Source organism: Pseudomonas oryzihabitans NBRC 102199 (assembly GCF_000730625.1).
GTDB lineage: Bacteria > Pseudomonadota > Gammaproteobacteria > Pseudomonadales > Pseudomonadaceae > Chryseomonas > Chryseomonas oryzihabitans.
On record NZ_BBIT01000002.1, the window covers coordinates 617,807 to 674,916 of the forward strand.

The 57,110-nt window shown below is 66.8% G+C and carries 48 protein-coding genes (2 of these 48 running past the window's edge); 18 read left to right on the forward strand and 30 right to left on the reverse strand.

Annotation, left to right across the window (positions count from 1 at the left end; genetic code table 11):
- Positions 1–630, forward strand: partial view of a sensor domain-containing phosphodiesterase gene (locus POR01S_RS04300; RefSeq protein ID WP_255211791.1) — the end only. It extends 2,235 nt beyond the left edge of the window; 630 of the gene's 2,865 nt are visible here — the last part of the coding sequence; its start codon lies off the left edge, out of view; it ends in the stop codon at positions 628–630.
- Here POR01S_RS04300 and rbsD read toward each other — a convergent pair.
- The 6 genes from rbsD to POR01S_RS04330 are packed head-to-tail and all read right to left on the reverse strand — an operon-like array spanning position 627 to position 6,448.
- Positions 627–1,031, reverse strand: a complete 405-nt coding sequence (gene rbsD / locus POR01S_RS04305) for a D-ribose pyranase (RefSeq protein ID WP_027599478.1) — start codon at positions 1,029–1,031, stop codon at positions 627–629. The genes POR01S_RS04300 and rbsD overlap by 4 nt on opposite strands.
- Complete coding sequence (rbsK, locus tag POR01S_RS04310) at positions 1,028–1,936, reverse strand: ribokinase (protein ID WP_042133994.1); 909 nt, start codon at positions 1,934–1,936, stop codon at positions 1,028–1,030. The genes rbsD and rbsK overlap by 4 nt, the downstream gene beginning before the upstream one ends.
- Positions 1,926–2,945 (reverse strand): LacI family DNA-binding transcriptional regulator, encoded by a 1,020-nt coding sequence (locus POR01S_RS04315; RefSeq protein WP_042133996.1) that lies wholly within the window; start codon positions 2,943–2,945, stop codon positions 1,926–1,928. Before POR01S_RS04315 ends, rbsK begins: the two co-directional genes overlap by 11 nt.
- Positions 2,945–3,922 (reverse strand): ABC transporter permease, encoded by a 978-nt coding sequence (locus POR01S_RS04320; RefSeq protein ID WP_042133998.1) that lies wholly within the window; start codon positions 3,920–3,922, stop codon positions 2,945–2,947. The genes POR01S_RS04315 and POR01S_RS04320 overlap by 1 nt, the downstream gene beginning before the upstream one ends.
- Positions 3,919–5,475, reverse strand: coding sequence for a sugar ABC transporter ATP-binding protein (locus tag POR01S_RS04325; protein WP_042134000.1), 1,557 nt, complete (start codon positions 5,473–5,475; stop codon positions 3,919–3,921). The genes POR01S_RS04320 and POR01S_RS04325 overlap by 4 nt, the downstream gene beginning before the upstream one ends.
- 16 nt (positions 5,476–5,491) lie before the next feature.
- A complete protein-coding gene (locus tag POR01S_RS04330) occupies positions 5,492–6,448 on the reverse strand; it encodes a sugar ABC transporter substrate-binding protein (protein ID WP_007158440.1) in 957 nt (318 codons plus the stop codon).
- A gap of 208 nt (positions 6,449–6,656) precedes the next feature.
- Between POR01S_RS04330 and POR01S_RS04335 the strand changes: the two genes are divergently transcribed.
- Positions 6,657–7,205, forward strand: a complete 549-nt coding sequence (locus tag POR01S_RS04335) for an adenine phosphoribosyltransferase (protein WP_017640536.1) — start codon at positions 6,657–6,659, stop codon at positions 7,203–7,205.
- 126 nt (positions 7,206–7,331) lie between these two features.
- On the opposite strand, the gene POR01S_RS04340 is transcribed toward POR01S_RS04335, so the two are convergent.
- The 5 genes from POR01S_RS04340 to pnuC all read right to left on the reverse strand — a co-directional run bounded on the left by POR01S_RS04340 (position 7,332) and on the right by pnuC (position 9,993).
- A complete protein-coding gene (locus tag POR01S_RS04340) occupies positions 7,332–7,637 on the reverse strand; it encodes a putative quinol monooxygenase (RefSeq protein WP_042134004.1) in 306 nt (101 codons plus the stop codon).
- A gap of 64 nt (positions 7,638–7,701) precedes the next feature.
- On the reverse strand, positions 7,702–8,250 hold the full coding sequence (gene folE, locus POR01S_RS04345) for a GTP cyclohydrolase I FolE (RefSeq protein ID WP_027599472.1): 549 nt from the start codon (positions 8,248–8,250) through the stop codon (positions 7,702–7,704).
- 63 nt (positions 8,251–8,313) lie between these two features.
- Positions 8,314–8,868 carry a Smr/MutS family protein gene (locus POR01S_RS04350; protein ID WP_027602225.1) on the reverse strand — a complete coding sequence of 185 codons (555 nt, stop codon included), beginning with the start codon at positions 8,866–8,868 and terminating at the stop codon, positions 8,314–8,316.
- Positions 8,869–8,905: 37 nt separating this feature from the next.
- Positions 8,906–9,433 carry an AAA family ATPase gene (locus POR01S_RS04355; protein ID WP_042134007.1) on the reverse strand — a complete coding sequence of 176 codons (528 nt, stop codon included), beginning with the start codon at positions 9,431–9,433 and terminating at the stop codon, positions 8,906–8,908.
- The gene (gene pnuC / locus POR01S_RS04360) at positions 9,430–9,993 is read right to left on the reverse strand and encodes a nicotinamide riboside transporter PnuC (protein ID WP_027599469.1); all 564 of its coding nucleotides are present in this window, start codon (positions 9,991–9,993) and stop codon (positions 9,430–9,432) included. The genes POR01S_RS04355 and pnuC overlap by 4 nt, the downstream gene beginning before the upstream one ends.
- A gap of 266 nt (positions 9,994–10,259) precedes the next feature.
- Here pnuC and POR01S_RS04365 point away from each other — a divergent pair, with 266 nt between their 5' ends.
- The 3 genes from POR01S_RS04365 to POR01S_RS04375 all read left to right on the forward strand — a co-directional run bounded on the left by POR01S_RS04365 (position 10,260) and on the right by POR01S_RS04375 (position 13,463).
- Positions 10,260–11,096, forward strand: a complete 837-nt coding sequence (locus POR01S_RS04365; RefSeq protein ID WP_027599468.1) for an undecaprenyl-diphosphate phosphatase — start codon at positions 10,260–10,262, stop codon at positions 11,094–11,096.
- Positions 11,093–11,593, forward strand: coding sequence for a DUF1294 domain-containing protein (locus POR01S_RS04370; RefSeq protein ID WP_027602228.1), 501 nt, complete (start codon positions 11,093–11,095; stop codon positions 11,591–11,593). Before POR01S_RS04365 ends, POR01S_RS04370 begins: the two co-directional genes overlap by 4 nt.
- An 82-nt stretch (positions 11,594–11,675) precedes the next feature.
- Entirely contained in the window at positions 11,676–13,463 is a 1,788-nt protein-coding gene (locus POR01S_RS04375; protein ID WP_042134008.1) for a gamma-glutamyltransferase family protein, read from the forward strand.
- Positions 13,464–13,581: 118 nt separating this feature from the next.
- Here the strand turns inward: POR01S_RS04375 and mqo are convergent, their stop codons facing one another.
- The 3 genes from mqo to POR01S_RS04390 all read right to left on the reverse strand — a co-directional run bounded on the left by mqo (position 13,582) and on the right by POR01S_RS04390 (position 17,778).
- Positions 13,582–15,078 carry a malate dehydrogenase (quinone) gene (gene mqo, locus POR01S_RS04380; RefSeq protein WP_042134010.1) on the reverse strand — a complete coding sequence of 499 codons (1,497 nt, stop codon included), beginning with the start codon at positions 15,076–15,078 and terminating at the stop codon, positions 13,582–13,584.
- Between the two features lie 454 nt (positions 15,079–15,532).
- The gene (locus POR01S_RS04385; RefSeq protein ID WP_027599464.1) at positions 15,533–17,122 is read right to left on the reverse strand and encodes an ABC-F family ATPase; all 1,590 of its coding nucleotides are present in this window, start codon (positions 17,120–17,122) and stop codon (positions 15,533–15,535) included.
- Between the two features lie 239 nt (positions 17,123–17,361).
- Positions 17,362–17,778: a response regulator gene (locus tag POR01S_RS04390; protein WP_042134012.1), complete on the reverse strand. Its 417-nt coding sequence runs from the start codon at positions 17,776–17,778 to the stop codon at positions 17,362–17,364.
- A gap of 253 nt (positions 17,779–18,031) precedes the next feature.
- On the opposite strand from POR01S_RS04390, the gene POR01S_RS04395 reads away from it, so the two are divergent.
- Positions 18,032–18,226 carry a hypothetical protein gene (locus POR01S_RS04395; protein WP_007158427.1) on the forward strand — a complete coding sequence of 65 codons (195 nt, stop codon included), beginning with the start codon at positions 18,032–18,034 and terminating at the stop codon, positions 18,224–18,226.
- Positions 18,227–18,240: 14 nt separating this feature from the next.
- Here POR01S_RS04395 and POR01S_RS04400 read toward each other — a convergent pair whose 3' ends face one another.
- Entirely contained in the window at positions 18,241–19,443 is a 1,203-nt protein-coding gene (locus POR01S_RS04400; RefSeq protein ID WP_042134014.1) for an MFS transporter, read from the reverse strand.
- Positions 19,440–20,648 (reverse strand): MFS transporter, encoded by a 1,209-nt coding sequence (locus tag POR01S_RS04405; RefSeq protein WP_042134016.1) that lies wholly within the window; start codon positions 20,646–20,648, stop codon positions 19,440–19,442. Before POR01S_RS04405 ends, POR01S_RS04400 begins: the two co-directional genes overlap by 4 nt.
- A 64-nt stretch (positions 20,649–20,712) precedes the next feature.
- On the opposite strand from POR01S_RS04405, the gene POR01S_RS04410 reads away from it, so the two are divergent.
- Positions 20,713–21,195 (forward strand): DUF192 domain-containing protein, encoded by a 483-nt coding sequence (locus tag POR01S_RS04410; RefSeq protein ID WP_081875159.1) that lies wholly within the window; start codon positions 20,713–20,715, stop codon positions 21,193–21,195.
- Between the two features lie 237 nt (positions 21,196–21,432).
- Here POR01S_RS04410 and POR01S_RS04415 read toward each other — a convergent pair whose 3' ends face one another.
- Both POR01S_RS04415 and xthA read right to left on the reverse strand, forming a co-directional pair.
- Entirely contained in the window at positions 21,433–22,788 is a 1,356-nt protein-coding gene (locus POR01S_RS04415; RefSeq protein ID WP_081875160.1) for a substrate-binding domain-containing protein, read from the reverse strand.
- Between the two features lie 70 nt (positions 22,789–22,858).
- Positions 22,859–23,671 (reverse strand): exodeoxyribonuclease III, encoded by an 813-nt coding sequence (gene xthA / locus POR01S_RS04420; RefSeq protein ID WP_042134018.1) that lies wholly within the window; start codon positions 23,669–23,671, stop codon positions 22,859–22,861.
- A gap of 121 nt (positions 23,672–23,792) precedes the next feature.
- Between xthA and POR01S_RS04425 the strand changes: the two genes are divergently transcribed.
- The 7 genes from POR01S_RS04425 to POR01S_RS04455 all read left to right on the forward strand — a co-directional run bounded on the left by POR01S_RS04425 (position 23,793) and on the right by POR01S_RS04455 (position 38,921).
- Positions 23,793–25,526, forward strand: a complete 1,734-nt coding sequence (locus POR01S_RS04425; RefSeq protein WP_255211792.1) for an autotransporter assembly complex protein TamA — start codon at positions 23,793–23,795, stop codon at positions 25,524–25,526.
- Positions 25,523–29,215, forward strand: a complete 3,693-nt coding sequence (locus tag POR01S_RS04430; RefSeq protein ID WP_042134022.1) for a translocation/assembly module TamB domain-containing protein — start codon at positions 25,523–25,525, stop codon at positions 29,213–29,215. Before POR01S_RS04425 ends, POR01S_RS04430 begins: the two co-directional genes overlap by 4 nt.
- A 79-nt stretch (positions 29,216–29,294) precedes the next feature.
- On the forward strand, positions 29,295–29,795 hold the full coding sequence (tpx, locus tag POR01S_RS04435; RefSeq protein ID WP_027599454.1) for a thiol peroxidase: 501 nt from the start codon (positions 29,295–29,297) through the stop codon (positions 29,793–29,795).
- Positions 29,796–29,954: 159 nt separating this feature from the next.
- A complete protein-coding gene (locus POR01S_RS04440; protein ID WP_042134024.1) occupies positions 29,955–31,190 on the forward strand; it encodes an MdtA/MuxA family multidrug efflux RND transporter periplasmic adaptor subunit in 1,236 nt (411 codons plus the stop codon).
- A 9-nt stretch (positions 31,191–31,199) separates the two neighbouring features.
- Entirely contained in the window at positions 31,200–34,331 is a 3,132-nt protein-coding gene (locus POR01S_RS04445) for a multidrug efflux RND transporter permease subunit (protein ID WP_042134026.1), read from the forward strand.
- A 1-nt stretch (position 34,332) separates the two neighbouring features.
- Positions 34,333–37,443 (forward strand): efflux RND transporter permease subunit, encoded by a 3,111-nt coding sequence (locus POR01S_RS04450; RefSeq protein WP_027602238.1) that lies wholly within the window; start codon positions 34,333–34,335, stop codon positions 37,441–37,443.
- Positions 37,440–38,921 (forward strand): efflux transporter outer membrane subunit, encoded by a 1,482-nt coding sequence (locus tag POR01S_RS04455; RefSeq protein ID WP_042134029.1) that lies wholly within the window; start codon positions 37,440–37,442, stop codon positions 38,919–38,921. The genes POR01S_RS04450 and POR01S_RS04455 overlap by 4 nt, the downstream gene beginning before the upstream one ends.
- A gap of 301 nt (positions 38,922–39,222) precedes the next feature.
- On the opposite strand, the gene POR01S_RS04460 is transcribed toward POR01S_RS04455, so the two are convergent.
- Complete coding sequence (locus POR01S_RS04460; protein WP_007158414.1) at positions 39,223–39,534, reverse strand: SCP2 sterol-binding domain-containing protein; 312 nt, start codon at positions 39,532–39,534, stop codon at positions 39,223–39,225.
- A 259-nt stretch (positions 39,535–39,793) separates the two neighbouring features.
- Here POR01S_RS04460 and sohB point away from each other — a divergent pair, with 259 nt between their 5' ends.
- Both sohB and POR01S_RS04470 read left to right on the forward strand, forming a co-directional pair.
- Positions 39,794–40,819, forward strand: a complete 1,026-nt coding sequence (gene sohB, locus POR01S_RS04465; RefSeq protein ID WP_027599449.1) for a protease SohB — start codon at positions 39,794–39,796, stop codon at positions 40,817–40,819.
- Positions 40,820–40,869: 50 nt separating this feature from the next.
- Positions 40,870–41,862 carry a YhdH/YhfP family quinone oxidoreductase gene (locus tag POR01S_RS04470; RefSeq protein ID WP_007158412.1) on the forward strand — a complete coding sequence of 331 codons (993 nt, stop codon included), beginning with the start codon at positions 40,870–40,872 and terminating at the stop codon, positions 41,860–41,862.
- A 61-nt stretch (positions 41,863–41,923) separates the two neighbouring features.
- Here the strand turns inward: POR01S_RS04470 and POR01S_RS04475 are convergent, their stop codons facing one another.
- The 9 genes from POR01S_RS04475 to POR01S_RS04515 all read right to left on the reverse strand — a co-directional run bounded on the left by POR01S_RS04475 (position 41,924) and on the right by POR01S_RS04515 (position 51,202).
- Positions 41,924–42,424 (reverse strand): DUF934 domain-containing protein, encoded by a 501-nt coding sequence (locus POR01S_RS04475; RefSeq protein ID WP_027599447.1) that lies wholly within the window; start codon positions 42,422–42,424, stop codon positions 41,924–41,926.
- Complete coding sequence (locus POR01S_RS04480) at positions 42,408–44,066, reverse strand: nitrite/sulfite reductase (protein WP_042134031.1); 1,659 nt, start codon at positions 44,064–44,066, stop codon at positions 42,408–42,410. Before POR01S_RS04480 ends, POR01S_RS04475 begins: the two co-directional genes overlap by 17 nt.
- 202 nt (positions 44,067–44,268) lie before the next feature.
- Positions 44,269–45,084, reverse strand: coding sequence for an iron uptake system protein EfeO (gene efeO / locus POR01S_RS04485; protein WP_027599445.1), 816 nt, complete (start codon positions 45,082–45,084; stop codon positions 44,269–44,271).
- Positions 45,085–45,105: 21 nt separating this feature from the next.
- Positions 45,106–46,398, reverse strand: a complete 1,293-nt coding sequence (efeB, locus tag POR01S_RS04490) for an iron uptake transporter deferrochelatase/peroxidase subunit (protein WP_027599444.1) — start codon at positions 46,396–46,398, stop codon at positions 45,106–45,108.
- On the reverse strand, positions 46,395–47,594 hold the full coding sequence (gene efeO, locus POR01S_RS04495; protein WP_027599443.1) for an iron uptake system protein EfeO: 1,200 nt from the start codon (positions 47,592–47,594) through the stop codon (positions 46,395–46,397). Before efeO (POR01S_RS04495) ends, efeB begins: the two co-directional genes overlap by 4 nt.
- Complete coding sequence (efeU, locus tag POR01S_RS04500; RefSeq protein ID WP_042134034.1) at positions 47,591–48,445, reverse strand: iron uptake transporter permease EfeU; 855 nt, start codon at positions 48,443–48,445, stop codon at positions 47,591–47,593. Before efeU ends, efeO (POR01S_RS04495) begins: the two co-directional genes overlap by 4 nt.
- 150 nt (positions 48,446–48,595) lie before the next feature.
- Positions 48,596–49,618, reverse strand: coding sequence for a YncE family protein (locus POR01S_RS04505; protein ID WP_042134036.1), 1,023 nt, complete (start codon positions 49,616–49,618; stop codon positions 48,596–48,598).
- A 49-nt stretch (positions 49,619–49,667) separates the two neighbouring features.
- Positions 49,668–50,072, reverse strand: a complete 405-nt coding sequence (locus tag POR01S_RS04510; RefSeq protein ID WP_007158404.1) for a hypothetical protein — start codon at positions 50,070–50,072, stop codon at positions 49,668–49,670.
- Between the two features lie 101 nt (positions 50,073–50,173).
- Positions 50,174–51,202: an RNA methyltransferase gene (locus POR01S_RS04515; RefSeq protein WP_042134038.1), complete on the reverse strand. Its 1,029-nt coding sequence runs from the start codon at positions 51,200–51,202 to the stop codon at positions 50,174–50,176.
- 85 nt (positions 51,203–51,287) lie between these two features.
- On the opposite strand from POR01S_RS04515, the gene POR01S_RS04520 reads away from it, so the two are divergent.
- Positions 51,288–51,590 carry a DUF1883 domain-containing protein gene (locus POR01S_RS04520; RefSeq protein WP_042134041.1) on the forward strand — a complete coding sequence of 101 codons (303 nt, stop codon included), beginning with the start codon at positions 51,288–51,290 and terminating at the stop codon, positions 51,588–51,590.
- 35 nt (positions 51,591–51,625) lie between these two features.
- Here the strand turns inward: POR01S_RS04520 and POR01S_RS04525 are convergent, their stop codons facing one another.
- Entirely contained in the window at positions 51,626–52,753 is a 1,128-nt protein-coding gene (locus POR01S_RS04525) for a PQQ-dependent sugar dehydrogenase (protein WP_042134042.1), read from the reverse strand.
- A gap of 93 nt (positions 52,754–52,846) precedes the next feature.
- Positions 52,847–56,563, reverse strand: coding sequence for a methionine synthase (gene metH, locus POR01S_RS04530; protein ID WP_169853329.1), 3,717 nt, complete (start codon positions 56,561–56,563; stop codon positions 52,847–52,849).
- Positions 56,564–56,790: 227 nt separating this feature from the next.
- Here metH and POR01S_RS04535 point away from each other — a divergent pair, with 227 nt between their 5' ends.
- Positions 56,791–57,110, forward strand: the beginning of a protein-coding gene (locus POR01S_RS04535) for a response regulator (RefSeq protein WP_108582869.1). It continues 682 nt past the right edge of the window; 320 of the gene's 1,002 nt are visible here — the first part of the coding sequence; it begins with the start codon at positions 56,791–56,793; its stop codon lies off the right edge, out of view.

A 57,110-nucleotide genomic window follows, 5' to 3' on the forward strand; every position in this document is an offset into this window, starting at 1 on the left:
GGCAGCGTGCTGGCGCCGGGGGCCTTTCTCCCCGAGCTGGAAGGCCTGCGCCTGATCGGGCGGCTGGATACCTACATGCTGACGCGCATCGCCGCCACCCTGGCCGAGCCCGCCCAGGCCCACTGGCCGGTGGTGCACGTCAATTGCTCCAGCTACAGCATCGTGCAGCCGGAATTCGCCGACGAGGTGCTGAGCATCCTCGCCGCGTACGGCGTGGCGCCGTCACGGATCTGCCTGGAATTGACCGAAGGGGCCCTGGTCGCCGAGCCCGAGCGTGCCAAGGCGGCCATGGAGGCCCTGGATCGCCACGGGGTCTCGGTGGTGCTGGACGATTTCGGCGCGGGCTTCTCGTCGCTGGGCTATGTCCACGAATACCGCTTTCGCGGCCTCAAGATCGACAAGTCCTTTGTGCTGCGCCTGGGCGACAGCACGCGCAGTGTCGCCATCGTCCGCGCCATCGTGCGCATGGCCGAGTCGCTGGGCCTGGATGTGGTCGCCGAGGGCGTCGAGGACGCCCAGGCACTGCAACTGCTCAAGGACATGGGCGCCCGCCATGCCCAGGGCTATCTGTTCGCCCGGCCGCTGGACCTGCAGGCGACCCGGCAGCTGCTGGGCAGGGCCGCCGGCTAGAAGGTGACGCCGGCCACCAGGATCAGGTTGGTGTAGGGCTGGCACTCGCCGGTACGGATCTGCACCCGCGCCTGGCGACACAGCGTCTTCATCTCGTCATGGGAAACCAGGCGGCGGCTGCCCAGGGCGCCGTCGGCGTTGAGACGCTCCAGTTCGGCCAGGGCCGGGGGCTGGACCTCGAGGGTTTCCTCGGCGAGCAGGTGACTTTCCACCTGCATCTCGCTGAGCAGCGCCTGCACCACACTGAGGAAATCCGGGACGCCCGGGGTCACGGCCAGATCGACCAGGGGCGTGCCCGGCGGCACCGGCATGCCGGCGTCACCGATGACCACCAGGTCGCCGTGGCCGAGACTGGCGACGGCCTGGGACAGGGCGATGTTGAGCAGAGCGGTCTTCTTCACCGGGCGAGCTCCTGGCGGGTGGGGATGGAGGGCTGGGCGCCCGGACGGGTGACGGCGATGGCGGCGGCCTGCTGGCCGAGGGCGATGGCCGCCGAGACGCTCAGACCCTCCGCCAGGCCGGCGGCGAAGCCACCCAGGAAGGTGTCTCCGGCTGCCGTGGTATCCACCGGCTTGACCGGGGTGGCCGGATGGTGCTGGCAGCCGTCGGCGGAGACCTGCAACAGGCCCTGCCCGCCCAGGGTCAGCAGTACCTGACGGGCGCCGGCGGCGACCAGTTGGCGCGCAGCGGCTTCGGCCTGCTCCAGATTTTCCACCGGCAGGCCGGTCAGCAGGCTGGCTTCGCTTTCGTTGGGCACCAGGTAGTCGATATGGGCGTACCACTCGGCCGGCAGCGGACCGGTGGCCGGCGCCGGATTGAGGATCACCGTCTTGCCCAGTGCATGGGCGCGGGCGAGGGCGTCGCCCACGGTGGCCAGCGGCACTTCCAGCTGGGCGATCACCAGCTTGGCCTGGTCGAGCACGCGTTCCTGGGCCTGCAGATGAGCGGCGGACAGTTCGCCGTTGCCTCCGGCGACGATGACGATGGCGTTCTGGCCCTGGTCGTCCACCAGGATGGAGGCGATGCCGGTGGGCACCTCGGCCGCCACCGAGACGCCCTGGCAGTCGATGCCCTCCTGGAGCAGGCTGCGGGTGAGGAAGTCGCCATAGGGATCGGCGCCGACGCAGCCGATCATGGCGACCCGGGCGCCCAGGCGCGCGGCCGCCACGGCCTGGTTGGCGCCCTTGCCGCCGGGTGCGGTGGTGAAGGTATGGCCGGCGAGGGTCTCGCCGCCCTTGGGCAGGCGCGGGGTGCGCACCACCAGGTCCATGTTCAGGCTGCCGATGACGACGACGTCAGGGTGCATGGGAGGTCTCCAGAGCAGAGGGCGCCGCGGTGGATTCGCGCAGCACCAGCCGGGGTACGGCGATGTCGTGGGTGGAAGGGCTGCCGACCGTCTCGCGGCGCGCCAGCAGCAGCTGGGCGGCGCGTTCGCCGAGGTCACGGATCGACTGGCCGATGGTGGTCAGGGCCGGGTAGAGATAGCGGCTGAGTTCGATGTCGTCGAAGCCCACTACGGACAGCTGGCCGGGGACGCTCAGGCCCCGTTCGGCGGCGGCGCGCAGCACGCCCAGGGCGATGGTGTCATTGCCGGCGAAGATCGCGGTGGGGCGCTCCGTCCGGGCCAGCAATTCGCGGGCCGCAGCATGGCCGGCGGCGGCGGTGAAGGGGCAGCGCTGGATGGCGCCAGGGGCGATACCGGCCTCCGCCAGGGCCTGCTGGTAGCCGGTGATGCGCTCGCTGGCGACGGGAGAGTCGGCCGGGCCGCCGATGCAGGCGATGCGCCGATGACCGAGGTCCAGCAGGTGGCGGGTGGCGAGCAGGCCGCCCTGGTGGTGATCGATGCGGATATGCGCGGCCTGGACGCCATCCAGCGGGCGGTCGGCCAGCACCAGCGGGATGCGCAGGCCGGCGAGGGCGCGGGCGAAGCGCGGATCACCGTCCACGGTGGCGACCACCAGACCGTCGATCCGGCGCTCCTTGAGCACCCGCAGATAGCGCAGCTGCTTGTCGGCGTCGTCATCGGAATTGCAGAGGATGACGCTGTAGCCCTGGCGTTCGCAGTGATCCTCGATCCCCCGCGCCAGCTCGGCGAAGTAGGGGTTGACCGCATTGGGCACCAGCACGCCGAAGGTGCCGGTGGCGCGACTGCGCAGGGAGCGCGCCACGCCGCTGGGCACGTAGCCCAGTTCGGCGATGGCCGCCTCGACCTTTTCCCGCACGCCCGGACTGACCGGGCGGCTGTTGTTCACCACATGGGAGACGGTGGTGTAGGAGATGCCGGCGCGGGCGGCGACATCCTTGATGGTCGCCATCAGCCCTTGCTCTTGGCGCGCTGGCTACGGTAGGTGTCGAGGATCACGGCGACCACGATGACCGCGCCGGTGATGATGCGCTTGGTCGGCTCGCTGGCGCCGATCTGGGCCAGGCCCGCGGCCAGCACCGAGATGATCAGTACGCCGAAGAAGGTGCTGATGACCGAGCCGCGACCGCCCATGAGGCTGGTCCCGCCGATCACCACGGCGGCGATCACCTGCAGCTCCAGGCCGACGCCGGCATTGGGATCGGCGGCTTCCAGGCGGGATATCTGGAACAGCGCGGCGAGGCCCGCCAGCAGGCCCATGATGGCGAAGACGATGACCTTGTAGGGCTTGGGATTGATCCCGGCCAGGCGCACCGCTTCCTCGTTGGTGCCGATGGCGATCAGGTAGCGCCCGAGCACCGAGCGGGTCAGCAGCAACTGGGCGACCACGATCACCAGCAGGGCGATGACGAAGGAGGGCGAGATGCCGAAGGCGAAGGGCGTCGACAGCCAGGCATAGGCATCGCCGATGTAGGCGGTGCGCGAATCGGTCAACTGGTAGGCCGCGCCGCGGGCCATTTCCAGCACGCCCAGGGAGACGATGAAGGAAGGGATGCGCCAGGCCACGGTCACGCTGCCGGTGAGGGTGCCGGTCAGGGCCGCGCAGAGCATGCCCAGGGCGGCGGCGGGCAGAATGCCCCAGCCCCATTCCAGGGTGGCGACGCTTACCACGGCGGCGGCCAGGGCCACTACCGAACCCACCGAGAGGTCGATGCCGCCGATGATCAGGATGAAGGTCATCCCGGTCGCCAGCACCATCAGATCGGGGATCTGGTTGGCCAGGGTGGTGAAGGTGGCATAGGAGAGAAAGTGACTGCTCATCAGGGAGAACAGCACGATCATGGCCAGCAGGGCGGCGGCCAGGCCGACGTAGGTGCCCAGGCCCAGGCCGAAGGCGCGCCGGGAGGAGGTGACGGGAAGACTGCTCATCGAATGGCTTCCTGAGAAAGGGGTTGCGGCGGGACAGGTTCTTCCAGCAGGGCTTCGCGGGAGCGATAGCCGGCGAAGGCGGCGGCCAGCAGCCGCTCCTGATCCCAGTCATGGCGTTCGAAGGTGGCTTCCAGGCGGCCGGCGGAGATCACGCCGATGCGATCGCAGATCAGCATCAGCTCGCGCAGATCGCTGGAGACCACGACCAGGGCCTTGCCCTGGCGGGTGAGTTCGGCCAGCAGGCCATAGATCTCGAACTTGGCGCCGACGTCGATGCCGCGCGTGGGTTCGTCGAACAGCAGCACCTGGCAGTCGCGTTCGAGCCAGCGGCCGATGACCACCTTCTGCTGGTTGCCCCCGGAAAGTTCGCCCACGGGCTGGCTGCCGTCGTTGCAGCGGATGCGCATGCCCTTGATATGACGCTCGGCCAGGGCGGCTTCACGGGCGCCGCTGACCAGGCCCTGCTGAGCGACCTTGGCCATGTTGCCCAGGGCCAGGTTGGCGCTGATGGGCTGGCTGAGCAGCAGGCCTTCGCCCTTGCGGTCCTCGGTGATCAGGGCGATGCCCTGGCGTACCACCTTGGCCGGCGAGGCCAGGTCGACCGGTTTGCCGGCCAGGTGAACCGCGCCGGAGTCGGCGCGATCGGCACCGAAGATCAGCCGCAGCAGTTCGGTCCGTCCGGCGCCGATCAGCCCGGAGATGCCATAGATCTCCCCGGCGCGGACGCTGAAGGAGACGTCCTGGACCTTGTCGGCGCGCGACAGGCCCTTGACCTCCAGCAGCGGCGGCCCGAACCGGCGCTCGCCCATGTCCAGGTGCTCGCCGAGATCGCGGCCGACCATGAGGCTGACGATCTGGTCGGTGCCGTACTCCGCCATGGGCGCATCGGCTACCAGGCGGCCATCGCGCAGCACCACCAGTTGCTGGGCGATACGCTTGAGTTCTTCCAGGCGATGGGAGATGTAGACCAGGGCCACGCCCCGGGCGCGCAACCGCTCGATCTGCTCGAACAGCAGCTCCACCTCGCGCGAGGTGAGCATGGCGGTGGGCTCGTCGAGGATCAGCACCCGGCAATCGCCGATCAGGTTGCGGGCGATTTCCACCATCTGCTGGTGACCCACGCCCAGTTCGGCGATGGGGGTATCCGGATCGATGGACTCCAGGCCGACCTGGGCCATGGCCAGCCGCGCCTGTTCGCGCAGCTGGCGGCGGTCGATCCAGCCCAGCCGCCGGGGCAGGCGGTCGAGAAAGAGATTTTCCGCCACGGTGAGGGTGGGCAGCAGATTGAGCTCCTGCATGACCATCCGTACCCCCTGGGCTTCCGCCTCACGGCGGCTGCCCGGGGCATAGGGTCGGCCGAGAAAGCTCAGCTCGCCGGTGGTGGGTTGCACCAGGCCACAGAGGATCTTGGACAGGGTGCTCTTGCCGGCGCCGTTTTCTCCAGTGAGCGCCAGCACCTGGCCGGCGCGCAATTCCAGGTCCACGCCGCCGAGTACCGGCTGTGCATAGATCTTGCCGATGCCACGGGCGCTGAGGATGACCTCGGACGACATGGGGGCTCTCCTCGGATCAGGGCTGGGTGACGAGTTCGACCGGGGTCTCGATCACGCCGTCCTTGGCACCGGTGGGCTCGCCCTTGACCAGCTTGAGCGCGGCTTCGATCCCGAACACGGCCTGCTTGGCAGCGAACTGGTCGGCGGTAGCGAGGACCCGACCGTCCTTGAGCATCGGGTGGATGGCCTTGATGTTGTCGTAGCCGACGATCTGCACCTGGCCTTTCTTGCCGGCCGCTCGCACGGCGGAGACGGCGCCCAGCGCCATGCTGTCGTTGCCGGCCAGCAGGGCCTTCAGGTCAGGGTATTCGTTGAGCATGGCCGCGGCGACGGCGTTGCCCTTGTCGATTTCCCAGTTGCCGGATTGCACGCCGACGATCTTCATGCCGGCCGCTTCCATGGCGTCCTTGAAGCCTGCGGTGCGCTGCTGGGCGTTGGTGGTGGTGGAGACGCCCTCGATGATGCCGACCTGGTCACCCTGCTTGAGCTGCTTGGCCAGGTACTCGCCCACCAGGCGCGCGCCCTTGCGGTTGTCGGGACCGACGAAGGGGATGTCCAGGGACTTGGACTTGAGCACCTCGGGATCCAGGCGATTGTCGATGTTGACCACCTTGATGCCGGCGTCGCTGGCCTTCTTCAGTACCGGAACCAGCGCCTTGGAGTCGGCCGGAGCGATGACCAGGGCGTCGACCTTGGACACGATCATCTGCTCGACGATACGGATCTGGCTGGAGGTGTCGGTCTCGTCCTTGATCCCGTTGGAGATCAGGTCGAAATCGGCGGAATGGTCTTTCTGGTAGGTCTTGGCGCCGTCTTCCATGGTCAGGAAGAATTCGTTGGCCAGGGACTTCATGACCAGCGCGACCTTGGGCTTTTCGGCGGCCGTGGCGTGACTGGCGGCGAGCGGCAGGATCAGCGAAGCGGAGGTGAGAGCGATAGCCGCCAGCAGGCGGGCAGGGCGAAAGGCCAGCATAGGGGAATCTCCGAATTCTTATGGTTCTTGTGGTCGCGCAAACGTTTGCGCGAAAGCGAGAATGTCCGCTTCGTTGGTAGCTGTCAACGGAAGTCACTACATGAATCGATTCAGCGCCAGGGGACGGCAGGTTGGCCCCGGCCCTGTAGCCCCCGGTATACTGTGCAATCGTGTTCAACCAGGCGCCCGGCGCCCGAGAGTCTTTGCCATGTCCTTTTCCGAATCCGCCCTGAAATCCCTCATCCGCGCCGTGCCCGATTTTCCCAAGCCGGGGGTGATCTTTCGGGACATCACGCCGCTGTTCCAGTCGCCCGAAGGCCTGCGCGCCGTCATGGCGGAGTTGCTGGAGCGCTATCGTTCGGCGTCCTTCACCCATGTCGGGGCGCTGGATGCCCGCGGATTCCTCATCGGCCCGATCCTGGCCTATGAACTGGGCAAGCCGCTGGTGCTGTTCCGCAAGCAGGGCAAGCTGCCGGCCGAGTTGCTGACCGAGGTCTACAGCACCGAATACGGCGACTCCGTGATCGAGGTGCACAAGGACAGCGTCGGCGCCGGCGATTCGGTGCTGCTGGTCGACGACCTCATCGCCACCGGCGGCACCCTGGTCGCCGCCGGCAACCTGATCCGCCGCCTGGGCGCCGAGGTCCACGAGGCCGCCGCCATCGTCGACCTGCCCGAACTGGGCGGCTCCAAGCGCCTGGAAGCCGCCGGCATCCCCACCTTCGCCCTGACGAGCTTTGCGCTGTCGGAGTATTGATGAGGTCACGCGACAGCTGACTTAGCTTTATCGCGGCCATGGGCCGCTCCTACAAAAGCATCACCCCCTGTAGGAGCGGCCGCATCGGCGGACCGCCATGGCCGCGATAGGACGTTGTAAGCCGTATCAAGGCGTGCCAGCCGGTCTTCTCGGCTCCAGTGGATACAGGTCCACCTCGTCCGCCAGCTTGGGCAGCTCGTCGAGAAAGGCGAGGGTATGGGGCTGGTTGAAGTGGTCGTCCTGGGCGGCGACCGAGGCCCAGCGGGTCTGGATCACCCAGAGGTCGCCATCCTCGCTGCCCTGGAACACCCGGTAGTCCAGGCAGCCTGCGTCGGTCACCGCCACGGCGGCGAGATCGAGCAGATGGGCGCCCAGCGCCTGGGAGCGTTGGGGCTGGGCCCTGAGCAGGGTGAGGCTGTGGACGTCCGGCATGGCGTTGAGGTCTCCTGAAGGTTCGGGAATTCGACCCTCCAGGATGGCGGACGTCGCAGCCGACTCAGCGATTGATCAGGCTGAGAAATTCGGCGCGGGTGGCGTCGCTGGCGCGGAACTGGCCGAGCATCACCGAGGTGACCATGGAGGAATTCTGCTTCTCCACGCCGCGCATCATCATGCACATGTGCTGCGCCTCGATGACCACCGCGACCCCGGCGGCACCGGTGACCTGTTCGATGGCCTCGGCGATCTGCCGGGTCATGTTTTCCTGGATCTGCAGCCGGCGGGCGAACATGTCGACGATGCGCGCCACCTTGGACAGGCCGAGCACCTTGCCCTTGGGCATGTAGGCGACGTGGGCCTTGCCGATGAAGGGCAGCATGTGGTGCTCGCACAGGGAGTACAGCTCGATGTTCTTGACCAGCACCATCTCGCTGTTGTCGGAAGTGAAGAGCGCCTCGCCCACCACCTCTTCCAGCGTCTGGTTGTAGCCACGGCAGAGGTACTGCATGGCCTTGGCCGCGCGCTTGGGCGTGTCCACCAGCCCCTCCCGGCCGATGTCTTCGCCGAGTCCGGTCAGGATCGAGGAGTAGTGCTGTTCGAGAGACATTTGGGTTCCTGTTTGTCGATAAGGAGGTTGGCGCTCGGATGAGACGTCACCCGAGTCGCGGAGTCACTCGTCGCGACCTTCGAGCATGGTGCGCTTGAGCAAGACATAAAGCGAGCCGGTACCGCCGTGGCGGGGCAGGCAGGAGGTGAAGCCCAGCACCTGGGGATGCTGGCGCAGCCAGGTGTTGACGTGGCTCTTGATCAGCGGACGGCGCCCGTCCAGGCGCGCGGCCTTGCCATGGGTGATGCGCACGCAGCGGATTTCCAGGCGGGTGGCCTCGGCGAGAAAGTCCCAGAGGGTTTCCCGGGCCTTCTCCACGGTCATGCCGTGCAGGTCCAGGCTACCCTCGAAGGGGATCTGGCCGCCCTTGAGGCGGCGCAGCTGGGTGTCCTGGACACCGTCGCGACCCCAGTAAAGTTCGTCCTCGGCGCCCACATCGATGACGAAGGCATCGCTCAGGCCATCGACCCGGGTAGCGGTCGTGGTCCTGGTCGCATCGGCACGGCGCTGGGCGACCTGGCCAAGGTCGGCGCGCGGTTTGCCGGTGTCGGCGCGATCCTGCTTGAGCGGACGGATCCCGCGGGTGAAGTCGGCGAAAGAGGCATCGTCGTCGTGCATGGCGTTCTCCGGTGTAGGACGTCATTCTACCGGCGGGTCAGGCCTCGTGCAGCAATCGGCTCACCGCGGCCAGCGCGGCCCTTTGCCGCTCGGGCCAGTCGCCGGCGATTTCCAGCAGCGGCTGGCCATGGGCCTGCAGCCAGTCGCGGCAGTGGGCGAAGAACGCCAGCCGCTCGGTCAGCTCCGGCTGGCAGCGCTGACCGTCGTCCTGCCAGGCGACGTCGCGGGGGTCGAGCAGCAGGTGCAGATCGTAGTGGCGAGCCAGCAGCGCCGGCTCCAGCCAGGCGGGTGCGGCGCCGAACAGCAGCCGACTCCACAGCAGATTGCTCAGCAGATGGGTGTCCAGCAGCAGCAGGGGCGGCGCGGCGGCGCGCGCCTGGTCTTCCCGGCGCACTTGCTCGCGGGCGATGAGCTCCACATCCGCCAGGGTGGTGTCGGTACCGTGCCGCTCGCAGTATTCGCGGACGTACTCGTCGACCCGCATACCGCCGAACCTTTCGCTCAGCACCTGCGTCAGCCAGGACTTGCCACTCGATTCGGGGCCGGTCAGTACCACCACCTTCATGGCGCGGTCGCCAGGGCGCGACGCCAGTCGAGCCAGCCATAGGCCGCCAGGCCGACGAAGACCGCATAGAGGATCGCGGTGGGGTAGAGGCCCTTGTAATAGAAGAGGCCCACATAGATGACGTCCAGCACGAACCACAGCACCCAGCACTGCAGGCGCTTCTGCGCCATCCAGAACTGGGCGACCAGACTGAAACCGGTGAGCGCGGCGTCCAGCCAGGGCAGGGCGGCATCGGTATGGGTGCCCATGAGATAGCCAAGGGCCAGGCTGCCCAGGGCGCCAACGGCCAGACCGGCCAGCAGGGGTTTCGCCGCCAGCGAAGTGACCTCGCGGCCCTGGTGCTGCTGGCCGCCCCTGAGCCATTGCCACCAGCCATAGAGTTGCAGCACCGCATAGATGCACTGCAACAGCATGTCCGAATAGAGCTTCACGTCCAGGAAGATCCAGGCGTAGAGCACCACCATCACCAGGCCGATGGGCCAGGCCCAGATGTTCTGGCGCACCGTCAGCCAGACGGCGATCACCCCGAGAACGGCGGCCAGCAGCTCCACGGGCGACATGCCCAGCAGGGTGGTGAGCGACTCCAGAAACGACATGCTTCACATCCGGAAAGATTGAATTCGTCATTGTACGGCACCTAATGGCCGTCTATCGGTCTCTTCAACCGGTCTCGCTCTGGTAAGGTGCCGGGCGCTGACTTCAGCACGTGCTGTCTTGGGTACCGCGAAGGGCCATGCCCTGCGGAGCGTCACGGTTCGAACCCCGTTGCCGCCGGAGCCTGCAGCTCCGGCTACCTGCAAATGTTTCACTTGGATGGAGTAATACCATGGACCTATGGAGTGCCTTGCAGGCGCTGATTCTGGGGATCGTCGAGGGCATCACCGAGTTTCTGCCCATTTCCAGCACCGGCCACCAGATCGTCGTTGCCGATCTGATCGGCTTCGGTGGGGAAAGGGCCATCGCCTTCAATATCATCATCCAGCTGGCGGCCATCCTGGCCGTGGTCTGGGAATACCGCTTCAAGGTCTTCGAGATCGTCACCGATCTGCCGCGCAAGTCCTATGCACAGCGTTTCACCGGCAACCTGATCATCGCCTTCCTGCCCGCCGCGGTGCTGGGCGTGATCCTGGGTGACCTGATCCACGAATACCTGTTCAACCCCATCACCGTGGCCTTTGCCCTGGTGATCGGCGGCGTGATCATGATCTGGGCGGAAAAGCGTACCCATCGCATCCGCGTGGAAGAGGTGGATGACATGCGCTGGCATGACGCCCTCAAGGTCGGCTGCGCCCAGTGCCTGGCGATGATCCCGGGCACCTCGCGTTCCGGTTCCACCATCATCGGCGGCCTGCTGTTCGGCCTGTCGCGCAAGGCGGCCACCGAGTTCTCCTTCTTCCTGGCCATGCCGACCATGGTCGGGGCGACGGTCTACTCCGTGTACAAGTACCGTCACCTGTTCACCGCCAGCGACGTCCTGGTGTTCGGAGTCGGCTTCGTCACCTCCTTCCTTTTCGCCATGCTGGCGGTCAAGGCCCTGTTGAAGTTCATCGGCAACCACAGCTACGAAGTCTTCGGCTGGTACCGCATCGTCTTCGGACTGCTGATCCTGGCTACCTGGCAATTCGGCTGGATCGACTGGCACGCGGCCAAGGCGGCCGGGTGAAACCCGAGAAGGAACAGCAGAGCCGGCGTAAGCCGGCTCGTGCGTCTACGCAGAATGCTTCCCCCAAGGCCGCCAAGCGGGCAGCGCCGCTGACGCCCTATCAGCAGCGCGCCGCCATCGCCCGCCAGGACATGCTGGCGCTGCTACAGATCGCCGTCTTCATCCTGCCCCTGCTGGGTATGCTGTCGCTGGCCTTCGGCCGCGGGGTGCTCTGGCCGATGCCGCTCTATCTGGTGGCCAGCGTGACCACCTACCTGCTCTACAAGCACGACAAGCAGCGCGCCCGCGACAAGGGTTGGCGCGTGCCGGAGCGCATGCTGCACCTGGGCGAATTGCTCGGCGGCTGGCCGGGCGCCCTGATCGCCCAGCAGCGCTTTCGCCACAAGACCGTCAAGCTGAGCTTTCGGCTGGTGTTCTTCGCCATCGTCGCCCTGCACCAGCTGCTCTGGCTGGATGTGCTCTGCGGCGGCTTTCTGCACCGTCACCTGCCGCTCTGAGGTCAGACAGGCGGCGGTGGGGCAGGTGATGGGCTAGGCTTGGCGGGCGAAAGCCCCCGTTGCCCAGGAGCCCCCCTTGCGAATGCCTCTGTCGATCTTTACGCCCCTTTTCCTGTCCCTGACCCTGGCCGCCTGTAGCCAGGTTCGCGAGACCTCCCTGCCCACGGCCCCCGAGGCCGGTTCCGGTTACCGCCCCGGGCTGACGGCCAGCGCAGCCACCCGCCAGATGGCGGCCGCGGCCAATCCCCTGGCCGCCGAGGCCGGCCGGGAGATCCTGCGCCAGGGCGGCTCGGCCATCGACGCCGCCATCGCCATGCAGGCGGTCCTGACCCTGGTCGAGCCGCAATCTTCCGGGATTGGCGGCGGCGCCTTCCTGCTCTACTGGGACGGTCGCAAGGTCCAGGCCTACGACGGTCGCGAGACCGCGCCAGCCGGGGCCACGGAAAGGCTCTTCCTGCACCCGGATGGCAGCCCCATGGCCTTCGAAGAGGCACGGATCGGCGGTCGTTCGGTAGGGGTGCCCGGGGTGCTGCGGGCCCTGGAGCTGGCGCATCGCGACCACGGCAAGCTGGCCTGGCAGGTGCTGTTCGAGCCGGCCATCCGCCTGGCCCGGGAGGGTTTCCCGTTGTCGCCGCGGCTGCATAACCAGCTGCTTCACGACCCCTTCCTCAAGCAGTCACCGGGTATGGCTGGGCTCTACCTGGATGCCCAGGGACAGGTGAAGCCGGTGGGTACCCGGCTGCGCAACCCGGAATTGGCCGATACCCTGGCGCTGATCGCCCGGGAGGGCGCCGGAGCGCTCTATCGCAGCGACCTGGCCCAGGCCATCGCCAGCGCCGTGCAGGAGAGCCCCAATCCCGGCAGCCTGAGTCTTCAGGACCTGGCCGGCTATCGTGCCAGGACGCGCACGCCGCTGTGCACCGACTACCAGCGCTGGCGCGTCTGTGGCATGCGACCGCCCGCCGGCGGCATCACCGTGGCCCAGACCCTGGGCATTCTCCAGGCCCTGGAAGCCCGTGATCCGGCCTGGGCCCTGGCGCCGTTGCGGCCAGTACCGACCGCGCTGCCGGCGGGCCAGGAGCCGCGTCCCGAAGCCGTGCACCTGATCGCCGAGGCCGAGCGCCTGGCCTATGCCGATCGCGCCCAGTACGTAGCCGATCCGGAGCTGGTGCCGGTCAACGTCAAGGGGCTGCTCGATCCCGGGTATCTGGCCAGTCGTGCGCAGCAGGTCGGTGAGCGCAGCCTGGGCAAGGCCGCGCCGGGGGTCCCACCCGGCCCGACCCTGGCCTGGGCACCGGATCGCTCGCCACTGCGCATCTCCACCTCCCAGGTGGTGGCGGCGGATGCCTGGGGTGGCGCCCTGTCCATGACCACCACTGTGGAGAGCTACTTCGGCTCCCACCTGATGGTGAAGGGCTTCATGCTCAACAATCAGCTGACGGACTTTTCCTTCGTGCCGCGGGAGAAGGGCCTGCCGGTGGCCAACCGGGTGGAGCCGGGCAAGCGACCGCGCTCGACCATGTCGCCAACCCTGGTGTTCGACCGCCAGAGTGGCGAGCTGCTGGCGGCCCTGGGCTCGCCGGGCGGTTCGCAGATTGCCGGCTATGTGGTCAAGACCCTGGTCGGCTTGCTGGACTGGCAGCTGGATCCCCAGGCGGCTGCGGGCCTGCCGAATTTCGGCAGCCGTAACGGCCCCACCGAGCTGGAGCGCGGCGAGACCACCCCGGCCTTGCGCCAGGCACTGGAGCAGCGTGGGCACCAGGTACGCGAAGACGAGATGACCAGCGGCATCCAGGTGATACGCCGAATGGGCTCAGGTTGGCAGGGCGGCGCCGATCCGCGGCGGGAGGGCGCGGCGCTGGGGGATTAGGCAGGCGTCGGAGGCCGATAGCCCTTCACCCCAGCCCTCTCCCTGGGGGAGAGGGGGCGGTTTTGCTGGGGGGAGGTCAGGAGCAGGGATGGCACGCCAGTGGGCCATCCAGGTGGGGTCAGGCCGGCTGGTCGAGTTGCAGGACGCGGGTGGTGCGCTCGCGCACTTCGCGCAGCAGTTCGGGCTCTTCCGCCAGCTTGTGACCGAAGGCCGGGAACATCTTGCGCAGCTTGGCCTGCCAGTCCTCGCTCTGGAAGCGGCTGGGGAAGCAGCGCTCGACCAGGGTCAGCATGATGGACACCGAGGTGGAGGCACCCGGGGAGGCGCCCAGCAGCGCGGCGATGGTGCCGTCGCCGGAGGCGACGATCTCGGTGCCGAATTGCAGCACGCCGCCTTTCTGCGGGTCCTTCTTGATGATCTGCACCCGCTGGCCCGCCACTTCCAGGCGCCAGTCCTGCTTGCGCACGGCCGGGTAGAAGGCCCGCAGTTCCTCGACACGCTGGTCGAAGGACTGCAGCACCTGGCCGACCAGGTAGCGGGTCAGCGGCATGTTGTCCCGCGCCACGGCGAGCATGGGGCCAATGTTGCCCGACTTGATCGACTTGGGCAGGTCGAGGAAGGAGCCACGCTTGAGGAACTTGGTGGTGAAGCCGGCGAAGGGGCCGAACAGCAGGGACTTCTTGCCATCCACCACGCGGGTGTCCAGGTGCGGGACCGACATCGGCGGCGAGTTGACGCCGGCCAGGCCGTAGACCTTGGCCTGGTGCCGTTCGACGATGTGCGGATCGTCGCAGCGCAGCCACTGGCCGCTCACCGGGAAGCCACCGTAGCCGGCGCCCTCGGGGATGCCGGACTTCTGCAGGAGCGGCAGGGCCGCGCCACCGGCGCCGAGGAAGACGAACTTGGCGATCAGGGTGCGGGTGGCCCCGGAACGACTGTCCTCGATGGTCAGGCGCCAGCGCTGGTCGGCCTCGCGGGTCAGGTCCACCACCTTCTGGTTGTAGCGGACCTGGGTGCCGGGACGGGTCTGCAGGTGACCGAGCAGGCTCATGGTCAGGGCGCCGAAGTTGACGTCGGTACCCCCGGCCACATGGGTCGCGGCTACGGCTTCGGTGGCCGGCCGGCCTTCCATCACCAGGGGCATCCACTCGCGCAGCTTGGCGTGATCCTCGGAATACTCCATGCCGTCGAAGCAGGCGTGGTCCTTGAGGGCCTCGTAGCGCTTGCGCAGGAAGGCCATGTCCTTGGCGCCATGGACGAAGGACATGTGCGGCACCGGGCTGATGAAGGCGCGCGGCGAGCCGAAGTGGCCTTCCTCGACCAGGTAGGACCAGAACTGCTTGGAGGCCTCGAACATACCGTTGATGCTGAGGGCCTTGGTGATGTCGACGCTGCCGTCCGCCTTTTCCGGCGTGTAGTTCAGCTCGCAGAGGGCCGCATGGCCGGTTCCGGCGTTGTTCCAGGGGTTGGAACTCTCCGCCGCGCCTACGTCGAGCAGTTCGAGCACCTCGACGGTGCTCGTGGGCTCCAGTTCCTTGAGCATGACCGCCAGGGTCGCACTCATGATTCCCGCGCCGACGAAAACGAAATCCGACTCTTCGTTACCACTGTGCATTCATCGTACTCCTGAGACAGTGTCTCGCTTTACACCTGAGGGAGAGCGGGCGTCGGAGCCCGCCCTCGAGTTGGGCAACCCCGGGCTGACCGCGAACGGCCGGGCAGGGGTGAGCAACCGGTAGGGCATGGCAGTCAGTTGCGACAGCGGCCGTCCGGCAATGTTCTGATTTGTTGAGTGGGGAGCAAGGGTCCTGGCGGACCGGCGGAGGCCGGTACCAGGCGGGGAGATCAGGATGCGACAGGGAACCCGTCGAGCGTGCCGGAAGGGGGCGCTACGTGTTACGAGACGTGGCAGGAGACCCCTGGTCTCCCGGCGCAAACGATAGGTGATGATCGCGGCGATCCTGGTCGAGTACCCGTTTCGGTGCGAAATGATACCTAGGGTAACTGCTTAGGGCACCCTCTATTTTATTCGTGTAGTGGGTGTCGCGACCCACTACACGAACCTCGCCTCAGCCGTTGATGCCCTGGCTGCGCAGGTAGTCGTCGTAGCTGCCGCTGAAATCCACCACCCCGGCTTCGCTCATGTCGAGGATGCGGGTGGCCAGCGAGGAGACGAATTCACGGTCGTGGCTGACGAAGATCAGGGTGCCCGGATAGTTTTCCAGCGCCAGGTTCAGCGCCTCGATGGATTCCATGTCCAGGTGGTTGGTGGGTTCGTCCATCACCAGCACATTGGGCTTCTTCAGGATCAGCTTGCCGAACAGCATGCGGCCTTGCTCGCCACCGGAGATGACCTTGACCGACTTCTGGATGTCGTCGCTGGAGAACAGCATGCGACCCAGGGTGCCGCGCACCATCTGTTCGCCGCCCTGGGTCCACTGACCCATCCAGTCGAACAGGGTGACGTCGTCGGCGAAGTCCTCGGCGTGGTCCTGGGCGAAGTAGCCCACGTCCGCGCTGTCGGTCCACTTCACCTCGCCGCTCTGCGGCGCCATCTCGCCCACCAGGGTGCGCAGCAGGGTGGTCTTGCCGATCCCGTTGGGGCCGATGATGGCGACCCGCTCGCCGGCTTCGATCTGCAGGCCGAGACGCTTGAACAGCGGGGTGCCGTCGAAGCCCTGGGTGACGTTTTCCAGGGTCACCGCCTGGCGGTGCAGCTTCTTGTACTGCTCGAAGCGGATGAAGGGGCTGACGCGGCTGGACGGCTTGACCTCGTCCAGCTGGATCTTGTCGATCTGACGCGCCCGGCTGGTGGCCTGCTTGGCCTTGGAGGCGTTGGCCGAGAAGCGGCTGACGAACTGCTGCAGCTCGGCGATCTGGGCCTTCTTCTTGGCGTTGTCCGACAGCAGGCGCTCGCGGGCCTGGGTGGCCGCAGTCATGTACTCGTCGTAGTTGCCGGGGAACAGGCGCAGTTCGCCGTAATCCAGGTCGGCCATATGGGTGCAGACGCTGTTCAGGAAGTGGCGATCGTGGGAAATGATGATCATGGTGCTGTTGCGGGCGACCAGGATGCCTTCCAGCCAGCGGATGGTGTTGATGTCCAGGTGGTTGGTCGGTTCGTCGAGCAGCAGCAGTTCCGGATCGGAGAAGAGCGCCTGGGCCAGCAGCACGCGCAGCTTCCAGCCGGGGGCGACGGCGCTCATGGGGCCGAAGTGCTGGTCCTGGGGGATGCCCAGGCCCAGCAGCAGTTCGCCGGCACGGGCTTCGGCGGTGTAGCCGTCGTATTCGGCGAACTGGACCTCCAGCTCGGCCACGGCCATGCCGTCGTCTTCGCTCATTTCCGGGAGGGAATAGATGCGGTCGCGCTCGGCCTTGACCTTGGCCAGCTCGGCGTGGCCCATGATCACGGTATCGATGACCGTGCAATCCTCGTAGGCGAACTGGTCCTGGCGCAGCTTGCCCAGTCGCACGTTGGGCTCGAGCATCACTTGGCCGCCAGTGGGTTCCAGGTCACCGCCGAGAATCTTCATGAAGGTGGACTTGCCGCAGCCGTTGGCGCCGATCAGGCCGTAGCGATGGCCGTTGCCGAATTTGACGGATACGTTCTCGAACAGCGGCTTGGCGCCAAACTGCATGGTGATGTTAGCGGTGGAGATCAAGGGGGGTACCTGTAAGGGTTTCAGACCGGAGCTCGCCTGCGACCCGAGCCGGCGGGCGGCTTGGGCGGGGCGTTTCGATCGGATGGGCAGAGCTCCAGCGGGCAGGGTCGAGGGGTCGCGACGATGCGCGGCGGCCTGGCTGGGCTGCGGTAAAGGCGGGCGGCGCCCGACATGCCGCCTATTGTGTCATAGCTGCGAGGTCCTTTGTACGGGGCGGGCGGCGGCCGGGTGTCGCTGGACTAGCGGGCGGTCGGGTCGGGGGTGCCAGGCCGGGGTACCACTTTCCAGATCGCTTCGGTCAGCTGATCCAGTGTCCACGGCTTGTGCAGGAAGGGCACCCCGGACGGAATGTCGTTTCTCAGACCGGCGTAGCCGGACATCAGTACGAAGGGCACTGCGGGCCAGCGTTCACTGACGATCTTCGCCAACTGGACGCCGTCGATCACGCCCGGCATCCGCACGTTCGACACCACCACATTGACCTGCTGCCAGTGCAGCTCGAGAAACTGCAGGGCGGCATCGGCAGTGCCGAAGGTCTCGACATGGAAGCCTTGCTGCTTGAGGACCTCGCGGACCAGTGCCTGGAGCAGCAGTTCGTCCTCGGCCACGACGGCGAGCAGATTCGGGGTGCTGGCGGAGCGGGTCGGCGTATCCATAGGCAGGCAGTCCGGAGTGGAGAAATACCTGAAGTCTAGTCAGCCTTGGGCCAGGCTGCTGGCCAATGGCCCGGATCAGCACTCAGCTTTTTTAGGGATGAGCCTCTAGGTCCAGGCAGCTGACTCGCGCGAAGGCTCTGGCAAGGGGTCGACGCCGCTTGGCAGTCGGGCGACGTGCGGTAAGCGTCAGGATGAAACATCTGGCGCCGCCGACCTACTAACCTCTGAGACCGACCGGCACAGGAGCCACGGCATGATCCTTTCTCTTTCTCCCGCGCCCGATACCACGTCCCCGCTCGCCCTCTGGCTGGGTGGCGATCAGGCACCGCTGAACGATTCCGACATGGCTGACGAGGAGATCGATACCGAGATCCCCGACGAAGTGGTCGAGAACCTGACCGAGCCGGCCAAGCCGCCAGCGCCGATTCCGGATCCCGGTCCGCTGTAGGCGCGCATCCGATTTCACCTGCGGTCAGGGCGTTCGCGCAGCGCCCGGTGATAGAGCAGGGCGCTGAGCCCCAGGCCAGCCAGGGCCATAAGGCCGGCGAAGAGGAAAATGGCGCTGAAGCCGAAGCCATTGGCGATAGCGCCGGCCAGTGGACCGGTGATGCCCAGGGCCAGATCCAGGCACAGCGAATAGGCGCCCAGGGCGGCGCTACGGTTGGTCGGGGGAACCTTGACGATGGCTTCCACGCCCAGGGCTGGATAGACCAGCGACAGCCCGAACCCGGCCATGGCCGCGCCGATCAGTGCCATCTGCGGCGTGACCGCCAGCCAGAGCAGCAGCAGACCCAGGGTCTCGACGGTGAAACAGGCCAGGGCAACCCGAAAACCACCCAGCTTGTTGATGGTGCCGGCGAACAGCAGTCGCGCGCAGATGAAGGCGGCGCCAAAGGCGGTCAGGCAAAAGGCGGCATTGGGCCAGCCGTTGCTCGCGTAGTAGAGCGTGACGAAGGTGGCGATGGCGCCAAAGCCGATGGAGCTCAGCAGCAGGCAGAGGCCAAAGGGGCTGATGCGCCAGAACACCTTGTGAAAGGGCAGTCGCTCACCGGGAATCACCGGTGCCGGCTCCTTGTTCCAGGCCAGGGCCAGCCCCAGGGCGCCAAGCAGCGCGATAGCCACGCCCAGGCTCCACAGGCCCAGACCCGCGACCATGGCCACGCCCAGGGGGGCGCCCAGGGCCAGGGCGCCATAGGCGGCGATGCCATTCCAGGAGATTACCTTGCTGACGTGCTGCATGCCGACGCTGCCCATGCCCCAGCTCAGGCAGCCAGTGCCTATCATGGCCTGGGACATGCCGAGAATGATCCTGCCGACGATCAGTAGGCCCAGGCTGAGGCCAGGCACGCTTTGCAGCGAGGTGGCCAGCAGGGTGAGTACGCCACAGGCGACGCAGCCGAAAAGGCCGTAGATCACCCCGCGCTTGGCGCCGATGCTGTCGGCCAGCTTGCCGGCCAGGGGGCGGGTGAAGAGGGTGGCGAGGTACTGGATGCTGATCGCCAGTCCCGCGATGACCGAGCCGTAGCCGAGATCGTCGTGCACGTAGCCCGGCAGGATCGCCAGCGGCAGGCCGATCGCCAGGAACAGCAGAAAGCTGAAGACGACGATGGAAACGATACGCAGCGTGACGGCGAGGGAGCTGGCGGCTGGGGCGGTCGTGGTCATGGCTGTTCTCGAGAGGACTCGTCGAAACGGCAGAGGAGGCGAACGCTGAGCGCCAGGCCTGCCAGCGCGGCCAGCGCGGCGCAGAGAAAGCTCGCGGCATAGCCGAAATGGGTGGCCACCGCCCCGATCAGCGGACCGGTCACCGCCAGTGAGAGGTCGATGAACACCGAATAGCCGGCCAGGGCGGCGCCCCGGTTGGAGGACGGCACCCGCTGCACCGCCTCCACGGCCAGCGCCGGGAACACCAGCGAGAAACCGATGCCGGTGAGCGCTGCCCCTACCAGGGCAGTGGTCACGCTGGGGGCCAGCCAGAGGACGGCCAGGCCGACGGCTTCCACCGCCAGGCTGACGATGGCGACACGAAAGCCACCGTGGCGATTGATGGCGTTGGCGCAGACCAGGCGTACCCCGATGAAGAAGGAACCGAACACGGTCAGGCACAGGGCCGCGCCGCTCCAGCCCTGACTGGCGTAATAGAGGGTGATGAAGGTTGCCAGGGTGCCGAAGCCGATGCCGCCCAGCGCCAGGCCGAGCCCGAAGGGCAGGACCCGGCCCAGCACCGTGGTGAAGGGCAGGCGCTCGCCGCGGACCGGGACGATGGGCGGGCGGGGCTTGGCGATGCGATAGCCCAGGGCGGCCAGGCCGATGATGCTGACACCCATGATCCACAGCCCCAGGGTATCCACCAGCACTACGCCCAGCGGCGCGCCTATGGCCAGGGCGCCATAGCTCGCGACGCCGTTCCAGGAGATCACCTTGGCGGTGCTGGTCGGACCGACCCGACCGATCGCCCAGGAGATGGCGCCGGTCCCCGAAAGGCTTTCGGCGCAGCCCAGCACCAGTCGGCCGAGCAGCAGGGCGACGAGGCTGACCCAGGGCCAGGCCTGCAAGAGCACCGACGCCAGCATCAGCACGCCGCTGAGCCCGCAGCCGAGCATGCCGTAGAGCACCGACTGCTTGGCGCCGACCGTGTCGATGATGCGGCCGGCATGGGAGCGCGAGAACAGCGTCGCCAGGTACTGACTGCTGATCACCAGGCCGGCGATGATGGAGTTGAAGCCCAGTTGGTCGTGCACATAGCCCGGCAGCACGGCCAGGGGAATGCCGATGGTAAGGTAGGCGATAAAGGTGAAGAGCACCGTACCCAGGGTGATGCGGGTGGCCAGAGCGGGTGAGGGTGCGGGCGGTAGGCTGGCGGTCGACATCGGACTCGAGAGGTTGTCTGACAATGTGGGATAGATTGCTTTCGTCCGGTAAAGGTCACATGCGATGACATTTTTTGTCCACGCTCGAGAGGGAGCGAAGCGGGCGCCAGGCACTGGCTGGGGTTGTCTGCTGCTGTTGGCCGCCTGGGTGGCCTTGCCCGGCTGGGCGGCGGAGCGGATCGAATTGCGCATCGGTGAGCAGCGCCTGGCCGTCGAGGTGGCGGCGACACCGGCGCAACGGGCCCAGGGATTGATGGGGCGACCGCCACTGGCTGCTCGCGAGGGCATGCTGTTCGTCTTCGCTGGGGATGACGAGCGCTGCCTGTGGATGCGCGATACCCCCAGCGCGCTGGCCGCCGCCTTCATCGATGCCAGCGGCAGAATCCTCAACACGGTCGAGATGCAGCCGCTGACCGATACTCGGCACTGCTCGAGCGCGCCGGCGCGCTATGCGCTGGAGACCCAGTCCGGCTGGTTTGCGGCGCGCGGGATCAAGCCGGGCGCATCCGTACAGGGATTGGAAGGAGTGGCGCCTGCATCCCGGTGAGCGCGTCCAATTGAAGTCTTTTATTATTTAAAAGTCATTCAAAAACATGAGCTTGTGAGATTATTTTAGTGTTGAGTCTAGGTACTTCGTGAGAAATCACTTTAAGTACAGAGTAGCGCTCGAAACGCAGTCGGCATCCGTATCCAGGTGACTCGGCAACTGCCCACTGCCCACGAAGGCGATGACGCCGTCCGTTGCTTCCTACCGTTTCCCGCCAAAGAATCAGCCAGGCGATCGCTAATGGATCCAGGCCTCGACACGCCGGTTCTTGATCCGGCCATTGGCTGACAGTCCGGCAACCGGCAACTGGTCGCCCAGGGAGAGCACTTCGCTGGCGAAGGCCTGCTGATGGCGCAGCGCCGTGGCCACCGCGGTGGCCCGCAGACGCGCCAGCAGAGATGCCCGTGCCGGATCTTCAGTGGCATCGTTGAAGCCCACCAGGATCAGCTGCCGGTTGGCGTTCTCGGGCTGGCGCATGAAGGCGGCCAGCCGCTCGACATCGCGCAGCGCCTTGTTGTCCAGACGTGCGCTGCCGGCGGTGAAGCGGAAGTTGACCGTGAGGCGCTGCGCCCGGCGCGCCAGCTCGCTGTAGGCGGGCGGCATGCCGCGGGTGTCGCCTATGGTCAGAGGCTCGATGCGCTGGGCGACGAAGCCGCTTTGCTGCACCACCGCCTGGCCCGCCGGGGTCTGGCTGAATTCCAGCAGGCTCCGCGTCCAGTCCGAACGCTGAGCCGGCGGTGCATAGAGAAAGAGGCGGCGGGCGAGCGGATAGTCTTCGGTGGCGATGCTGGCTTCGCTGGGCGCGATGGCGCGGCCTTCACCGTCGCGCAGGGCGAGCTTTGGCGACCCGGCAGCCGCCGCCAGGCTGGTGAAGCCTATGCCGGCGGGATCGTCGGCCACCCGCTGCGCCAATTCTTCGTTGGACTCGAAGCGCCGGGCGGCGGCGCTCAGGCGTTTGCCGGCCGGATTCAGGACCAGCTCGCGAAAGGTGTCGTAGGTACCCGAGCGGTCATCCCGCGCATAGATCCGGATCGGGCCGGGCGTGCCGCCCAGTTGCTGCCAGTCGCCGACGTCGCCGGAGAAGACCTGCGCCAATTGCTGCAAATCGAGTTCCCGCAGCGGATTGCCGGGATGCACGATGATCGCCAGACCATCCAGGCCGATGACGTATTCCGCCTCCTTGCTGCGCAGGTCACCCAGATTGGCCAGGGCACTCACTTCGCTATCGGTGATGGGGCGCGAGGCCGCGGCGAGATCGGTCGCGCCCGCGGCCAGGGCGGTAAAGCCGGTACTGGAGCCATGGGCCGCGATCTGCACGGCCACGGTATTGCCCTGCGGGGCTCGGGCCATCAGGTGCCATTCGTCCATGACGGCGGTGGGCACCACCTGTGGATCCCGATAGCCGCGTTCGGCGAGCAGGGCCGCGACCAGACGTGGCCCGAGCCGGGCATTGATGGTGTTGGAGCCCTGCAGGCGCAGGAGGATGGTCGTGGATTCGCTGGCCAACAGGGGTGAGGGCAGCAGTGGAAGCAGGGTCGCGAGCACCGCTCGCCGCAGAAAGGCGCGGCGGAATACCGGGGCGGAGCAATTCATGGGTCGGCCTCGAGCCTAAAGGCGAGGCCGACACCTTAGGCATGCCGCATGACGTCGATGTGACAGCCGCTCACGCCAATTCCAGCCAGATTGGCGCATGGTCGGAGGGTTTCTCCATGCCGCGGATCTCGTAGTCCACCCCGGCGGAGACGATGCGCTCGCGCAAGGCCCGCGAAGCGAGGATGGTGTCGATGCGCAGGCCGCGCTTGGGTTCGTCCTCGAAACCGCGACTGCGATAGGGGAACCAGCTGAAGCGATCGTCGACTTCGGGATGCAGATGGCGATAGCTGTCGAGCAGGCCCCAGCCCAGCAGCCGCTGCATCCATTCGCGTTCTTCCGGTTGAAAGCTGCAGGCGCCGGTCCGCAGCCAGCGCTTGGCATTGGCGGCGCCGATGCCGATATCACGATCCTGGGCCGAGATATTGAAGTCGCCCATCAGCAGCAAGGGCGTGTCCGGCGAGAAGCGCTCTTCAAGTAGATTCTGAAGATCCGCGTAGAACTTCCTCTTGCCAGGGAATTTTGTCGGATGGGCGATGTTCTCGCCTTGGGGAAAATAGCCGTTCATGACCACCAGCGGCTGACCCTGGCGGTCGGCGAAGACGCCATAGATGAATCTCTTCTGGGACTCTTCGCCATCGCCGGGAAAGCCCTTGTGCAACTCCAGGGGCGCCAGGCGCGACAGCAGGGCCACGCCGTAATGACCCTTCTGGCCATGGTAGTGCACATGATAACCCAGGGCCTCGACCTCGGCCCGGGGAAACTGGTCATCCGAGACCTTGGTTTCCTGCAGTCCGATCACATCCGGCTCATAGCCTTCGATGATGGCAGAAAGTTGATGAGGTCTTGCGCGCAAGCCATTGATATTGAAGCAAACTACCTTCATGACGCCCTCTCTAAAGGTGGATGGCCCTAGCCTAGCAGAAAGCCTGTCGCCGAAGCGGCAGGCGGGCGAACCCTGGCCACTCCCGTTTGTCTCACAGCGCAACGCCCGTTAGCATCCCTGTATGAATAAGCCGAACGCTCTACGCCGCGCCCTGATTGGAATTTGTTGTCTGCACGGCGTGGCCTGGGCGGCACCCGCCGAAGTCAGCGTTCGCGTCCAGCCTGCCAATAACGCCTTGCGAGACAACATCCAGGCCTATATCGGCTCCGTCGAAGGGCGCGATGTCGCCGGGTTGCAACGCCTACGCCCGGCGACGGAGCGGCAGGCCGAGCAGGCAGCCCAGGCACTCGGCTACTACCATGCGCAGATCGAGACCCGCGTCGAGCCGGGGGAGACGCCACGGCTGGTGGTCGAGGTACGCCCCGGCGAGCCGGTCAGGCTGCGCAACGTGGATATCCGTATCGAAGGGCCGGCGCGCGAGTTGCGCGCCTTTCGCCAGCCGATACCGGCCGGACTCAAGGCGGGCCAGCCGCTGAACCAGGGCCTCTACGAAGACGCCAAGAGCCTGATCCAGAATCAGGCGCAACGGTATGGTTTCTTTCGCGGCACCTTTACCCAGCACCAGCTCCGGATCGACCCTGCCACCGGATTTGCCGACATCGCCCTGGTGTTCGACAGCGGGCCGCGTTTCGTCCTCGGCAAGGTGTCCTTCGAAGGGAATGCGCCCTTCGATCCCGATCTGCTTCAGCGCATGGTGCCCTTCGCCCAGGGGACGCCCTACGATTCCGAGCTGATCGCCGATTTCCAGAGCAATCTGTTGGCCAGCGGCTTCTTCGATGGGGCGCGGCTCGATACCTATCCCAAGCAGGATGGCGCCGCCGAGGTGCCGGTGACGGTTACTCTGCGCACGCGCAAGCCGCGCACCTTCGGTTTCGGCCCCGGCTACTCCACCGATGTCGGTCCGCGGCTGAGATTCACCTGGGAAAATCACTGGCTCAATCCCCAGGGCCACAGCCTGGGCGCCGAGGCCGAGTTGTCGGCGCCACGCCAGAGCATCGCCACCTGGTACGACATTCCCGGGCAGGACCCGATCAACGACAAGTTCCGCTTCGCCGGCGGCTACCAGTACGAGCAGATCGCCAACGACGACTCCCTCAGCCAGTTGCTGACCGTGGGGCCCGAGTGGCATCGCAAGTTTCCCAACGGCTGGGAGCGGGTGCTCTCGCTCAAGTGGCGCAACGAAAGCTATCGGCTGGGCGACGATGAGGGCACCTCCAACCTGGTGATGCCTGGGGTGGATTTCTCCCTGCTGCGCAGCGATAACCGCATCGACCCCAATCGCGGCTATCGCCTGCAATTCGGCGTCTCGGCGGCGAAGGAGGGGTTGCTCTCGGATGCCAACATGATCCACACCACGGCGCTGGCCCGTGGCCTGATCACGGTGGGCGACGGGCACCGCTTCCTCGGACGCCTGCAACTGGGCGGCAACTTCACCAATGGCTACAACAAGGTCCCGCCATCGCTGCGCTTCTTCGCCGGCGGTGACCAGAGCGTTCGCGGCTACGACTACCAGACCCTGTCGCCGGAAAACGACGAAGGCGACTACGTGGGCGGTCGCTACCTGGTCGCCGGTGGGGTCGAATACCAGTATCCCCTGCGCGACAAGTGGCGGCTGGCCACCTTCATCGACCAGGGCAGCGCCTTCAACGACCTCAACAACTACGAACTCAAGACCAGCGTCGGCGTGGGCGTGCGCTGGGTCTCGCCGGTCGGCCCGATCCGCGTCGACCTGGCGCACGGTCTCGACGAACCCGGCGGTATCCGCCTGCACTTTTCCATAGGGCCTGAGCTGTGAAGTCGGTAGGCGGTGTCATCCTCGGCGTACTGGCGGCCCTGCTGGGCGCGCTGATCCTCCTTCTCGCCCTGGTGCTGGGCAACGCCGGCGTCAGCCGGCTGGTGCTGGAACGGGTGCCGGGTCTGACCCTGACCGACTTCCAGGGGCGCCTGGGTGGCCATTGGCAGGCCCGGCAGCTGGTCTGGGAGGGGGGCGCCACCCGGGTAACGGTCGAGGCGCCCGAATTCGCCTGGCGACCCGCCTGCCTGCTCAGGCTGCAGCTGTGCATCGATACCTTGGTCGCCTCGCGCGTCGCCATCGAGCAGGCGCCCAGTCCGGAGGCGGCGCCGGAGAAGAGCGGGCCCATCCAGTTGCCCAGCCTCGGCTTGCCGCTGGGGGTGCAGCTAGGTGAGGTACGGATCGGCGAGATCCGCTACAACGACGCCGAACAGGCCCGCGACCTGGAGTTCCAGGCCCGCTGGCAGGCTGATGGGATAGCCATCGAGCGCCTGGCCGGCATGGCGCACGGCATCACCCTGGATACCCACGGCCGGTTGCAGCCCAGCGGCGCCTGGCCGCTGCAGTTGCAGGGCACCCTCGGCCTGCCTGCGCCGGAGGCCGCGCCCTGGTCGCTGGCGCTCAAGCTGAACGGCGAATTGCAGAAGACCTTGCAGCTGGAGGCCGACAGCAGCGGCTATCTGCCCGGCCGCCTGACCGGCACGGTGCAGCCGCTGGTGGACAACGTCCCGGCCGATCTGCAACTGGTGGCCGATGGCTTCAAGGCGGCCGCCAGCCTGCCCGATACCCTGCGGCTGAACGACCTCAAGCTGACCGCGCGAGGCGATCTCGCTGCGGGCTACGCCCTGGTCGGCCAGGCGAAACTGCCGGGCGAGGGCGGTCCGGTGGACCTGAATCTGGAGGGTCGCGTCGATGCCAAGGGCGCGCGGATCTCGGCCTTGCGCCTCCAGGCCGCGCCCGAGCAGCGTGTGGCGCTGGCTGGCCAGATCGACTGGCAGCAGGGGCTCGCCGCCGACGCCACACTGGATTGGCGCGACTTTCCCTGGCGCCGGCTGTATCCCATGGCGGAGCCCCCGGTAAGTCTGCAGCGTCTGCAGGGCGAGGTGGCCTATAGGGATGGTGCCTACCTGGGCAATCTCAAGGCTGCGGCGACCGGTCCGGCCGGCGCCTTCACCCTGGCCACCCCCTTCAGCGGCGATACCACCCAGCTCAATCTGCCCTCGCTGGACCTGCAAGCCGGCCAGGGGCGGGCGCAGGGCAAGGTCAACCTGGGCTTCGCCGAGGGCGTGAGCTGGCAGGTGGCCCTGGATCTGAGCCGCCTGGATCCGGCCTTTTGGGTCGCCCAGCTGCCCGGCAGCCTGGCCGGTCCGCTGCGTAGTTCCGGTGCCTTCAAGGATGGCCGCCTGCAGCTGGATGCCGACCTGGACCTCAAGGGTAGGCTGCGCAACCAGCCGGCCGTGCTGGCAGCCAAGGCCAAGGGCGCCGGCGAGCAGTGGCAGGTCCCGCAGCTGGACATCCGCCTGGGTGACAACCGCATCCAGGGACAGGGCGCCCTCGATCAACGGCTGCAGGGCCAGCTGCAACTGGATCTGCGGCGCCTCGGCCAGCTCTGGCCCGATCTGTCCGGCAGCGCCCAGGGCCGCCTGGATCTGGCCGGCACCCTCAAGGCGCCGGCTGGCCAGCTGCGCCTCGACGGGCGCCAGCTCGCCTATGCCGACAACCGCATGAGCAGCCTGGCGCTGGCGGCGACCCTGGATGATCGCCAGCGCGGCAACCTGGAGCTGACTGCCCAGAGTCTGCAGGCGGCCGGGCGCGATTTCGGCGTCCTGCGCCTGCAGGGGCAGGGCGATCGCCGCCAGCAGCAGGCCGAGCTGTCGCTCAAGGGGCCACAGCTCAACCTGGCGCTCACGGCCGGCGGTACCCTGGCCGACAACGGTGACTGGAAAGGCCAACTGGCCCGCGGCTCGGTTGCCGCCAGTGGCCAGAACTGGACCTTGCAAAGCCCCGCGCGCATCGAGCGCCTGGCCAACGGGCGACTGGAACTGGGCCGGCACTGCTGGCGGTCCGGCGCGGCCAGCCTCTGTGGCGACGATCAGCAACTGCTGCCCGACACCCGTCTCGCCTGGCATCTGCGCGCCTTCCCGCTCGCCAGTCTGCAACCGCTGCTGCCCCCGGAACTGGCCTGGCAGGGCACCCTCGATGGCGACGTCGACCTGCGCCTGCCCAAGGCCGGACCCGATGGCGAGATCCGTCTCCAGGCCGGTCGTGGCAGCCTCAAGCTGCGCGACGCCGCTGGCCAGTGGCAGACCTTCAGCTACGACAGCCTGGACGTCACCAGCGCCCTGAAGCCGCAGCAGGTGGACACCCAGGTGCGCCTGACCAGTGCCGATCTTGGCCGACTCGACATCCAGGCGAGGCTGGATCCCCGCGATCCGAACCAGGCGCTGGCCGGTCGCTTCCAGTTGCAGGGCCTGAATCTGGCCCTCGGCAAGGCCTTCGTCGAAGGCATCGAACACCTCGAAGGCAAGATCAACGGTGCCGGCGAGCTGGGTGGCACCCTGCTGCAACCGCGGGTCAACGGCCAGATCCAGCTCAGCGGGGGCGACATCGGCGGCGGCAGCGTGCCGACGCGCCTGCAGGACCTCGGCTTGACCGCCCGCATCCAGGGCGAAACCGCGCTGCTCGACGGCGGCTGGCGCAGCGGCACCCAGGGACGCGGCCAGATCCGGGGCAGCGTCGGCTGGGCCAACGGCCTGGACGTCAATGTGGCGGTCACCGGCGACAAGCTGCCGGTCAATGTCGAGCCCTATGCGCAGCTGGAAGTGGCGCCCGATCTCAAGATCCTGATGAAGGACGGCCGCCTGGCCCTGGCCGGCGAGGTGCGGGTGCCGCGCGGGCGCATCCAGGTGCAGCAGCTGCCGCCATCCACGGTCAAGGTGTCGGACGATGCCGTCATCGTCGGCCAGGAGGCTCCGGCCAAGCAGCCGGCGATGCAGATCGCCATGGACGTCGATGTGCTGGTCGGATCCGACAAGCTCACCTTCGATGCCTTCGGCCTGTCCGCCGAAATCGTTGGCAAGGTGCACATCGGCGACAACCTCGACACCCGCGGCGAGCTGAACCTGCGCAACGGTCGCTACAACGCCTATGGTCAGCGCCTCACCATGAGACGCGCACGGCTGTTCTTCCAGGGGCCCATCGCCCAGCCCTATATCGATGTGGAAGCCGTGCGGGTGGTGCAGGAGCAGAACGTCACCGCCGGCCTGCGGCTTTCGGGTTTCGCCCAGCAGCCGCGCATCGAGGTGTTCTCCGAACCGAGCATGAGCCAGGAGCAGGCGCTGGCCTACCTGGTGCTGGGACGCCCGCTTTCCAGCGGCAGCGAAGGGGACAACAACGTGCTCGGTCAGGCGGCACTGGCCCTCGGCCTGGCCGGCAGCTCCGGTACTGCCGGCGCCCTGGCGCAACGGTTGGGTATCCAGAACTTCCAGCTGGATACCGCCGGTTCGGGGGACAAGACCAGCGTGGTCGCCTCGGGCAATCTCACCGACAGGCTGTCGGTGCGTTATGGGGTAGGGGTGTTCGATTCGGCCAACACCGTCGCCCTGCGCTACCAGCTCACCCGCCGGCTCTATCTGGAGATCGCCAGCGGTCTGGCCAACTCCCTGGATTTCTTCTATCGCCGCGATTTTTGACGCAAGGACGCGTAACGCTTTGATCGGGTGCGGAAAACGTGTTTACTCCCTGTCCCGTCTCATGAGAAAGGAGCAGTTCATGGCAACCGTCAATTTGCGTGGCAACCCGGTCGAGGTGCAGGGCAACCTGCCGCAGGTCGGCCAGCAGGCCCCGGCGTTCAGCCTGGTCAACGGTGATCTGCAGGACATTACCCTGGCCAGCCTCGCCGGCAAGCGCAAGGTGCTCAACATCTTCCCCAGCGTCGATACCCCGACCTGCGCCACCTCGGTGCGCAAGTTCAACAGCGAAGTCGACAAGCTGGATAACACCGTGGTGCTGTGTATCTCCGCCGACCTGCCGTTCGCCCAGAAGCGTTTCTGCGGCGCCGAAGGCCTGGAAAAGGTGGTGAACCTCTCCACCCTGCGCGGTGCCGAATTCCTGCAGAACTATGGCGTCGCCCTGGCCAGCGGTCCGCTGCAGGGCCTGGCCGCCCGCGCCGTGGTGGTGCTGGACGAGCAGGACAAGGTGCTGCACAGCGAGCTGGTCCCCGAGATCGGCCAGGAGCCGGACTACGCGGCCGCACTCGCCGTTCTCGGCTGATCGCCGCCAACCCACCGCTCTGCGCGGTGGGCGTTTCGAAACGGGCAGGCGCCTTTTGTGTCTGCCCGTTTTGCTTTAGGTAAAATCGCGGTAAAGGGGCTGGTTAGCCGTCTCGCTACTGCTTATCTTCCGCCTTTCCCAGCGTGTACGTATCTTCCGATGTCCGACTCTTCGCCTCGCTCTTCCTCCCGTCGCCGACTGGTGTGGCTGCTCGTCCTCGTGGTGCTGGTGGCTGCGGGCGGCTGGTATTGGTATCACCAGCACGGCCAGAAGAACGAGGCCGCTGGCGGCAAGGGCGCGCGTTCGCCCTTCGGCATGACCGGCCCCACGCCGGTACGGGTGGTGGCGGTGGAGCAGCGCAGCTTTCCCATTGTGCGCAAGTCCATCGGCACCGTGACAGCGCTCAATACCGTCAATGTGCGCACCCGGGTCGCTGGCGAACTGGTGCGGGTGGCCTTCGAGGAGGGCCAGAAGGTCAAGGCCGGCGAGTTGCTGGCCAGCATAGATCCGCGTCCCTATGAAGTGGCCCTGCAGCAGGCCGAGGGCACCCTGCAGCAGAACCAGGCGCAGCTGCGCAACGCCGAGCTGGACCTCAAGCGCTACCAGGGGCTGTTCCGCGAAGACAGCATCGCCAGGCAGACCCTGGATACCCAGGAAGCCCTGGTCAACCAGTACCGCGGCACCCTCAAGAACAGCCAGGCGGCGGTGGCCGATGCCAAGCTGAATCTGGCCTTCACCCAGATCAAGGCGCCCATCGCCGGGCGCGTCGGCCTGCGCCAGCTGGACGGCGGCAACCTGCTGTCCGCCAACGACAGCACCGTGGTGGCCGTGATCACCCAGACCCAGCCGATCTCGGTGGTCTTCACCCTGCCGGAAAGCCAGCTGGGCGAATTGCTCAGGCGTGCCCGCGCCGGCCAGACCCTGCCAGTCGAAGCCTGGGATCGCGGCGGTTCGCGCAGGGTTGCCGACGGCACCCTGCAGAGCTTCGACAACCAGATCGACACCGCCACCGGCACCCTCAAGTTCCGCGCCCGTTTCGCCAACGGCGACGAGGCGCTGTTCCCCAACCAGTTCGTGACCGTGCGCGTGCGCGAGCAGGTGCTGGAACAGGCCCTTGTGGTGCCTTCGGCCTCCATCCAGTTCGGCTCCAATGGCACCTTCGCCTACGTGGTCGGGGCCGACAACAAGATCCAGGTGCGCAGCCTCAAGCTGGGGCCGGATGACGGCAGCCTGACCGTGGTCACCGAGGGCCTGGCCGCCGGTGACCGGGTGGTGACCGAAGGCACCGATCGCCTGCGCGAGGGCAACGAGGTGGAGGTGGTTACCGGGGCCTCGGCGGCGCCCAGCGAACCGGCCAAGCCGGCGGTACGCAAGCCCGGCAAGACCCAGGGCTGACCGGCCGCGATGGATATCTCGCGCCCCTTCATCCTGCGCCCGGTCGCCACCACCCTGTTGATGGTGGCGCTGCTCATCGCCGGTCTGCTGGCCTATCGCCTGCTGCCGGTCGCGGCCCTGCCGCAGGTGGACTATCCCACCATCCGCGTGCTCACCCTCTATCCGGGCGCCAGTCCCGACGTCATGACCAGCGCCGTGACCGCGCCGCTGGAGCGCCAGTTCGGACAGATGCCCGGCCTGTCGCAGATGGCCTCCACCAGCTCCGGTGGGGCCTCGGTCATCACCCTCAGATTCAATCTCGAGTTGGACCTGTCGGTCGCCGAGCAGGAGGTCCAGGCGGCGATCAACGCGGCCAACAACCTGCTGCCCAACGACCTGCCGGCGCCGCCGGTGTACAACAAGGTCAATCCAGCGGATACGCCCATCGTCACCCTGGCGATCAGCTCCAGGACCTTGCCGCTGCCCACGCTCTACGACCTGGTCGATACCCGCATGGCGCAGAAGCTGGCCCAGGTGAGCGGGGTGGGGATGGTCAGCCTGGCCGGTGGTCAGCGCCCGGCCGTGCGCATCCAGGTCGATCCGGACAAGCTCGCCGCCCACAACCTGACCCTGGCCGACGTGCGCAGCCTGGTCACCAGCGAAAACACCAACCAGCCCAAGGGCAGCTTCGACGGTCCCACCCGGGTCGCCACCCTGGACGCCAACGACCAGTTGCGCGACCCCAAGGCCTACGGCGACCTGATCCTCAACTACGCCGACAACGGCGCCCTGCGCCTGGGTGACGTCGCCACCATCGCCCAGGGTGCGGAAAACGACCGCCTGGCCGCCTGGGCCAATCGCAGCGGCGCCATCCTGGTCAATGTCCAGCGCCAGCCTGGCGCCAACGTCATCCAGACCGTCGACCGCATCCAGGCGCTCTTGCCCAGCCTCAGGGAAAGCCTGCCGGCCGGTCTCGACATCGCCGTGCTCAGCGACCGTACCGAGACCATCCGCGCGGCGGTCACCGACGTCCAGCACGAGATGCTGCTGGCGGTGGGGCTGGTGGTCATGGTCACCTTCGTCTTCCTGCGCCGCTTCAGCGCCACCCTGATCCCCTCGGTGACGGTGCCGCTGTCGCTGATCGGCACCTTTGGCGCCATGTACCTGGCCGGCTTCTCGCTGAACAACCTGTCGCTGATGGCCCTGACCATCGCCACCGGGTTCGTCGTCGACGACGCCATCGTCATGCTGGAGAACATCTCCCGGCATCTGGAAGAGGGCGCCACGCCCCTGGAAGCGGCGCTCAAGGGCGCCCGCCAGATCGGCTTCACCCTGGTGTCCCTGACCGTCTCGCTGATCGCGGTGCTCATCCCGCTACTGTTCATGCAGGACGTGGTCGGCCGGCTGTTCCGCGAATTCGCCATCACCCTGGCGGTGGCCATCCTCATCTCCCTGGTGATCTCCCTGACACTCACGCCGATGATGTGCGCCCGGCTGCTCAAGCGCGAGGAGGCCGCGGAACATCGACTGGTCTGGCTGGAGCGGCTGATCGCCGGCTACGGTCGCGCGCTGCGCTGGTCGCTGGCCAACCGGGCGCTGATGCTGATGCTGGCGGTCGCGACCTTCGTGCTCACCGCGGTGCTCTACCTGCTGGTGCCCAAGGGCTTCTTTCCGGCCCAGGACACCGGCTCCATCCAGGGCATCACCGAGGCGCCCCAGTCCATCTCCTTCCGCGGCATGAGCGAGCGCCAGCAGGCGCTGGCCGAGGTGGTGCTGCAGGACCCGGCGGTGGCGAGCCTGTCGTCCTACATCGGCGTCGACGGCGACAACGTCACCCTCAACAGCGGCCGCATGCAGATCAACCTCAAGCCGCAGAGCGAGCGCGACGTGACGGCCCAGGAGGTGATCGACCGCCTGCGTCCCGAGGTCGCCAAGGTGGTGGGCATCACCCTCTACATGCAGCCGGTGCAGGACCTCAGCGTCGAGGACCGGGTCAGCCGGACCCAGTACCAGCTCAGCCTGGACTCGCCCGATGCCAATCTGCTCGACACCTGGGTGCCGCGCCTGACGCAGGCCCTGCAGCAACGCCCGGAAGTCACGGATGTCACCAGCGACCTGCAGAACAAGGGCCTGCAGCTGTACCTGACCATCGACCGAGACGCCGCGGCGCGCCTCGGTGTCCAGGTCTCGGCCATCACCGACGCCCTCTACGACGCCCTCGGTCAGCGGCAGATCTCGACCATCTACACCCAGGCCAACCAGTATCGGGTGGTGCTGGCCAGCGCCGCCGCCGACAGCCTCGGGCCTGATGCCCTCAGCCAGGTCTGGGTAAAGGCGGGCAGTGGTACCTCGTCCAGCGGCAGCAGCGGCACCGGAACGGCCACCACCAGCGAAACGACCACGGACACCAGTCGCGCGCCGGTGCGGCTGTCCAGCCTGGTGAAGATGGAGCAGCGACCGACCCGGCTGGTGATCAACCACCTGAGCCAGTTCCCGGCGGTGACCCTGTCGTTCAACCTGGCCAACGGCGTTTCCCTCGGCGCCGCCGTGGCGGCCATCGATGCGGCCAAGCAGGAGATCGGCCTGCCGGTGGGCATCAACACCCACTACCAGGGCGCAGCGGCGGCCTTCCAGGCCTCGCTGTCCAGTACCCTGCTGCTGATCCTGGCGGCGGTGGTGGTGATGTACATCGTCCTGGGAGTGCTCTACGAGAGCTTCATCCATCCCCTGACCATCCTCTCGACGCTGCCCTCGGCGGCCATCGGCGCGCTGCTGGCCTTGCTGCTCACCGGCAACGACCTCGGCCTGATCGCGGTGATCGGCATCATCCTGCTGATCGGCATCGTCAAGAAGAACGCCATCATGATGATCGACTTCGCCCTCGATGCCGAACGGCACCAGGGGCTGAAGCCGGAAGAGGCCATCTACCAGGCGGCGTTGCTGAGATTCCGGCCGATCCTCATGACCACCCTGGCCGCGCTGTTCGGCGCGGTGCCGCTGATGCTGGCCACCGGCGCCGGCGCCGAGTTGCGCCAGCCGCTGGGCCTGGTGATGGTCGGCGGCCTGCTGGTCAGCCAGGTACTGACGCTGTTCACCACCCCGGTGATCTACCTGGCCTTCGACAGCCTGGGCGAGCGCCTGGGTCGGCGCAGGACGGTCTGAGGTGAATCTTTCGGCGCCCTTCATCGCCCGGCCGGTCGCGACCCTGCTGCTCAGTCTGGCGCTACTGCTGCTTGGCGCCATCGCCTTTCGGCTGTTGCCGGTGGCGCCCCTGCCGCAGATGGACTTTCCCACCATCACGGTCTCGGCGACCCTGTCCGGCGCCAGTCCCCAGGTGATGGCCTCCAGCGTCGCCACGCCGCTGGAGCGTTCCCTGGGCACCATCGCCGGCATCAGCTCCATGACCAGCCGCAGCAGCCAGGGCTCGACCCAGATCATCATCCAGTTCGACCTGGACAAGGACGTCAACACCGCCGCCCGCGAGGTGCAGGCGGCCATCAACGCTTCGCGCAACCTCTTGCCCAGCGGCATGCGCCAGATGCCGCGCTATCGCAAGGTCAATCCGTCCCAGGCACCCATCATGGTGTTCTCCCTGACCTCCAAGACGCTGAGCAAGGGCGAGTTGTACGACCTGGCGTCCACGGTGCTGGCGCAGAGCCTGTCCCAGGTCAACGGTGTGGGCGAGGTGCAGATCGGCGGCAGCTCCCTGCCAGCGGTGCGCGTCGAGTTGGAGCCGCGGCAGCTGGAGCACTATGGCCTGGCGCTGGACGACGTCCGCACCGCCATCAACAGCGCCAACCAGCGCCGGCCCAAGGGCGCGGTGGCCAATGACGAGCACAACTGGCAGATCCAGGCCAACGACCAGCTGTTCAAGGCGGCCGACTACGCGCCCCTGATCATCCGCTACCAGGATGGCGCGGCCTTGCGCCTGCGCGATGTCGCCAAGGTCAGCGACGCCGTGGAAGACCGCTACAACGCCGGCTTCTACAACGACCAGAGCGCCGTGCTGCTGGTGGTCAATCGCCAGGCCAACGCCAACATCATCGAGACCATCGCCGCGCTCAAGGCGCGCCTGCCGGCGCTGGAAGCCATCGTCCCGGCCAGCGCGCGTCTGGAAGTGGCCATGGACAGATCCGGGGTGATCAAGGCGACCCTGCACGAGGCCGAGCTGACCCTGATCATCGCCGTCTTCCTGGTGATCGGCGTGGTCTGGCTGTTCCTCGGTCGGCTGCGCAGCGCGGTGATCCCGGCCCTGGCGGTACCCATCTCGCTGGTGGGTACATTCGCCGTCATGTACATCCTGGGCTTTTCGCTCAACACCCTGTCGCTGATGGCCTTGATCCTGGCGGCAGGGCTGGTAGTGGACGATGCCATCGTGGTGCTGGAGAACATCGCCCGCCACATCGACAACGGCATGGCGCCGCTCAAGGCGGCCTACCAGGGTACCCGCGAGGTCGGCTTCACCCTGCTGTCGATGAACGTCTCCCTGGTGGCGGTCTTCGTCGCCATCCTCTTCATCGGCGGTATCGTCGAAAAGCTGTTCCGCGAATTCTCCCTGACCCTGGCGGCGGCCATCCTGGTGTCGCTGGTGGTGTCCCTGACGCTGACGCCCATGCTCTGCGCACGCTGGCTCAGGCCTCATGATCCGGCCACCGAAAGCCGCCTGCAGCGCTTCAGCGAGCGCGCCCATCGTCGCCTGGTGGCGGGTTACGACCGCAGCCTCGGCTGGGCGCTGCGCCATCGGCGCCTGACCCTGCTCAGTCTGTTCGCCACCATAGCGCTCAACGTGGCGCTCTATGTGGTGGTGCCCAAGACCTTCATGCCGCAGCAGGACACCGGCCAGCTGATCGGCTTCATCCGCGGCGACAACGCCCTGTCGTTCCAGGTGATGCAGCCGAAGATCGAGATCCTGCGCAAGTCGCTGCTGGCCGATCCGGCGGTCGCCAGCGCCTCCGGCTTCGTCGGCAGCTCCGGCTCCGGCAGCGGGGTGAACAACGCGGTGATGCTGATTCGCCTCAAGCCCATCGCCGAGCGCCAGCTGGATGCCCAGAAGGTCATCGAGCGCATCCGCGCCAATGCACCCAAGGTGCCAGGTGCCCAGCTGTTCCTCATGGCGGACCAGGACCTGAGATTCGGCGGTCGCCAGCAGAGCACCTCGTCCTATGAGTACAACCTGCTTTCCGGCGACGTCGGGCTGCTGGAAACCTGGCAGCCCAAGGTGCTGGCCGCGCTCAAGGCGCTGCCGGAGCTGACCGCGGTGGACGGTCGCGAAGGCAGCACCCAGCAGATCACCCTGCAGATCGACCGCGAGAAGGCCAAGCGCCTCGGCGTGGACATGGAGACCGTGGCCGCGGTACTCAACAACTCCTTCGCCCAGCGGCAGATCTCGACCATCTACGAGCCGCTCAACCAGTACAAGGTGGTGATGGAGATCAATCCGCGCTATGCCCAGGACCCGACCGTCCTCGAGCAGGTGCGGGTCATCACCGCCAGCGGCGCCCAGGTGCCGCTGGCGGCCTTCGCCTACTACACCAACAGCCTCGCCGAGGACCGCGTCACCCACGACGGCCAGTTCGCCTCGGAAAGCATCAACTTCGACCTGGCGCCGGATGTCAGCCTGGAACAGGCGACCCGGGCGGTGCAGCGCGCCGTGGCCGCCATCGGCCTGCCCAGCGATGTGCAGGGGCGCCTGGGCGGCTCCGCCAACATCTTCGCCAGCACCGTGTCCGGGCAGCCGCTGATGATCCTCGGCGCCCTGGTGCTGGTCTACATCGTGCTCGGCGTGCTCTACGAAAGCTATGTCCACCCCTTGACCATCCTCTCGACGCTGCCGTCGGCCGGGGTAGGGGCCTTGCTGGCCATCCAGCTCACCGGTGGCCAGTTCAGCCTGATCTCCATGCTCGGGCTGTTCCTGCTGATCGGGGTGGTGAAAAAGAACGCCATCATGATGGTGGACCTGGCGCTGCAGCTGGAACGCCAGCAGGGCCTGACGCCCGAGGAGGGCATCCGTCAGGCCTGCCTGCTGCGCCTGAGGCCCATCCTCATGACCACCATGGCCGCCATCCTCGGCGCCGTACCGCTGCTGATCGGCGATACCGAAGGCGCCGAAATGCGCCAGCCGCTGGGCCTGGTGATCGTCGGCGGGCTGGTGCTGAGCCAGATTCTCACGCTCTACACCACCCCGGTGGTCTATCTCTATTTCGAACGCCTGCGCCGCCGCGTCAATCGCTGGCGCGGCATCCGTACCGACGCTGCCCTGGATACGCCGCTATGACCCCAACCCTGCGCCTGCCGACGCTGACCCTGGCTCTGCTGCTGGCCGGCTGTACCCTGGGCCCGGACTACCAGCGGCCGACCACCACGGTGCCGGTCGCCTATCGCCACGCCGAAGGCTGGCAGGCGGCGGCGCCCAAGGACCTGGAGATCCGTGGCGACTGGTGGCGGCGCTATGACGATCCGACCCTCGACCGTCTGATGGTCCAGCTCAACCAGCGCAACCAGAGCCTGGCCCAGGCCGAGGCGACCTATCGGCAATCCCTGGCCCTGGTCAGCCAGGCACGGGCTTCGCTGTTCCCAACCCTCTCCAGCAGCCTGGGCGCCACCCGCTCCGGGCGCGGGGGTGGTTCGGGCAGCAACACCGTCATCCGCAACTCCAATGGCACCAGCAGCACCGTCAGCAGCGGTGGCTCCAGCACCATCAGCAACGCCTACGACGCCAGTCTGGGGGTGAGTTGGGAGCTGGATCTCTGGGGCCGCGTCCGGCGCCAGGTGGAGGCGGATCGGGCCTCTGCCCAGGCCAGCGCCGCGGAGCTCGCGGCCACCCGCCTGAGCCTGCAGACGCAACTGGCGACCAACTACCTGCAACTGCGCGTACTGGACGCCCAGCAGCGACTGCTCGACGCCACCGTGGCCGCCTACGAGCGATCCCTGCGCCTGACCCAGAATCAGTACCGCGCCGGCATCGTCACCCCGGCGGATGTGGCCCAGGCCACCACCCAGCTGAAGAGCACCCAGGCCGACGCCATCGACCTCAGGTATCAGCGTGCCCAGCTGGAAAACGCCATCGCGGTGCTGGTCGGCGAAGTCCCGGCCAATTTCCAGCTGGCCGCGGTCAAAACGATTCCCGAGTTGCCGCCGCTGCCGAGCGCCGTGCCCTCGACGCTGCTCGAACGTCGTCCGGACATCGCCCAGGCCGAGCGCCAGGTCATGGCCGCCAATGCCGCCATCGGCGTCGCCGAAGCCGCCTATTATCCCGACCTGACCCTGAGTGCCAGCGGTGGCTACAGCGCCAGCCAGTGGGGCAACCTGATCAGCACGCCAAATCGCTTCTGGTCGATCGGGCCGTCCTTTGCCCTGTCGCTGTTCGATGGCGGCCTGAGACGCGCTCAGGTGGAGTCCGCCGAGGCCAGCTACGACGCCAGCGTCGCCGGTTATCGCCAGACCGTGCTCGCGGGCTTCCGCGAGGTGGAAGACTATCTGGTGCAGTTGAGTACCTACAGCGACGAAGCCGGCGTGCGCCAGGAGGCCCTGGATGCCGCGCGCCGCGCCCTGCAACTGGCCGAGAACCAGTACCAGGCCGGCCTGATCGGCTATCTCGACGTGGTCACCCTGCAGACCACCGCCCTGAGCAACGAGCGCACCAACCTGACCCTGCTCGGCAGTCGCCTCAGCACCAGCGTCCAGCTGATCGCCGCGCTCGGCGGTGGCTGGGATGGCAATCTCACGACGCCCGCACCGCCACGGCGGCCCTGATCCTGAGCAGGAAAAAGCCGCGCAGCTTCTGGATTGTCGAGGCTGCGGGCGCGCCAGCGGTCGAGGCACGACGGCCGATCACCGGCGCGCCGGAGCGGATGGAGCTGAACGCTTGCGTGGATAGCCCCCTCTCCCTGCGGGAGAGGGCTGGGGTGAGGGGGCTCTTTGCCGCGAAGTCCCCAGTGGAACAGGCTGCGCCGTTTTCCACGCTACTGCACGGGAGGGCAACGTCACGCCCCAGCGGCCCTGACGGCGGGCACAAAAAAGCCGGGCGATGGCCCGGCTTTTTCACGACTGGCGCTTAGTTGGGGAAGAGTTCGCCCAGCTTCATGCTCAGCATCATGTTGCCTTCGACGCGCAGCTTGCCGGACATGAAGGCCTGCATGCCGTCGGTCTCGCCGCTGACGATGCCGGCCAGGGTGGCCTGGTCCATGATCAGGGTGCAATCCGGGTCGGCGGCGTCGCCCTGCTGGACGTCGCAGGTGCCGTCCTTGACGACCACGTAGTAGTTGTCACCACCCTCGACGTCGAATTGATAGGTGAGGTCCAGGCCGGCCGCGGCGGAGGGGTCGAACTTGCTCTTCAGGGTGGCGATGGCTTCGGCTGCGCTCATGGCGAGGGTCCTTGTGGTCTTTTTCGATGAGGCCCACTCCAGGCGGAGGGGCAGGGCACTCGACCGAGGGTAGGGGGCGACAGGAGGCCTGTCAACGGATATTCATACGCTTGTTTGAAAGGCGCGGGCGCATGCCCGGCCGGATCACGGCCCACGGCCGGCCTGTGCAGAAAGACCGCCCGGGAGTCGCCGAGTTTCTATCGGTCGGGCGACTCGGTATGCTGGGCAGGGCACTGCTGCCGCCATCCTAGGAGAGTCCGTGGAGTTTCTTGCCGACTATGCCAGTTTCCTGGCCAAAACCGTCACCGTGGTGGTCGCCATCATCGCCGTGCTGCTGTTCACCGCCGCCGTTCGCGGCCGCAACCGGCGCAGCTCGGCCGGCCAGCTGCAGGTACAGAAGCTCAACGACTTCTATCGCGATCTGCGGCTGAGGTTGCAGCAGAGCGTGCTGGGCAAGGAGGCCTTCAAGGCCCTGCGCAAACGCGAGACCAAGGCCGAGAAGACCAAGCGCAAGAGCGAGACCGGCAAGTCGCGGGTCTATGTGCTCGACTTCCATGGCGACATCAAGGCCACGGCCAACGAACACCTGCGCAACGAGATCACCGCGGTCCTGACCCTGGCGACGCCCAAGGACGAGGTGGTGGTACGGCTGGAAAGCGGCGGTGGCCTGGTGCACAGCTATGGCCTGGCCGCCTCCCAGCTGGCGCGCATCCGCCAGGCCGGGATCCCCCTGACCATCTGTGTCGACAAGGTGGCCGCCAGCGGCGGCTACATGATGGCCTGCATCGGCGATCGCATCCTCTGCGCGCCCTTCGCCATCCTCGGGTCCATCGGCGTGGTCGCCCAGTTGCCCAATGTCCATCGCCTGCTGAAGAAGCACGACGTGGACTTCGAGGTCTTCACCGCCGGTGAGTACAAGCGCACCGTCACCGTATTCGGCGAGAACGACGAGAAGGGCAAGGAGAAATTCCAGCACGACCTGGACACCACCCACGTCCTGTTCAAGAACTTCGTCTCCCACTACCGGCCGCAGCTCAACATCGACGAGGTCGCCACCGGTGAGGTCTGGCTGGGCCAGGCCGCGCTGGGCAAGCAACTGGTGGACGAACTGCGTACCAGCGACGAATACCTGGCCGAACGGGCCCAGGTGGTCGAGGTCTTTTCGCTGCGTTTCGTCGAGAAGAAATCCCTGCCCGAACGCCTGGGCATGGCGGCGAGTCTCGGTGTCGATCGTCTGGTGACCACCTGGTGGGAGCGTCTGGGCGAGTCGACCCGCTGGCGCTGAGGTCCATAGGACGGGCGGCCCCATAACAAGACTCCAACGGAGGTTCTGCGATGAGCAATTTTCAGGCGCTCTGGGTAACCGAAGGGGCCCATGGTGCTTTTCGGCAAGAAGTGGTGACACGCACCCTGGACGACCTGCCCGCGGGCGAGGTGCTGATCCGGGTGCGCTACTCCTCGCTCAACTACAAGGACGCGCTCTCGGCCATCGGCAACCGCGGCGTGACCCGGCGCTATCCCCATACCCCGGGGATCGACGCGGCGGGCGTGGTGGAGCAGTCCAGCGCGGGCGAATTCGCCGTGGGCGACGAAGTCCTCGTCACCGGCTATGACCTCGGCATGAACACCCCCGGCGGCTTCGGCCAGTACATCCGGGTGCCGGCCGCCTGGGTGATCCGGCGCCCGGACAATCTCGGCCTGCGCGAGGCCATGGTGCTGGGCACCGCGGGTCTCACCGCGGCGCTGTGCGTCGAGAAACTGGAACAGATGGGCCTGACCCCGGAGGCCGGCACCGTGCTGGTCACCGGCGCCAGTGGCGGCGTGGGCAGCCTTGCGGTCAAGCTGCTGGCGCGACTCGGCTATCACGTGGCGGCGTCCACCGCCAAGCTGGAGCGCGCGGAGTGGCTGCATCGCCTGGGCGCCCGGCAGATCCTCGACCGCGCGACCCTGGCCGATGGCGTCGGCAAGCCGCTCCTGGATCAGCAGTGGGCCGGAGCGGTGGATACCGTCGGCGGCGACATCCTCTTCAACGTCATCAAGTCGCTGGAATACGGCGGCAGCGTGGCCTGCTGCGGCATGACGGCGGGCACCAAGTTCGAAGCCGGGGTCTTTCCCTTCATCCTGCGCGGAGTGAATCTGCTGGGCGTGGATTCCGTCGAGTTGCCACTGATGGCCAAGGCCGCGCTCTGGGACAAGCTTTCGGTGCAGTGGAAGCTGGACGACCTGGACAGCCTGACCCGCGAGGTCGGCCTGGAGGAACTGCCCGATACCATCAGCCAGATCCTCGCCGGCAAGATGGTGGGCCGGGTGGTGGTCGATCTCGGTTGAGCGAAGGCCAGGCAAAAAGAAACCCGCCATGGCGGGTTTCTTTTTGCGTCCAAGCCAGCGATCAGGCCTGGCGACGGCGGAATAGCGGCTCCGGTTGGTCGACCGCGCTCTGGTAGGTCACGCTGAAGTCGCGCAGACCGGCCAGGGCCGCTTCCGGATCGCGGTCGGCGCGGACCACATAGGCGTCGAAGCCGCAGCGCTTGAGAAAGAACAGCTGGTCCTGCAGCACATCGCCGATGGCGCGCAACTCGCCAGTCCAGCCGAAGCGCTCGCGCAGCAGCCGGGCGTAGGAGTAGCCGCGACCGTCGACGAAGGCCGGGAAGTTGATGGCGATCAGATCGAAATGCTCAAGGTCGCCGGCGATGCTTTCCGGCTCTTCGTCGCTGTCCAGCCAGATGCCCAGTTTGCCGTCGCGGCAGGTGAGGGCATGGCCGTGCTCCAGCCACAGGGCGGCCGGGATGATCACGTCGTCGCTGTTGGGAACGTCTGCGAAGGCGACGTCCTTGGGCAGCAGGTGCCAGTTGTCGGTGACCAGCTGGTCGCCCTTAATGATTCTTTGCATAGACGCGCTCCTTGAAGGGGTCGATACCGATACGGCGGTAGGTGTCGATGAAGCGCTCGTCTTCGGTGCGTTGCTCGACGTAGACGTTGATCAGCTTGCCGATCACCTCGGGCATCTGGTCCTGGGCGAAGGAGGGGCCGAGGATCTTGGCCAGGGTGGCGTCGCGGCCGGCGTCGCCGCCCAGGGACACCTGGTAGAACTCCTCGCCCTTCTTGTCCACGCCGAGGATGCCGATGTGGCCGACGTGGTGGTGGCCGCAGGCGTTCATGCAGCCGGAGATGTTGAGGTCCAGCTCGCCAATGTCGAACAGATAGTCCAGGTCGTCGAAGCGGCGCTGGATGGATTCGGCGATGGGGATCGACTTGGCGTTGGCCAGGGAGCAGAAATCACCGCCCGGGCAGCAGATCATGTCGGTCAGCAGGCCGATGTTGGGGGTGGCGAAGCCATGCTCGCGCAGCGCGTGCCAGAGCTCCAGCAACTGGTCCTGGCGCACGTCGGCGAAGATGACGTTCTGCTGGTGGGAGGTGCGCAGCTCGCCGAAGCTGTAGCGATCGGCCAGGTCGGCCATGGCGTCCAGCTGGCGATCGGTGACGTCGCCGGGGGCCACGCCGGTGGGCTTGAGCGACAGGGTCACGGCGACATAGCCCGGACGCTTGTGGCGGAAGGTGTTGCGCTGGCGCCAGCGGGCGAAGCCGGGGTGCTCGGCGTCCAGGCGGGCGAGGGCCTCGTCCTGGTCCTGCAGCTCGGCATAGGCCGGATCGACGAAGAAGGCGGAGACCCGCGCGACCTCGGCGTCGGTCAGGGTGATGGGACCGTCCTTGAGGTGGGCCCATTCGGCCTCGACCTTTTCGGCGAAGGCCTCGGCGCCCAGGGCCTTGACCAGGATCTTGATGCGCGCCTTGAACTTGTTGTCGCGGCGACCGTAGCGGTTGTAGACCCGCAGGGTGGCTTCCAGGTAGCTGAGCAGATGCTGCCAGGGCAGGAATTCGCGGATGAATTCGCCGGTGTGGGGGGTACGGCCCTGGCCGCCGCCGACCAGCACGCGGAAGCCCAGCTCGCCGGCCTCGTTGCGCACCGCTTCCAGGCCGATGTCGTGCACCTCGATGGCGGCACGATCCAGCGCGGCGCCGTTGACGGCGATCTTGAACTTGCGCGGCAGGAAGGCGAATTCGGGGTGGAAGGTCGACCACTGGCGGATGATCTCGCACCAGGGGCGCGGATCGATCAGCTCGTCGTGGGCGACGCCGGCGAACTGGTCGGTGGTGGTGTTACGGATGCAGTTGCCGCTGGTCTGGATGGCGTGCATCTGCACGGTGGCCAGCTCGGCGAGGATCTCGGGGACGTCTTCCAGCTCCGGCCAGTTGAACTGGAAGTTCTGCCGGGTGCTGATGTGGGCGTAGCCCTTGTCGTAGTCACGGGCGATCTGCGCCAGCTTGCGCACCTGGGTGGTGTTCAGCAGGCCATAGGGCACGGCGACCCGCAGCATGGGCGCATAGCGCTGGATGTAGAGGCCGTTCTGCAGGCGCAGCGGGCGGTATTCTTCGCCACCCAGCTCTCCGGCCAGGAAGCGGCGGGTCTGGTCGCGAAACTGGGCGACACGTTCTTCGACGATCCGTTGATCGTACTGATCGTAAACGTACATGGTCATCCTGCTGTCAGGCGGCGCGCACGGCTGCGCGTGATCGAAGTCTTGGGCACCCCGGGGGCGCTCTGGCGACTTTTCTAGGCCGTGCACGATAGCAGCAGGTCTATATGCTTAAAAGCGATGTTTCTTTATATATAAATCTATTCCGGCGATAAGCGGAGAGTGGGTGGGCGGCGCCGGACACCGCCCACCGCGGGCCTCAGTTGAGGCCCAGCTTGCCGCGCAGGGTGGAGAGGTCTTCGGCCAGGGTGTTGACCGGACCGACCAGGGCCTTGCGGTCACGCTCGCTGACCTTGTCGTAGGTCTCGAAGCCGCCGTCCTTGGTCTTGTACTTGGCCAGGATCTTGTCGACCGTGGCGAAGTTCTTGTCGACCTTGGCGACGAAGGCCTGGTCCTGCTTCTCGATCTGCGGGCGGAACAGGTCGACGATCTTCTTGGCGCCATCGACGTTGGCCTGGAAGTCGTAGAGATCGGTGTGGCTGTAGCGCTCTTCCTCGCCCGACACCTTGGTCGCCGCCACTTCCTCCATCAGCGCCGCAGCGCCACCCACCACCTTTTCCGGCGGGAAGGTCAGGCCGTCGACGCGGGCCTGCAGGTCCTTGACGTCGGCCAGCAGCTTGTCGGCGACGGGACCCTGGCCCTCGGTGGTGTTCTGGGTGAAGAGTGCGTATTCCAGGCGGTGGAAGCCGGTAAAGTCCTCGGATTTCACGCCCTGCTCATGGTCGTCTTCGCGGGAGTCGATGGCGGCGTCCAGGTCGCTGAACAGCTCGGCGATGGGCTCCACCTGCTCGTAGGAGACCCGCGTCGGCGCATAGAGCTTGCGCGCGGTGGCCAGGTCGCCGCGCTTGACCGCCGCGGTGAAGGCCTGGGTCTGCTCGGTGAGCTTGGCCAGGTTGTCGGTGACATAGATCTTGTAGTCGGAGATGGGGCCGACCAGATCCAGCGGCGAGTTGGCCGCGAAGGCCGGCGTGGCGAGGGCCAGACCGAGGGCAATGGCGAGGAACGAGCGTTTCATTCGACTTCTCCTGTCGAGGTATTAAAGCGATGCGGCGGCCAGCAGGCTGCGGCCGAGGTAGTCCTTGGCATCGGTGATCCCCGGCAGGACGAAGAAGTAACCGCCGCCGATGGGCTTGATGTATTCCTCCAGGGGCTCACCATCCAGCCGCTTCTGCACGGCGATGAAGCCCTGTTCCAGGTCGGCCTGGTAGGCGATGAACAGCAGGCCCATGTCGAGCTGGCCGTTCTTGCGCACACCGTTGGAGTAGTTGAAGGGGCGGCGCAGGATCAGGTTGCGCTGGCTCTCCGCGGTGCGGGGATTGGCCAGGCGGATATGGGCGTCCAGCGGCGTGACCTTGCCCTTGGGATCGCTGGCATAGTCCGGCACATCGGTCTCGTGACCGCCGGCCATGGGCGCGCCACTGGCCTTGCGCCGCCCGAAGATGGCTTCCTGTTCCTGCAGCGGGGTGCGATCCCAGCGCTCGACGAAATTGCGGATGATGCGCACCGCCTGATAGCTGCCCTGGGCCGCCCAGGCCGGCTCGCCGCTGCCGGGCTGGACCCAGACGATCCGGTCCATCGCCTGCTGGTCGGTGGAGTCGGGGTTGGCCGAGCCATCGCGAAAGCCCAGGAAGTTGCGCGCGCTCTCGGCGGGCTGACCGGGTGGCGGATCCTGCACCGGCACGCTGCCTTCCTGCTTCCAGCGGATCGCCAGCAGGTCGGGCAGATTCTTCACGATGTCGCGCAGGGCGTGGATGTTGGTGTCCGGGGTGTTGGCACAGAATTGCAGGCAGAGATCGCCGTGGCAGCAGTCCGCTTCCAGGGCGTCGTTGGGAAAGCCGGTCATGCGCTGCAGCTGCCGCGGCTTGACCGCGGTGAGGCCGAAGCGGTCATCGAAGAGCGATTCGCCCACCGAGACGGTGATGGTCAGGTTGTCCGGCGTCACCACAGGACCGAGGATGCCGGAATCCAGCGGTGGCAATTTGGGGTCGACCTCGGGCACCGGGCCGCCCTGCATGAGAAAGCGGATGCGCTCGTCGAGGGTCCGCAGCAGGCGTTCCAGGTCCTCGCGATCGCTGGCCAGCACATCGAAGGCCACGATCATTCCGGCCGCCGGCCGTGGGGTGACGATGCCGCTCTGGTGCAGGCCAAGGAACGCCTGGCGCTGATGGGTATTGGCGCTGCCGGGGGCACGGGTCACCTCGGCGGTGCTGGCCGCCCGGGCGTGCATCGGGCAGAGCCCGGCACCGGCCAGGGCCACGCTGGCGGCGCCGAGGCCACCCAGCAGGCGGCGACGTTCGATGTTGGGCTGATCGGGAGCGGACTTCTTCATGGCGTGGTCTTGGTCGCGGCCAGGCCCAGGGCCGGGGCGATCTGGTCGAGGGAGTCGGCCAGTGCCTGGGCCGCGGCGGCGATGCGCTGGCGGTCGTCGGGGGAAAGGGTGGAGTAGGGACGCTGGACATCGCCCAGGGCCGTAGCGAAGGCGTCGGCCTGGGTATCCAGGCGGTGCTGCAGCTCGGGATGACCCTTGCCGAGCAGGGGGCGCAGCAACTCGATCACCTTGCGCGTGCCATCCAGATTGGCGGCGAAGCCGGGCAGCACGAGCTGGCTGTAGCGCTCTTCCTCACCCGAGATCCGGGTGCCGGCCAGGTTGTGCAGCAGGCGCGCGGCATTGCCACTGAGTTGTTCCGGCGGCAGCGACTGGCCGAGCAGGGCGTCGCGCAGGGCGGCGGCGTCCTGCTCGAGGCGAGTGGCGACCGCTGTCAGGCCCTGGGTGCTGTTGCCAGCGAAGAGGCCCTGTTCGAGGCGATGGAAGCCACCAAAGGCCGGATCCTGTTCGCGCTTTTCGTAGTAGTCGGCGCGGGCATTGAGGCGATTGTCCAGTTCGGCGAAGCGCTGCGCGGTCGCCGCCAGGCGCTGGTAGGGCAGGCGGGCGGCCGCATAGGCGGCGCGTGCCTGCTCCAGGTCGCCCGCGGTCAGCGCCTGCTGCAGGGTGGCGAGACCCTGCAGCAGCAAGCGGCTCTGCTGATTCAGGTAGACGCGGTATTCCGACAGCGGGCCGACGAACTGGGTCAGGGTCGGACCGGCCTTGCTGGCGGCTTCCGAGGCGGCGGTCGGGAGTACCTTCAGGGTGCCTCGCGGATTGCTCAGCAGACCGCAGGTGATGGCGTAGTCGCCGGGGGCCAGGGTGGCATTGATGACCTGACTGAGGCCGGGGGCGATGTTCTCGCGCTCCTCGACCACCAGGACGCCGTCGAGAATCTCCCATTCCACCGCCCGGTCCGAGCGGTTGACGATACGAAAGCGCGCCGGCCCGGCGGGTACCTGCAGGGCGTTGGGTTCGCAGCGATTGGCGAGGATGTCGACCTTGATTTCGCCGTCGGCCACGGTGGCGTGACGCTCGCCTGCGGCGCGCGAGGCATAGTAGAAGGCCGCGGCGGCTGCGATCAGCAGGGTGGCCGAGCCGACCACGGCCAGGCGCAGCGCCAGGGAGCCCTGCTTCGGCGGATGGGGGTTGGCGTGATTCAAGACGGGCGCTCCAGCGAGGCAGGGGTGGTCACGGCAGGACGCTGGGGCGGCGCCGGGGTGCGGAAGAACAGCGGCAGGGTGACTGCGAGGAACAGCAGATAGGCGCCCAGGGTGCTGACGGTCGGAGTGTCCTGGTAGCCGAACATCCCGGCCAGCACCGTACCGACCGGGCCGTCGGCGGGCAGCGCGTGGCTCCAGTCGAAGACCACCTGCTGCAGCGAATTCCAGAGGCCGGCTTCATGCAGCGCTTTGACCGAGTTGGTGAACAGGCCGGCTGCGACGAAGAGGATGAACAGGCCGGTGAAGCGGAAGAACTTGCCCAGGTTCAGTCGTACGCCGCCGGTATAGAGGCCATAGCCCACGGCGATGGCGATGATCAGCCCCAGCAGGGCACCCAGGGGCGCGCCGGGGCCGGCGCTCTGCTGGAAGATCGCCAGCAGGAAGAACACGGTTTCCAGGCCTTCGCGAGCGACCGCCAGGAAGACCATGCCGATCAGGGCATAGACCTGGTTGCGCGAAGCCGACAGGGCGTTTTCCAGGGAGTCGTGCAGTTCGGTCTTGATCGAGCGCGCCGCGTTGCGCATCCAGAACACCATGGAGGTGAGGATGGCGGTGGCCGCCAGGCCGACCACCGCTTCGAACAGCTCCTGCTGACGCTGCGGGAATTCGGCGCTGGCCAGTTGCAGGCCGGCGCCGACGAACAGCGACAGGGCGGCAGCCAGCATGACCCCGATCCAGACCGCTGGCATCCAGTGGCCGCGACCGGTGCGTTGCAGGTAGCTGGCGATGATGCCAACGATGAGCGCCGCTTCGATGCCTTCGCGGAGCATGATCAGAAAGGGAACGAGCATGAAAGCTATCACCGACAGAAGCGAAGGGGCGCAGAGGCGCCCGGAGGTCGGTGATTTGTATCACAATGATTCGGATTGTTAAATGCGGATGATTCTCGTGCCTCGCGGATCCGCTGACTGGTTGGCAGCGGATCCCCGTATTGCAGAGCCTCAGGCGCGAAAGACCACGGCGGTATCCGGCGCCTTGCCGGTAGAGAAGCGGTGGATCTCGCGCCAGTTGCGCAGATCGACCACCGCCAGCTGGTTGTCCTCCAGGGCCGCGAAGAGCCGCTCGCCGCGGGGATCGAGGTTGAGTCCGGGCACGGCGCTGCCCATGGGCAGATAGGCGACTTCAGCGAGGGTATCGGGCCGCAGCAGCGAGAGGCTCTTGTCCGACAGGTTGGAGACCAGCAGGCTGCCATCGAGCAGGGCGGCTACCCGTACCGCTTCGCCGCGCAGCTTGACCTGGCGGATCGGCGTCAGGTCGCGGGCATCCAGCGCATGGAGGATGCCGGCGAAGCGATCCAGCACATAGAAGGTGCGCTCGTCCGGACTCAGGCAGCAGCCCTCCGGCGCCTGGCCGAGGTACCTCTTCACCGGCAGCACGGCAGGATTGTGCGCATCGACCAGGATCACCAGACCGCTCAGGGTGTCGGCAACGTAGGCGCGGCGTCCGTCACGGGTCAGGACGAAGTAGTGGCTGCGAGTGCCACCAACCGGGACGATCTGGCTGGGATATTCGGCGGTGGCGGGGCGATCGAAGCGGATGAGCAGCGAGTCGGTCTCGCTCAGCACATAGAGGCGGCCCTGGTCATCCAGGCGCATGCCGTGCAGGCGGTGATAGGGCGACAGGTCGATGGCTCTCACCAGCCGGCGCTCGGCGAGATCGATTACGCTGACCTGATGGCCGCCTTCGCCGGGCGCCTGCCAGCTCTTGACCCCGTACTGGCCGACGTAGGCATAGCGACCCTGGCGGTCCGCGACGATTTCATGGGGTTGCTCGGGCAATTCCAGACTGCCGATGCGCTTGCCATCGGCCAGGCGATAGAAGCCGAGGCCGGGGGCTTCCTTCTCGACCAGGGCGAGGTATTCGTCGCCCGCTGCGAGGGCATTGAGCGGATAGCCGCCCAGCAGGGGCAGGGCGGCACTGGCAGCCAGCAGGCCGAGGGTCCGGCGGCGATTCAGGTGGGGCATAGGAGGTCTCCCGAGCGGCAAGCCTCCCTGCCAGGGTCAAGCATCCGTGCTAGTCGAATAGACCCTTGAACCAGGTCCAAACTCCGAAGGAGTAATCGGGAAAGATGTCGATGCCCAGCGCCGACTTGAGCAGATAGAGAAGCAGCAGACCCACCAGGCCGCAGGCCAGCAGGATCACCGCCAGCACGGTGGCCTTGCCGAGCAGGGACAATTCCTGCTCCAGGCGGGAGAGTTGACGGTAGTTGCGACCGGCGAGGAAGACGAAGTAGTAACGGCGGTGCCAGAACTTGACGGTGCCGCGCAGATCGACGCTGTGCTTGCCCCAGCTGCGGGTGCCGAAGGCCAGCTTGAGGGCTTCCAGCTGCTCCTCGGTAAAGGATTCGCGCAGCTCTTCGGGCAGACGTTCCTTCAGACCGGCGATGAAGGGGTCGTGGCGTTTGATGCGATCCTGCATGGAAAAAGCTTCCCTCTGAATGGTGCGAGTGCACTCTGAGAGGCCGCCCGGCCTGGCGTTCCGCCAGATCTGATGGGCGGGGCCAGTCGCAGGACGATCGGTCAGACGCTGACGCGCACCGGGCGCAGCACCTCGGCCCGGGCCCGCAACTGGCCGCAACCGCCATCGACATCCTGGCCCGCGGAATTGCGCACCTTGGTCAGCAGACCGCGGCTGTGCAGGTAGCGAACGATCTGCACGATGCGCTCGCCAGTGGGCCGCTGGTACTCGTCCACTTCCAGGCTGTTGTAGGGAATCAGATTGAGCACGCCGTACTTGCCCTTCATCAGCCGCAGCAGTTCGTCCATCTCATCCTGGCTGTCGTTGATGCCGGCGAGCAGGGTCCACTGGTACTGAATCGGATAGCCGATCAGTCGGGCGTAGGCTTCCCCCTGCTCGATCAGCTCGCCGGGTTCGTACCGGGGCGCCTTGGGCAGCAAGCGGGCCCTTCGCTCGGCATGGGTGCTGTGCAGCGACAGCGCCAGGGCCGGCCTGACCGCCTGCTGCGGCAGTCGCTCGAATACCCGCGGATCGCCGACGGTGGAAAACACCAGGTTGCGATGGCCGATGCCACCGGCCGTGCCCAGCAGGTCGATGGCTTCCAGCACGTTGTCCAGGTTGTGCGCCGGCTCGCCCATGCCCATGAAGACCACCTTCTTGACCGGCCTGAGGCGTCGCGCCAGGGCCACCTGGGCGACGATCTCGGCGCTGCCCACCTGACGCAGGAGGCCGCTCTTGCCGGTCATGCAGAACACGCAGCCCACCGCGCAGCCGACCTGGGACGACACGCAGAGTCCATCACGGGGCAACAGCACGCTTTCCACCGCCTGGCCATCGCCGAGGGTCACCAGCATCCGCGCCGAACCGTCGGCGCCCGGGTGCTCCGAGGTCACCCGGGCCAGGCCTTCCAGTCGCGCGGTCAGCGCCGGAATGGCGTGGCGCACCTCCAGGGGCAGGAAATTTTCCGCCTGCTGGCGCCGGGTGCCGGTGTCCAGGGGCAGCCCCTGACACCAGGCGCGCAGGATGCGGGCGCTGTGCTTGGGCTTGGCGCCGGCATCGGCGAGCAACTGGACGACATCGGAGATACGCATGGGAAAAGGGCAGGTCGAGGGCGGGCGGCGATAATAGGACAGGGCAGGGATGCTATCCTAGTCCTTTGCAAGACGAGGACCCGTCATGAAGTTCATCCACCAGCGCGAGCATCTCAACGAGGGCGACCTGGTCGTCATCCAGAGTTCGGGGGTGTGCAACATCCGCCTGATGAACGATGCCAATTTCCGCAGCTTCAAGAATGGCGGCCGCCACACCTATCACGGTGGCGCCTTCGACACCTTTCCGGCGCGCATCACGGTACCGAGCACCGGCTTCTGGAACATCACCCTGGACACCGTCACCAAGCGGCCGATCAGCGTGACCCGCAAGCCCGAGATCAAGCACTCGATCAAGATCGTTCGCCGCTCGCCTTCCCAGCTGCGCTGAGCCGGCTGTCACCCGTCCCTGGGTGACTCCTGCCGCTACTTCGGCTGCAATTCGAGCAGTCGCGCCTTGGCACCGTCTTCCAGCACCCAGAGGCTGCCGTTGGGGCCTTCCTCGACGTCGCGGATGCGCGTGCCCATGGCATAGCGCTCGACCTCGCGCGCCTCTTCGCCCTTGAGTTCGATCCGCACCAGCGCCTTGGACGACAGCCCGCCGATGAAGGCATTGCCCTTCCAGGCGGGGAAGCGGTCGCCTGCGTAGATCATCAGGCCAGCCGGCGAAATCACCGGCGTCCAGGTGATCTTGGGCGGGATGAATTCCGGGCGGGTGTCATGATCCGGAATCGGCTTGCCGCCATAGTGGTCGCCATTGGAGACCTCGGGATAGCCGTAGTTGCCGCCGCGCTGGATCAGATTCAGTTCGTCGCCACCCTGGGGGCCCATTTCCTGTTCCCACAGCCGGCCCTGGGCGTCGAAGGCGATACCCAGTGGATTGCGATGGCCCAGCGACCAGACCTGGGCCGCGACGCCGCCCTGCTGGGCGAAGGGGTTGTCGGCCGGCGTGCTGCCATCGTCGTTGAGGCGGATGAGCTTGCCTAGGTTGCCGCTCATGTCCTGGGCCGGGGTGAATTTCTGCCGCTCCCCCGAGGTGATCCACAGCTTGCCGTCCGGGCCGAATCTCAGGCGATGGCCATAGTGACCGTTGCCGGTGACCTTGGGTGTCTGCCGCCAGATCACCTTGAGCTCGCCCAGCGAACCACTGCCGTCCTCCTTCAGGGTCAGCTTGGCCCGGGCGACCGCCGCGCCCTGGGTGCCGTCTTCGCCGGCCTCGGCATAGCTGAGGTAGATCAGGCCGTTGCTGGCGTATTGCGGATGCAGGATGACATCGCCCAGCCCGCCCTGGCCGGCGGCGACCACCTTGGGTACTCCGCTGATATCCTGGGCCTTGCCGGTCTGCACGTTCAGGTGCTTGAGAACGCCGCCTTTCTCGGTGACCAGGGCGGTGCCGTCCGGCAGGAAGGCGATGGCCCAGGGTGCGTCAAGGGTGGCCCGTGGGGTGGCGGTGAAGGGCCACTGAGCTTCACTCAGCGCCTGGGGCGCGGCACTGGCATTCAGGGTGGCGAGACCGAGCAGGAGACTGCCGGCGGCTAGGGTAAGGCCTTTCATGGGCACGCGGTCCTCGTCGATGGAAGTCCCTACACCCTAGTAGGGACGCCCAGGAAAAGGGCCGCGTTTTTGTTACCTGAGGCGTCTGCCAGGCTAGTTGTCGTACCCCAGATTCGGCGCCAGCCAGCGCTCCGTCACCGCGAGCTCCTGGCCCTTGCGCTCGGTGTAGCTGTCCACCTGATCCTTGTCGATCTTGCCCACGGCGAAGTACTGGGCCTCGGGATGGGCGAAGTACCAGCCACTGACGGCGGCGGCGGGGAACATGGCGTAGTGCTCGGTGAGAAAGACGCCGCTGCGACCGGCCTCGTTGAAGCGGGCCTCGGGGTCCAGCAGCTTGAAGAGGGTGGCCTTCTCGGTGTGGTCGGGGCAGGCCGGGTAGCCGGGAGCGGGGCGGATGCCCTTGTACTGCTCGCGGATAAGCGCCTCGTTGTCCAGGGTCTCGTCCGCTGCATAGCCCCAGTGCTCCTTGCGCACCCGCTCGTGCAGCCACTCGGCACAGGCTTCGGCGAGACGATCGGCCAGGGCCTTGACCATGATGGAGTTGTAGTCGTCGCCCTTGCGCTCGTAGTCCTTGGCCAGCTCCTCGGCGCCGATGCCGGCGGTGACGATGAAGCCGCCCAGGTAGTCGGTGACGCCGGTTTCCTTGGGTGCGACGAAGTCGGCCAGGGACAGGTTGGGCTTGCCTTCGGGCTTGATGGTCTGCTGGCGCAGGTGGTGCAGGGTGGCCAGCGGCTGGCCGTCCTCGCCATAGACTTCCAGGTCGTCGTCACGCACCTGGTTGGCCGGCCAGAAGCCGAACACGGCGCGGGCCTTGATCAGCTTCTCGTCGATCAGCTTCCTGAGCATGGCCTGGGCGTCGTGGAACAGTGCGGTGGCCGCTTCCCCCACGACCTCGTCGGTGAGGATGCGCGGGTACTTGCCGGCCAGGTCCCAGGAAATGAAGAAGGGCGTCCAGTCGATGTACTCGGCCAGGACTGCCAGGTCGATGTCTTCCAGTACCCGGGTGCCGGTGAAGCTGGGCGTGGGCGCCTGGTAGCCGAGCCAGTTGAAGGCGGGCTTGTTGGCCACTGCCTTGGCATAGGACAGGCGTTCGGTGCGGGCGCTGCGATTGGCGGTGCGCTCGCGGACCTCGACGTAGTCGGCGCGGGTGCGCTCGACGAAGCCGGCCTTGAGTTCCTTGGACAGCAGCTGAGTGGCTACGCCCACGGCGCGGGAGGCGTCGGTGACATAGACCACGGCATCGTTCTTGTACTGCGGCTCGATCTTGACCGCGGTATGGGCCTTGGAGGTGGTGGCGCCGCCGATCATCAAGGGCAGGGTGAAGCCCTGGCGCTGCATCTCCTTGGCGACATGGACCATCTCGTCCAGCGAAGGGGTGATCAGACCGGACAGGCCGATGATGTCGCACTTCTCGGCGATGGCGGTCTGCAGGATCTTTTCCGCCGGGACCATGACGCCCAGGTCGACGATGTCATAGCCGTTGCAGCCCAGCACCACGCCGACGATGTTCTTGCCGATGTCGTGGACGTCGCCCTTGACCGTGGCCATGAGGATCTTGCCCTTGGCTTCGGGCTTGTCGCCTTTCTCCGCCTCGATGAACGGGATCAGGTGCGCCACCGCCTGCTTCATCACCCGGGCGGACTTGACCACCTGGGGCAGGAACATCTTGCCCGAGCCGAACAGGTCGCCGACCACGTTCATGCCGCTCATCAGCGGGCCTTCGATGACCTCGATGGGCCGCGCGCACTGCTGCCGGCATTCCTCGGTGTCCTCGACGATATAGGTGGTGATGCCCTTGACCAGCGCATGCTCCAGGCGTTTGTCCACCGGCAGGCCACGCCATTCCTCGGTCTCGGCCTCCTTGACCGCGCCGCCGCCCTTGTAGTCGTCGGCGATGGCCAGCAGGGCATCGGTGCCGGCCGGGGTACGGTTGAGCACCACGTCTTCGACCCGCTCGCGCAGGGCGGCCGGGATCTCGTCATAGATCTCCAGCTGGCCGGCGTTGACGATGCCCATGGTCAGGCCGTTCTGGATGGCGTGGTAGAGGAAGACCGAGTGGATGGCCTCGCGCACCGGGTTGTTGCCGCGGAAGGAGAAGGAGACGTTGGACACGCCACCGGAGGTCAGGGCGTAGGGCAGGTTGTCGCGGATGAAGGCGCAGGCGTTGATGAAGTCGACCGCGTAGTTGTTGTGCTCCTCGATCCCGGTCGCCACGGCGAAGATGTTGGGGTCGAAGATGATGTCTTCCGGCGGAAAGCCGACCTGGTTGACCAGGATGTCGTAGGAGCGCGCGCAGATCTCGTTCTTGCGCGCCTCGGTGTCGGCCTGGCCGTCTTCGTCGAAGGCCATGACCACCACCGCCGCGCCGTATCTCTTGCACAGCTTGGCGTGATGGATGAAGGCCTCGACGCCTTCCTTCATGGAGATGGAATTGACGATGCCCTTGCCCTGGATGCACTTGAGACCGGCCTCGATCACCTCCCACTTGGAGGAGTCGATCATGATCGGTACCCGGGAAATATCCGGCTCGGAGGCGATCAGGTTGAGGAAGGTGACCATGGCCGCCTTCGAATCCAGCATGCCCTCGTCCATGTTGATGTCGATGACCTGGGCGCCGGCTTCCACCTGCTGCTGGGCCACTTCCAGGGCCTCGGCGTAGTTCTCTTCGCGGATCAGCCGGGCGAACTTGGCCGAGCCGGTGATGTTGGTGCGCTCGCCGACGTTGACGAACAGCGACTCGCGGCTGATGGTGAAGGGCTCCAGGCCGGAGAGGCGGCAGGCCTTGGGAATCTCGGGCAGCTGGCGCGGCGGATGCTTGGCGACCGCCTCGGCGATGGCCTGGATATGCGCCGGGGTGGTACCGCAGCAGCCACCGACGATGTTGAGCAGGCCGCTGGCGGCGAATTCCTCGACCACCGCCGCCATCTGCGCGGGGCTTTCGTCGTATTCGCCGAAGGCATTGGGCAGGCCGGCGTTGGGGTGGGCGGAGACGAAGGTGTCGGCCTTGGTCGCCAATTCCTCGACGTAGGGCCGCAATTCCTTGGCCCCCAGGGCGCAGTTGAGGCCGACGGAAATCGGCTGGGCGTGCCGCACCGAGTTCCAGAAGGCTTCGGTGGTCTGGCCCGACAGGGTACGGCCGGAGGCGTCGGTGATGGTGCCGGAGATCATGATCGGCAGCTCGACGCCGACCTCCTCGAACACGCCCTGGACCGCGAAGATGGCCGCCTTGGCGTTGAGGGTGTCGAAGATCGTCTCGATCAGGATGAGGTCGGCGCCGCCTTCGATCAGGCCGCGGGTGGCCTCGGTGTAGTTCTCCACCAGCTCGTCGAAGGTGACATTGCGATAGCCGGGATTGTTGACGTCCGGAGAGATGGAGCAGGTCCGGCTGGTCGGGCCGAGCACCCCGGCGACGAAACGCGGGCGATCCGGGGTCTCCAGGGTCTTGGCGTCGGCCACCTCGCGGGCGACCCGGGCGCCGGCCAGGTTCAGCTCATAGGTGATGGCCTCCATGCCGTAGTCGGCCTGGGAGACGCGCGTGGCATTGAAGGTGTTGGTTTCCAGGATGTCGGCGCCGGCATCCAGGTAGGCCTTCTCGATCTCGGCGATGATCTTCGGCTGGGTCAGCAGCAGCAGGTCGTTGTTGCCCTTGACGTCGCTCGGCCAGTCGGCGAAACGCTCGCCACGGTAGTCCGCTTCTTCCAGCCGATAGCTCTGGATCATGGTGCCCATGCCGCCGTCGAGGATGAGGATACGCTGCGCGAGGGCGTGGCGGAGGGCGGCGAGGCGAGAGCTGCGATCGGTCATGGGCATTCCACAGAGATGAAGAGACGCTGGACAAAGGGTGGCAGCATAGCAAAAGCCGGCGCCTGCCCCGGTATTGGCGACGGTCCATGATGAACAGCGCTCATGCAGGGTCGGCGAGTCTTTCATGGCGAAAACGTCTGACGATCTTGCGCGTCTGGTGGGCAAGCCTTTCAAGTGCTGCTTTACTGGCAATTGACCGACGTTTACTGTGCGTCAAAACAGTGTCATGGAAGGTGGCCGTGATTCCTCTGGTGATATGCGACGACTCGAACATGGCGCGCAAGCAGCTGGTTCGCTCCCTGCCCGAAGGCTGGGCGGTATCCATCACCCAGGCCACCAATGGCGAGGAAGCCCTCACGGCGCTGCGCCAGGGGCTGGGTCAGGTGATGCTGCTGGACCTTACCATGCCGATCCTGGACGGCTACGGCACCCTGGCGGCCATTCGCAACGAAGGCCTGGCGGTCAAGGTGATCGTCGTCTCCGGCGACGTCCAGGACCAGGCGGTGGCCCGGGTGCGCGAACTGGGCGCCCTGGACTTTCTGCGCAAGCCGGC

Excerpts from the sequence above, each read along its gene's own strand:
- pnuC (WP_027599469.1), bottom strand. The coding sequence starts at position 9,993 with ATGTCGCCCGTGGAGCTGCTGGCCGCCGTTCTCGGGGTGATCGCCGTC.
- POR01S_RS04340 (WP_042134004.1), bottom strand. The coding sequence starts at position 7,637 with ATGCCGGACGTCCACAGCCTCACCCTGCTCAGGGCCCAGCCCCAACGC.
- POR01S_RS04405 (WP_042134016.1), bottom strand. The coding sequence starts at position 20,648 with ATGTCGACCGCCAGCCTACCGCCCGCACCCTCACCCGCTCTGGCCACC.
- POR01S_RS04425 (WP_255211792.1), top strand. The coding sequence starts at position 23,793 with ATGAATAAGCCGAACGCTCTACGCCGCGCCCTGATTGGAATTTGTTGT.
- tpx (WP_027599454.1), top strand. The coding sequence starts at position 29,295 with ATGGCAACCGTCAATTTGCGTGGCAACCCGGTCGAGGTGCAGGGCAAC.
- POR01S_RS04440 (WP_042134024.1), top strand. The coding sequence starts at position 29,955 with ATGTCCGACTCTTCGCCTCGCTCTTCCTCCCGTCGCCGACTGGTGTGG.
- POR01S_RS04365 (WP_027599468.1), top strand. The coding sequence starts at position 10,260 with ATGGACCTATGGAGTGCCTTGCAGGCGCTGATTCTGGGGATCGTCGAG.
- POR01S_RS04460 (WP_007158414.1), bottom strand. The coding sequence starts at position 39,534 with ATGAGCGCAGCCGAAGCCATCGCCACCCTGAAGAGCAAGTTCGACCCC.
- POR01S_RS04470 (WP_007158412.1), top strand. The coding sequence starts at position 40,870 with ATGAGCAATTTTCAGGCGCTCTGGGTAACCGAAGGGGCCCATGGTGCT.
- POR01S_RS04455 (WP_042134029.1), top strand. The coding sequence starts at position 37,440 with ATGACCCCAACCCTGCGCCTGCCGACGCTGACCCTGGCTCTGCTGCTG.
- POR01S_RS04410 (WP_081875159.1), top strand. The coding sequence starts at position 20,713 with ATGACATTTTTTGTCCACGCTCGAGAGGGAGCGAAGCGGGCGCCAGGC.
- POR01S_RS04350 (WP_027602225.1), bottom strand. The coding sequence starts at position 8,868 with ATGCACGACGACGATGCCTCTTTCGCCGACTTCACCCGCGGGATCCGT.
- POR01S_RS04335 (WP_017640536.1), top strand. The coding sequence starts at position 6,657 with ATGTCCTTTTCCGAATCCGCCCTGAAATCCCTCATCCGCGCCGTGCCC.
- POR01S_RS04390 (WP_042134012.1), bottom strand. The coding sequence starts at position 17,778 with ATGGATACGCCGACCCGCTCCGCCAGCACCCCGAATCTGCTCGCCGTC.
- POR01S_RS04515 (WP_042134038.1), bottom strand. The coding sequence starts at position 51,202 with ATGCGTATCTCCGATGTCGTCCAGTTGCTCGCCGATGCCGGCGCCAAG.
- POR01S_RS04395 (WP_007158427.1), top strand. The coding sequence starts at position 18,032 with ATGATCCTTTCTCTTTCTCCCGCGCCCGATACCACGTCCCCGCTCGCC.
- POR01S_RS04415 (WP_081875160.1), bottom strand. The coding sequence starts at position 22,788 with ATGAATTGCTCCGCCCCGGTATTCCGCCGCGCCTTTCTGCGGCGAGCG.
- POR01S_RS04320 (WP_042133998.1), bottom strand. The coding sequence starts at position 3,922 with ATGAGCAGTCTTCCCGTCACCTCCTCCCGGCGCGCCTTCGGCCTGGGC.
- efeB (WP_027599444.1), bottom strand. The coding sequence starts at position 46,398 with ATGAAGAAGTCCGCTCCCGATCAGCCCAACATCGAACGTCGCCGCCTG.
- POR01S_RS04445 (WP_042134026.1), top strand. The coding sequence starts at position 31,200 with ATGGATATCTCGCGCCCCTTCATCCTGCGCCCGGTCGCCACCACCCTG.
- efeU (WP_042134034.1), bottom strand. The coding sequence starts at position 48,445 with ATGCTCGTTCCCTTTCTGATCATGCTCCGCGAAGGCATCGAAGCGGCG.
- POR01S_RS04400 (WP_042134014.1), bottom strand. The coding sequence starts at position 19,443 with ATGACCACGACCGCCCCAGCCGCCAGCTCCCTCGCCGTCACGCTGCGT.
- POR01S_RS04480 (WP_042134031.1), bottom strand. The coding sequence starts at position 44,066 with ATGTACGTTTACGATCAGTACGATCAACGGATCGTCGAAGAACGTGTC.
- POR01S_RS04475 (WP_027599447.1), bottom strand. The coding sequence starts at position 42,424 with ATGCAAAGAATCATTAAGGGCGACCAGCTGGTCACCGACAACTGGCAC.
- rbsK (WP_042133994.1), bottom strand. The coding sequence starts at position 1,936 with ATGCACCCTGACGTCGTCGTCATCGGCAGCCTGAACATGGACCTGGTG.
- POR01S_RS04315 (WP_042133996.1), bottom strand. The coding sequence starts at position 2,945 with ATGGCGACCATCAAGGATGTCGCCGCCCGCGCCGGCATCTCCTACACC.
- xthA (WP_042134018.1), bottom strand. The coding sequence starts at position 23,671 with ATGAAGGTAGTTTGCTTCAATATCAATGGCTTGCGCGCAAGACCTCAT.
- mqo (WP_042134010.1), bottom strand. The coding sequence starts at position 15,078 with ATGCACAGTGGTAACGAAGAGTCGGATTTCGTTTTCGTCGGCGCGGGA.
- POR01S_RS04510 (WP_007158404.1), bottom strand. The coding sequence starts at position 50,072 with ATGCAGGATCGCATCAAACGCCACGACCCCTTCATCGCCGGTCTGAAG.
- POR01S_RS04355 (WP_042134007.1), bottom strand. The coding sequence starts at position 9,433 with ATGAAGGTGGTGGTACTGACCGGCCCCGAATCGAGTGGCAAGTCCTGG.
- POR01S_RS04330 (WP_007158440.1), bottom strand. The coding sequence starts at position 6,448 with ATGCTGGCCTTTCGCCCTGCCCGCCTGCTGGCGGCTATCGCTCTCACC.
- POR01S_RS04505 (WP_042134036.1), bottom strand. The coding sequence starts at position 49,618 with ATGCCCCACCTGAATCGCCGCCGGACCCTCGGCCTGCTGGCTGCCAGT.
- POR01S_RS04520 (WP_042134041.1), top strand. The coding sequence starts at position 51,288 with ATGAAGTTCATCCACCAGCGCGAGCATCTCAACGAGGGCGACCTGGTC.
- folE (WP_027599472.1), bottom strand. The coding sequence starts at position 8,250 with ATGTCTCTCGAACAGCACTACTCCTCGATCCTGACCGGACTCGGCGAA.
- metH (WP_169853329.1), bottom strand. The coding sequence starts at position 56,563 with ATGCCCATGACCGATCGCAGCTCTCGCCTCGCCGCCCTCCGCCACGCC.
- efeO (WP_027599445.1), bottom strand. The coding sequence starts at position 45,084 with ATGAAACGCTCGTTCCTCGCCATTGCCCTCGGTCTGGCCCTCGCCACG.
- POR01S_RS04525 (WP_042134042.1), bottom strand. The coding sequence starts at position 52,753 with ATGAAAGGCCTTACCCTAGCCGCCGGCAGTCTCCTGCTCGGTCTCGCC.
- POR01S_RS04375 (WP_042134008.1), top strand. The coding sequence starts at position 11,676 with ATGCCTCTGTCGATCTTTACGCCCCTTTTCCTGTCCCTGACCCTGGCC.
- POR01S_RS04325 (WP_042134000.1), bottom strand. The coding sequence starts at position 5,475 with ATGTCGTCCGAGGTCATCCTCAGCGCCCGTGGCATCGGCAAGATCTAT.